Source organism: Nocardia sp. NPDC020380, assembly GCF_044386975.1.
Lineage (GTDB): Bacteria > Actinomycetota > Actinomycetes > Mycobacteriales > Mycobacteriaceae > Nocardia.
The window spans coordinates 57,672-113,047 of record NZ_JBIRVQ010000016.1 but is presented as its reverse complement, the minus strand read 5'-3'; the positions used below and the strand labels follow the sequence as shown (position 1 = coordinate 113,047).

Sequence of the window (55,376 nt, the reverse complement as noted above, 5' to 3'; positions counted from 1 at the left end):
GAACCGCACCGTCGCCCGATCCTCGTCCACGAACCCGGCCACCGCCAGCCCGACCGCCCCGATCGGGTGGCGCTGGCACAACTCCCGCACCGCACGCGCCAGACCGTCTTCGAGGGCCCGCGCCGAATGCGGAGTCGGCGCGGTCACGGTATCGAGCACCTCGCCCGCACCGTCGACCACCGACGCACGAATATTCGTGCCGCCCACATCGATTCCCACCGTCAGCGGCACCCCATCACCGCCCGTCATGCCTTGATCGTCACATTGATCGGCACGTACCCGGGCTTCCTCCGCCCACTCTCGGGCCGGCGGGCAGCACCCGGGCCGTTTCCCAGCGAATCATCCACCGGCGCATCTTCCACACCGGCCGAACCGGCGGGCGCAGCGGGCGCCGCATGCCCGGATGCCGCATGCCCCGGCGCACCGGACGAATGCCCCTGCGCGCCTGCGAGAAACCGCGCGAACACACCACTCAGGCCCGCGCCGACGGACCGAGGCGCGGCGTCGGTGGATCCGCGCCCGGCCGAAGAGGATTCGGCATCCCCCGCACGGTGAGCCGCCGGTGCCGAGGCCTCGTGTCCGCCCGCAGTACCGGCACCGCGCCCGCGAGCAGCGGCATCGCCCTGCCCCGCACCGGTGGCGCGCCCTCGGCCCGCGGCGGAATCGCGTCGGCCCGCACCGGAATCACGCACCCCGGCATCGGCTTCCTGCTCGCCGGCAGCGTCGCGTCGTCGGCCCGCGCCAGTGGTGGCACCCTCAGCGGCCGCGGTGTTGTCACCCCAGTCGGCACCGCCCTGACCTGCGGCGCCGGTGCGGCGGCCGGTGGGATCGCCCTGGCTCGCGGCGGAGCTGCCGCGGGCGTTGGCGTAGGCATCGGCGAGGTCTTCGGCGAGGCGGCTGTGGGAATGGTGTTGCCAGGCTTGGTATTCGGCGGAGTCGGGGTCGAGGTCCGGGGGGATGACCGGTTCGACGGGGACGCCCGCGAGGGCTTCGCGGAGGACGGTGACTATGGCCGTGCCGTGGTCGGCGATGGCGGCCACCACATCGTGGTGCTCGCCGCGGACGATGGCCGCGGCGGCGCAGACCGGGCACCAGCTGCAGCTGTCCCAATCGGAGCGGCCGTCGGCGGCGGTGCGGCGCAGCACCGGTTCGACGCGTTCGAGGACGGCCTCCGCGAGCAGCTTGAGTTCCTCGGCGAACTCGCCGAGGTTGTCGTCGGGGTGGCCCAGACGCGGCTCACCGTGGGTGCTGGTCACTGCGGCCAGACCTGCGGGTCGGGCCGGAAACGGATCACCAGCTGATCGCCGTCGAGTTCGGCGGCGTCGACCGTGCACCGCCGCAATACCGGCGCCAGCCGCAGGCGGCGCCGAACCCCGTCCGCTCCCACGATCAAATCGTCCTCCACTCGTCCCAGCTGCAGGGTCGACGGGTCGACCACGGGCAGATGCATGCGCATAGCGAACACCGACTGCACACCCGCCCCCGATTCGAGCCGAACCACCGGCCCCGGGGCGGTGTACAGCACGCCGTCCGCATCTGTGCCAAGCATAGGGACAGGAGCCGATCCGACCCAGTCACCACTCGCGTCCACCGCGTACGACAGCGCCGAAATCGAGCTCAACCCCGCCGGCTCGGCCCCCGCATGCCCCACGACCTGCACCGGAACCCCGCGCAGAGACTTCCGCAACTGCCCGACCACTTCGAGCTGCTCGGCCCGCCGATTCCGATACCACTGCACCGCCGGATGCTCGGCCGTCCCGCCCACCGCCGCGAAGCCGCCGGACCCGGACCCGTGCCACTGCGCGCGATCGTGCAGGGGATCCGCACCGCGCGGCAGATCGCCGCCGTGGGGACCGCCGGGAGTACCGTAGCCGTGGGCACCCGCCGGATTGCCGAAATCGCCTGGCGTGCGCGCGGATTCATTCGGCGCGATGCCGAACTCGCGCGGTGCGGAGGTGGATTCGGCGGGGGCGGTGAGGTCCGGGAGGACCTTGTTGACCAGGACCGCGTCGAGGCGGAGGCCGAGGAGGGCGGCGGCGGAGACCACGCGGGAGGATTCGGCTACGGCCACGTGTTCCGGGGCCGTGACCAGGCGGGCGCCGGTGCGGGTGCGGTCGGCGAGGAGGTCCCGGGCGCCGGAGATGGCGTGGACTATCTGTTCGACGGCTACCGCCAGGACGGCGCGGCGGAGGTCGCCGCCTACGGTGATCATGGTCCGGGAGTGTTCGGGCCAGACGCGTTCCAGGTAGCCGAGCAAGGTGTCCGGTGTGGTGAGGATGCGGAGCATGTCGGCGGTGGGCGGGCAGTCGACGATGATGACGTCCCAGCGCTTTTCGGCGGCGTAGCGGGTGAGCTCGAGCAACGCCAGGAGTTCCTGGACGCCGGGGAGGCCGGTGACTTCGGCGGGATCCAGTGCGCCCAGGTCGATTCCGTGCTCGTGGCCGACGCCGGACAGCATGATCAGTACCTGCCGGAACCGATCCTCCAGCAGCGCAAGGGAATCCACCTCGATCACATCGAGACCGGACGCGACCGAGGCCACGCTGCCGGGCTCGTGCCGGAATCGGAAGCCGAGCGCGTCACCGAGCGAATGCGCCTGGTCCAGGGAAGCGAGCAGGACGCGTTGCCCGCAGCGCGCGTACGCCATGGCGGTCGCGCAGGCCAGCGTCGTCTTGCCCACGCCGCCCTTACCGATGAACAGCTCCACCCGGGTGGCGGAGCGTTCGGTGCCGCTGGTCAGTCTTCGACCCGTTTCTTGAGTTCCTTGAGCGCCGTGTCGGTGATGACCTTCTCGGCCTTGCGTTTGAACATGCCGATCATGGGGATGTTCAGGTCGACGGTGAGCTCGTAGACGACCTGGGTGGTGCCGTCGGGCAGGGCGATGCACTCGTAGGTGCCGTCCTGTGCCTTCTGCAGTTCACCGCTGACCAGCTGCCAGCTCACGGCCTTGCCGTCGGGCCGCCAGGTGTAGGACAGCGTGTAGGTGTCCTTGACGACGCCGGCGTCCAGCACGAAGCGTGCGGTGTGGGCGCGTCCGTCGGGGTATTTGTCCAGGACTTCGACCGAGCGGGCCGCGGAGACCCATTCCGGATACGACTCCAGGTCGGCGATGACGCCCATCACTCGATCCGAGGGGGCGTCGATCACGATCGACCGTTGAGTGCGATCGGCCATGGGTGACAACGCTTCCTTTCCAGGCTCTGAAGCCGGTGCGAGGGTGGAGGATACGAGATCGTGCGGTGCGGAACCTAGGCGTGAACGGGTGCGACGCCGGCCTTGCGACCGGCTTCCAGGCGCGCCTTGATCTCGAAGGACATCTTCTTGCCCGCGACGCGGCGGACCCGGTTGGCGGCCAGCAGGTCGCGTCCGGACATACCGCCGATGCCGCCGCGCGGTTCGGCGTGCAGGAAATAATGCAGGATGACGCCGTCCAGCATGGGTTCCAGCCAGGCTTCCATGGTGCCGTCCAGGGCGCCGGTGATCGTCCAGCGAATTCCCTTGTCGCCGCGGTCTTCTCGGACCTGCAACTGCAGATCGGGCCACCAGCCGCGCCACCTGGACCGATCCGCCAAGACCTCGCCGACAGCCACGCCGGGCGCGGCGATGAAAGTCTGATCGGCAACCTGGATACTGCTCACGGTGCTTATCTTGCCCTACGCGCGGCCTTCACCCTCACCCACACCGCGATCCCGCACCCACGGAGTTCAGCGCGCCGCGATTTCGAGGCACCACCGTCGAGGTTCGCGGCGCAAGCGCAGAGAGGTGGAGCGCTCGGTCTGGACTGAGTGAAGCGGAGGAGCGGAGGGAGGGAGGAGCGAGACTTTCAGCGCCGCGAACCCGCCCGGAGCGCAGCGGAGGGCAAATTAGGCACAGAGTTCGCGTAGTCGGCTGCCCATCAGGTCCCAGCGCCATTGCTGCTGGACCCAGGCGCGGCCGGCGTGGCCCATGCGGGTGGCGGCGTCGCGGTCGGCGAGGATGTCGACGATGGCGTCGGTGACCGCGTCGACCGAGCGGCCGCTGACGACCTTGCCGGTCTCGCCCTCGCGCACGGTTTCCGGGGCGCCGCCGGAATCGCCCGCGACCACGGGGACTCCGGTGGCGGAGGCTTCCAGGAAGACGATGCCCAGGCCCTCCACGTCGAGGCCGAAACCGCGGGTGCGGCAGGGCATGGCGAAGACGTCGGCGATGGTGTGGTGTGCGGCCAGCTCTTTCGAGGGCACGCGGCCGGTGAAGACCACATGGTCCGAGACGCCGAGCGCCTGGGCCATGGCACGCAGCTTCTGCTCGTAGGGCCCGCCGCCCGCGATCACCAGCACCGCGCCGTCGACGCGCTCGCGAATCCCCTTGATGGCGGCGATGAGCACGTCCTGCCCCTTGCGCGGCACCAGCCGCGACAGGCACAGCACGGTCGGCCGGTCCCCCAGCCCGTAGCGGGCGCGGAGTTCCTCGCGCGCGGCCGGATCCGGTTTGAAGGTCTCGGAATCGACGGCGGGCGGCAGGTATTCGAGCGCGGACTCCGCCCCGAAGGCCGCCGCGAACCGCCGCCGCGTGTATTTGCTGACGTAGGTGATGACATCGGTGTTGTCACCGATGGCCCGCAGCGCCTGCCGCGCGCCCGGCAGCATGGACCAGCCCACCTCGTGCCCGTGCGTGGAGGCGATGATCCGTTCGGCCCCGGCCTTGCGCAGGAACGGCGACATCAGCGCGAGCGGCGCCGCCGCCCCGAACCACACGCGATCACACTGCTCGTCGCGCAGCAGTTTCGCGGCGCGGCGCAACACCAGCGGGGTGGGCAGCATCAGCGTGGTGGGGTGGCGGACGACCTGGAACGGCTGGGCCGCATCGAACTTCCAGTGACTGTCCCCGCGCCAGCGTGGCGCGTAGACCACCAGCTCGTCGGGCGGCAGCTGCATGGTCAGCGCATGCAGATAGGACTGGATACCTCCCGGTCGTGGCGGGAAATCATTGGTAACCAGCAGAGTTCGCCCCATGGCACAAACCTACTGCACCCGTGATAGCCGGGAATCCTGGGCGCCGGAGGTCGGTTGGCGGCGCGGCCGAGGATTCCCGGCTATGGGGCCGGAGGCGGTGGTCAGGCGCCTGCGGCGGTGCGGGTCTTGATCCAGGTCTGCCAATGGCCGAGGAAGTCGGCATAGTTCAGGCCCAGGGTCTGCTGGAAGATCGTGTCGGTGGCGGCGCGGTCCTTCTTGCCGGTGGCGATCCGGTGATAGAGGTCCACGAGTTTGGCGTCGCCGAAACGGTCGGCGATGAAAGCGCATGCAGACCAGCCCTGTTCGTAGGCCGGCACGGCCTGGCCACCGGCGGGCCCGAACATGGCGTCGGCGGGCAGGTCCGCGGGAATGTCGCCATTGCGGGCGCGGGTGGTCAGGGTGGGTGCGACTTCGCTGATGGGCTGGTGCTTTCCGCGGTGGGCGGTGTATTCGGCGGCGCCTTCGAGCATCCACAGCGGTGAGCCGTCGACGGTGATCGCCCGGGTGGCGTAGTGGGTGAGTTCGTGCCGCAGCACCGAACGCAGCCCGTCCGCGCCGAGAATGTGCCCGGACGTCGAGCCGAAGACGACGCGTTGCCCACTGGGCTGGGTGCCGGGCCGGAACGGGTCCGCGACGGTGGCGGCCGCGACTTCGGTGGGCAGATCACCGGTTTCGTTGGTGAGGGCCGCGAATTCGGCGGGGCTGGAGGCGACCACCACGACGGGCGCCTGCGACCAGGCGGTCCCCCAGAGCCCGGTGACCGCCTCGGTGGAAGCGGCGAGTTCGCCCGCCAGCACATCGACATCGCTCTGGTGTGCGGGATGACCGAGGACGATGCCGACGTGACCGGATCCGATGTCGACGGTTTCGGCGACGATCTTCCCGTAGGAGGTCATGATCTGCCGGACCGCGGGCAGTTCGGGATCGGTGGCGACCGGCGCGTCCGAGGCGTGCAGGCCGGGCAGGACCGATTTCGGCAGCAGGAGCAGCGCGCCGCAGGCGGCGGTCAGCGCGCCCACCATGACCACCGTGGCGACGAACTGGAAGCGCCGGCGGGCTGCCAGCCAGCCGCGCACCTGCCGCAGAGCGGTCATCGCCACCTCGTGGTCATGGGCGCGGGCCCTCGATCAGAACCGTCGCGCCGAGTGGAAGGGGGTGGATCCCATCGGCGCGACCTGAACCGGGACGCCGAAGGTGGAGGCGTGCAACATCAGTCCGTTGCCAGCGTAGATACCCACGTGCGAAATGTCCGAATAGAAGAAGACGATATCGCCGGGCTGCAGGTCCTTCTCGTCCACCGGCGTGCCGTAGGTGGACTGCTGCTGGCTGGTGCGCGGCACATCCTTGCCGACCTGATGGAACGCCCACTGCACGAGGCCGGAGCAGTCGAACTGGTCGGGTCCGGTGGCGCCCCACACGTACGGGTCGCCGACGCGGGTGAGGCCGGCGGCGAGCGCGCTGGTGCCGCTGCCGGGAACCAGGCCCTTCAGCAGGGAATCGCGGTCGAATCCGGGCGGGAACATGGATCCGGCGAGCGCGGACTTGTCGCCCGCGGAGAGCTGACCCCAGGCGGCGATGACGCCGGCCATGGAACCTTGCAGCGCAGCGCGTTTGCTCTCCAGGTCGGCGCGGACCGCATCGGCCTGATCGCTGGCGGCCTTGGCGGCGTCGGCGGCGGCGCGAGCGGTGGTTTCGGCGGCGGTGGCCGCTTGCGTGGCCTTGAGGTATTGGCTCAGTTGATCGCTCGTGCGCGCCCCGACCAGGTCCACGATGGACATCTGGTCCAGCAGCTGTTGCGGTGAGCTGCTCACGAGCAGTGAGGTGAGCCGGTTGGTGCGGCTGCCGAGCAGGGCCGAGCTGGCGGCGCGGTCGACGACCGGCTGATAGCGCTTGACTTCCTGCTTGGCCGCGTCCAGGACGCCGGCGGCGTCGACCGCCTTCTGTTCGGCGTCCTGCGCGGCGGTGACCTTGGTGTCCAGGTCGGATTGGGCGTTCAGGGCCTGCTGGTTGAGCTGTTCGGATTGCCGTGACAGGTCGATCAGCCGCTGCACTGCTTCCCCGGCGTTGGCCGGTGCAGAGGCCGGATCGGCTGTCGCGGGCACGATTCCGTAGGTGCCGCCGACTATGACGAGGGCGCCTGCCGTTAGTGCACCACCTACGAGTCTTGTCGCGTAGTGACTCCGCGTGCGTTGACTCCGCGCTACCACCGTCTGCACAGTCCCGTTCTCTTACCCCGAGCTGGAAAGGAAGGTCTCGATAAGATTACGAAACGGCGACCGGTTGTGTCCAGCAGGGCACAAGATAATCACGGTCGCCGCTTCAGTCGCAGGTCAGAGGCCCGCGTTGGTGTCTCAGATGCGCCGTGCGCCCGCGAAAGGCATCGAGGAGACGGCGGCGATCGCCACCGGCTGGCCCGCGGTGGAGGCGTGCACGACATTGCCGTCGCCGATGTAGATGCCCGAGTGGCTGCCGCCGTAGAACGACACCACGTCGCCCGGCTGCAGGTCGTCGTAGGACACCGGGGCGCCGGTGTCGAGCTGCTCGTAGCTGGTGCGCGGCAGGCTGATGCCGGCCTGCGCGTAGGACCACTGCACGAGGCCGGAGCAGTCGAAGGCGTCCGGGCCGGCGGCGCCGTACACGTACGGGTCGCCGAGGCGGCTCATGGCGGCGTCGACGGCGGCCTGGTGAATGCTGTTCTGCGGGGCGGGCGCCGGGGCCGCGGGGCCCACCTGGACGCCGGGGATCGGCGGGATCTGCACCGGGATGGACGCGGGCAGGCCGGGGATGCCCTGCGGCAGCTGGATATTGTCCGGCACGTCGAAGGTGGGGATGCCGGGGATGGTCACCGGCTGGGCCGAGGCGGGCGTCGCGGGCAGCAGCAGCGCGCTCAGCGTGGCAGCGCCGACGGCGCCGGCCACGGCGACGCGACGCGCATTGCGCTGCATGCCGCGAACCTGACGCTTGACGGTGGGGGTCGCCATGGTGAGGAACTTCCAATCTGCCCCGCGACGCTGCACCCGGGTTGGTGCGTCGGACTCCGCGAGGTCTCAGGAAGATTACGAGGACATAACGGTGCCTTGTAAAGCCGAGACCAACGCCCGGGGGTCGGAATTTGTTACGGCGTGTCATTTCACTGCGATAAATGTCACACCAATCACGAAACGATAACGGCAGCAATGTCCGGAGGAGCGTCCCGCTGGCTACCCACGGGTAGGAAAACCGCCCGAAAGGCCCTCCCGGCCTGGGCCTATCCGACAAAACAGCAGGTCAGGACATCACGCTCCGACCTGGGCAGACTCGAGGCCCTCGATCGACACGCCCGACCGCGCGGCAGCGCCTGTCCGGGTCCCGGTAACCGTCGCGGACCGATCGGCCTCTCCAGCCGGATTGATGTGATATCCGAATCAATGTGACCCTGACCACAATTGCGCATAATTCGACATTTCGGAGATCTCATCTCGAGAATCTCGATGTTATATACCGACATTTCTCCAGGTCGATATTCCACATCGCCATATCGCCGGAGACTGTCGTACCCCCGGCCTAGGCTTCGAGACCGTGTCCGGACAGTTGGCCTTCGACGAGCTCGAATCACCGCTCTATGACACAACGTTCGTGGTCGTGGACCTGGAGACCACCGGAACCAGCCCCGACGGCGACATGATCACCGAGATCGGCGCCGTGAAGGTGCGCGGCGGCGAAGTACTCGGCGAGTTCGCCACCCTGGTGAACCCGGGCCGCGAGATCCCGCCGCAGATCGTGCAGATCACCGGCATCACCACCGCCATGCTGATCGACGCACCGAACATCGAATCCGTGCTGCCCGGCTTCCTGGAGTTCGCCAAGGGCGCGGTACTGGTCGCCCACAATGCCCGCTTCGACACCGGCTTCCTGCGCGCCGCCGCGGCCCGCACCCGAACCCCGTGGCCCGCCTTCCAAGTCCTGTGCACGGTGCAGCTGGCGCGGCGCGTGCTGGGCCGCGACGAGGCGCCCTCGGTGAAACTGTCCATGCTGGCGCAGATCCTGGGCGCACAGACCCGGCCCACCCACCGTGCGCTGGACGATGCGCGCGCGACGGTGGACGTCCTGCACGCGCTCATCGAGCGGGTCGGCAATCAAGGCGTGCACAGCCTCACCGAACTGATGGACTACCTGCCCGAGGTGACGCGGCGGCAGCGCGCGAAACGCGTGCTGGCATCGGATCTTCCGGCGGCTCCGGGCGTGTACCTCTTCCGGGGTCCTTCGGATGAAGTCCTCTATATAGGGACCGCGGTGAATCTGCGCCGCCGCGTGCGCAACTACTTCACCGGGTCCGACACCCGCGCCCGCATGCGCGAGATGGTGCAGCTGGCCACGCGAGTCGATCACGTCGAATGCGCGCACGGTCTCGAAGCCGGTGTGCGCGAGCTCCGCCTGCTCCTCGCGCACACCCCGCCTTACAACCGCCGCTCGAAGTTCCCGCAGCGCGCCTGGTGGCTGACCCTCACCGACGAGGCCTTCCCCCGGTTCGCCATCTCGCGTAGCCCGGCCCGGGACGCGCTGGGCCCGTTCGGTTCCCGGGCCGACGCCTCGGAGGTGGCCGCCACCGTCGCCGAGCAGGCCGGCCTGCGCACCTGCACCACCCGCATCCCGAAGACCGGCCGCCACGATTGCCTGCCCGCCGCGGTCGGCGGTTGTCCCGCGAGCGCCGAGAACAGCACCCTATATATAAAGGAATACGAACGAGTTTCCGAAGCCGTCCGGGCCCTCTTCTCCGGCCGCGACGACGCCCTGCTGCACGCCATCCGCGAAAAGCTCGAAACCCATTCGTCCGCAGAACATTTCGAGGCCGCAGCCCGCCTGCGGGACCGCACCGTCACGGTGATCCGCGCCCTCCGCCGCACCCAGCGCCTCGCCGCCCTCGCCGCCATCCCCGAACTGATCGCCGCCCACCCCGACGGCGCCGGCGGCTGGGAGTTCGCGATCATCCGCCACGCCCGCCTGGCCGCCGCCGGCTGCGCCCGCCGCGGGATCTCCCCCATGCTCATGGTCGACCGCCTCGCCGCCTCCGCCGAAACCGTCATCCCGGTCCCCCTCGACACCCCCACCCCCACCTATCCGCCACTGCGCGGCGCGCTCGCGGAGGAAGCGGGCCTACTCGTCCGGTGGCTGGAACAGCCCGGCACCCGAATCGTCCGAACCTCCGACGGCTACGGCGAGCCGCGCCTCGGCGCGGGGGCCTGGCTGTCGTGGCTGGAGCGAGCCGAAGCCGCCGCGCGAGCCGACGTCACCTCCACCCTCGACGCGAGCTGAGGCTCCCGGCGTTTGCGGCATCCGCCTGACCTTCACCCGGCTGTCCGAATCCAGCTGCCTGTACACCGACGAGATCGAGATCGATGACGGGATACGGGGTTTCGGTACCCGCCTCTTCGCGCGGCTGATGTTCCGGCATCGTCATCGCCGCTGGCGGGAGTTGGCGCGTGTGCTGGCGGGTACAGACCGGCTGGAACTTCGGGGTCCGATCGCGCGACCATAGGGGTTATGAGGTGCGAAACGGTTCGCGAGGCGCTGTCCGCGCGCATCGACGGGGAGCAGGAACCGATTCCCGGGGAGGCGGTGGATCGGCATGTGGAGAGTTGCCCCACCTGCCGGTCCTGGTTGCGTAGCGCGGAAGACCTGCGGCGCACCATGATTCTGCAGCCCGCGCCCGAGATACCCGATCTCGCCGGGGCGATCATGGAGCGAGTGCCGGAGCCGCGGCGGGCGCCGGAGCTGGTCCGCGTCGCGCTGGCGCTGGTCGCCATCGCGCAGACCGCCATGGCGCTGACGCAGTTCTTCGATATCGATATGGGGATGGGCGGCAGTGGCGCCTTCCCTATGGGGCATATGAATCATGAGAGCGCGGTCTGGAATCTCGCCGTCGGGATCGGGCTGGGCTGGGCCGCTTTGCGGACGCGTACCGCCGCGGGACAGCTGCCCATGCTGACGGTGTTCGCCGGAACCCTCACTGCGGTCTCGCTTCTCGACGCCTTGCACGGGGAGGTCACCGCCGCCAGGCTGGCCACTCATATCCCCGTGCTGCTCGGTGTGGCCCTGCTCTATCTGGTGTATCGCCGGCATCGCGATGACGATCGGCCGCAGCGCGCCGCCGCCCTGCCCTGGACCGAATCCGGGCGACCGATGTTCGAGGAGCATCCGGATATGCCCGGGTCCCAGCGTAATTCGGGGCGGAAGCAGCGGCCGGCGAGCCGGCATCGGGCGGCGTGACGGCGGCGCCGGGCCGTCGCGTGGACGGCCCGGCGCGGCTACGTCAGACGACGCTGAAGTTTCCGCTCGAGTCCAACGCCTTCTGCACTTCGCCGGCGTCCAGCTGATGGTCGGCGTCGACGACGACCTTCGACACTCCCCGGATATTGAGGTCCACCGATACCGAGTGGACGTCGGGGATGTGGGAGATGGCCTTCTCGACGGTGTCGACGCAGCCCTGACAGTGCAAACCATCTACCGAAAACGTGGCCTTGGACATGGTCCGTCCCTTCTTCCGTGGGTTTCGCGCACCCGATCCTACTTCGGTCGATATCAGGTCGCTATTGCCACCCGGCGCTATCGGCGGCCGGGAGGATAGCCGTGCCAGCGGCGGTAGGCGTGGCTGAATGCGGCGGTATCGCAGTAGCCGAGGCGGCGGCCGACCGCTTCGATGGTGAGGCCCTGGCCGAGGAGTTCCTCGGCGAGGAGTTGGCGGACCTGGTCGAGGACGCCGCGGAAGGTGAGGTGTTCGTCGGCGAGCCGCCGGTGCAGGGTGCGTTCGGAGTAGCCCAGTTCGCGGGCGACCACGGGGAGGGAGGGCATGGCGGCGGGATCGCGCAACAGCAGGTGCCGGACCTGGGCGGCGACCCCGGTGAATCGGCAGTGTTCGTCGAGCAGCTCCTCGCACTGCTGAATGCACAGGGCGGCGGTGTGCGGGTCCGGCGCCGGGGTCGGCTGGTCGAGGAACGTGCGCGGAATGGTGAAAGCATTGCGGGGCGCGTCGAATTCGATGGTGATCGAGATGCCGAACGGCTCCACCAGCGCCCGCGCCACCAGGAGGTATTCGGGCAGTTCGGCGGCGGCGAGTTCGAGCCGGACCGGCCGGTCGAGGGTTTCGATCAACGCGCGGATCCCCGGCGACAGCAGTAGCGAGGCCATCCGGAATCCGGCCGTCAGATCGCGGATCAGCAGGAACGGCCGCACATCGGCGGGCACATCGCCGTCGCCGACCACGATCAGCATTCCGGCCGCCGTCTCGGTATAGGTGACCTCGAAGAAGTCGGAGGTGAGCTCGGTGAACCGCTGCAGCAGCCGGATCGCCTCCCGCACGGTGGCGCTGGACAGCATGGCGTAGCCGAGGATCCCGGCGCTGGTCAGCGAGTACCGCATCCCGGTCTCCAGCCCGAGCACCCGTTCGTCCTCGCCGCAGGCCAGCAGATTCCGGATGACCCGTAACTCCTGGTCCGGCAGCACGACCGCGCGCAGATGATCGAGATCCGCTGCGCGCAAACCGGTTCCGGCCAGGCAGTCCGCGGCGGACAGCCCATGCGCCTGCCCGGTGTCGACCAATAACCGGGTCGACACCGCCGGTCTCGCGATCTGCCAGCGAGTCGGGCGCACCCCCATATGGCGGAAGCTAACAAAAGCCGGTCGGATTGTCACCTACCTGGGCGAATTCACAATTCCTACTGTCGAATTCAGGACTTCGACCAGAGGGGAAGCTCATGACCACGGTGACCGTGCCGGCGATTCCGTTCGATGCCGCACGCGCGGGACGCATCGAGAAGGCCCGGCGATACGCACCGGACCATGCCGTGGAGCGCGTGGTGCGGGGCATGTTCCGGACGGATACCGTCATCGACCGGGTGGTGGCGGATTTCGCCGCCCTCGACCGCGGAACCGGCTGGCAGCTGCTGGGTACGGCCTTGCGGACCCTGGATCCCGCCCCGCGCGGCGCCCCGGATTCGCTCACGGAACTCCTGACGCCCCTGCTGAATCCGCCGGAATGGCTGGATGAGGCCAGGATCCGGCACGGCGCGGAAGTCTGGTGGCGTTTCGCGCCCGCGGTCATCGTCGGGCTGGGCGGGACCTTGCTGACCGCCTACGCCTTCGGCGATCTCAACAAGCCGCAGGCCATGAACTCCCGCTCGGAGACCATGGCGGCCCGCCGCTACGAGGAGACTTCCCGCTGGGTCCTGGCCGCCACCGACCCGGGCACTCTGGTTCCCGGCGGCACGGGTTTCGACGCCACCATCCGAATCCGCTTCGTGCACGCCATGGTTCGCCGTCACCTGCGTACTTGCGGCCGCTGGGACACCCGGGCCTGGGGCGAACCCATTCACACGACGGGCATGGCGGTCACCGCGCAGGCCTTCCTGCTGACTCCGCTCACCATGTACGAACTCCTGGACATGCCGATAACCGCGGACGAGGCCGAGTCCATACGCCAACTGTGGTGCTGGATCGCCTTTCTCATGGGCATCCCCGGCGAACTGCTCCCCCATTCGATCGACGACGCGGCCGACCTCAACCGCGCCGCGACCATCATCTTCGCCCCGCCCGACGCGGACACCGCGGTCCTGACCACCGCCCTGTTGAAGGGCGGTCTGCGCGCCGAACGTGTACTGCCGCAACCACTGCGCCCGTACCTGGCGCCGGTCCTGCGTCCCGTGATCTCCACCCTGGTCTGGGGCACGACGGGCCGGATCGTGGCGACCATCGTCGATCCCGAGGCCGAACTCCCGCGCGATCACCCGGTGATCCGCGTTCTGCGGCAGCACGCGAAACTACGAGAGCGCTTGCGCCGCAACGGCCGTCTCGGCACCGATGCGCACATCGCCCTGACCCAGCGCGGCGTCCTCTCCGGCGCGCTCGACCTCATGAAGGCCGCCCCCGCCCCGGTCGATCCGCGCGCCGCGGTCACGCCCCGCCCTTGACCCCGGAAAACGGGGAAGGCCCCGAGTCGAATTCGACTCGGGGCCTTCCCTTTCGAGCAGCTCAGTGCTCGTCGTGCTGCTCGCCGATGGCGGCATCCTGGTGGCTCTCCAGAGCGCGGAGCATATTGTGCTCCTCCTCGTGGGCGAGGGCCACGTTCGCTTCCTGCTCCGACGCGGGGTCGGGGAACATGAAGGAACCGGTGCCGGGCTTGCCGGCGGATCCCAGCTTGACCATCTTCTTGGGCACCGGGGCGCCCTGGTACTCCAGCGGGATCGGGTGGCCGTGCGAGTCGACCGGGCCGAGGGGCTGGTGCACCTCGATGTACTCACCGTGCGGCAGTCGCTTGATGACACCGGTCTCGATGCCGTGCTCGAGCACCGCGCGGTCGGAGCGCTGCAGGCCGATGCAGAACCGGTACGCCGCGAAGTAGGCGAGCGGCGGGAGCAGCAGCAGGGCGATGCGGAAGAACCAGGTCGTCGCGTTCAGCGAGATGCTGAACTTGAGCGAGATGATGTCGTTCACGCAGGCCAGGGTCAGCACCAGGTAGAAGGCGATGGCCATGGCGCCGATCGCCGTGCGAACCGGCACGTCGCGCGGACGCTGCAGCAGGTTGTGGCGGGCGGTGTCGCCGGTGAGGCGCTTCTCGATCCACGGGTAGGCGATCAGCACGGTGAACACCAGGCCCATGATCAGCGCGACCCAGAACGGCGCCGGGATCGTGTAGCGACCCAGGTACAGCTCCCACGGCGGCATGAGTCGGGCCATGCCGTCGGTCCACATCATGTAGAAGTCCGGCTGCGAACCCGCGGAGACCTGGGACGGGTTGTAGGGACCCAGGTTCCAGATCGGGTTGATCTGCAGGACGCCACCCATGATGGCGACGATGCCGAGGGTGAAGGCGAAGAACGCACCCTGGTCGGCGGCGAACACCGGGATGATGCGGGCGCCGACGACGTTCTTCTCGGTGCGGCCCGGTCCGGGGAACTGCGTGTGCTTCTGGTACCAGACCAGCGCGACGTGCGCGCCGATCAGCGCCAGGATGATGCCCGGCAACAGCAGCACGTGCGCGATGTACAGACGCGGGATGATGATCTCGCCGGGGAAGTCGCCGCCGAAAATCAGCCAGTGCATCCAGGTGCCGATGACCGGGATACCGATGGTGATGCCCGAGAAGGCCGCGCGCAGACCGGTACCCGAGAGCAGGTCGTCCGGGAGCGAGTAGCCGAAGAAGCCCTCGAACATGGCCAGGATCAGCAGCAGCGAGCCGATCACCCAGTTCGCCTCACGCGGCTTGCGGAAAGCGCCGGTGAAGAAGATGCGGAACAGGTGGATGATGATCGACGACGCGAACAGCAGGGCCGCCCAGTGGTGGACCTGACGCACGAACAGACCGCCGCGCACCTCGAAGGAGATGTTCAGCGCGGTCTCGTAGGCCCGCGACATGGTGACACCGCGCAGCGGCTGGTAGGCGCCGTTGTAGACGGTCTCCGACATGGACGGGTCGAAGTACAGCGTCAGGTAGATACCCGACAGCAGCAGGATGATGAACGCGTACAGCGCGATCTCACCGAGCAGGAACGACCAGTGGGTCGGAAAGACCTTGTTGATCGATCGCTTGAGGAACGCAGCACCGCGGTAGCGCTCGTCCAGTTCGTTGGCCTGCACGGCCGCTTTGCTAGGACTCATGAACGACGCTCCCAGTAAGCCGGGCCGAGGGGCTCGATGAAGTCGTGCTGGGCGACCATGTAGCCCTCGGCGTTGACGGTGATCGGCAGCTGCGGCAGCGCGCGAGCGGCGGGACCGAAGATCGGCTTACCCCATTCGGTCGCCAGGAACTGCGACTGGTGGCAGGGGCACAGGATCCGGTTGGTCTGCTGCTCGAAAAGCGAAGTGGGGCAGCCGAGGTGGGTGCAGATCTTCGAGTAGGCGAAGTAGTCGCCGTAGTTGAAGCTCTCCTGGCCCTTGCGCTTGATGGCCTTCTCCGCGTCGGCGGTGCGCAGGCGGATCAGCATGACCGCGTTACGGATTCCGCGCAGCGACTGCAGGGTCTCCTCTTCGTTGCCGCGCCATTCTTCCTTCCAGGGGAAGACGGTTTCCATCGCGCCGGCGTCCATGTCCTCCGGGCGCACCAGGACGATGTCCTCGGGGCGGCCGGTGTCGCGGCGCAGGTAGATGGTCTGGCCCGGGTAGTCCGGGGTCCAGCCGGAGACCCACAGCGGGGACTTCATGCCCTTGGACCACGGGTTCTTGATCATGCCGCCGACGAAGACGAACAGTGCGCCCACGCCGAGCAGACCGGCGCCCAGGCCCGCGGTGCGGGTGATGAGCTTGCGGCGGCCCAGGGTGGAGGTGTCGAGCGCGTCGGAGAGCTCGGCGACCAGGGTGCGGCGGTTGACCTCCGAGGACTTGCCGTCGTGGCGGTCCTGGATGGAGATCTCGGCGGGCACGAAGTGCTTGCGGATGAGCACGACCGCGATGCCGACGGCCAGCACGGCGATGCCGAGTGTCAGGCCGACCAGCGGGGTGTACAGCGAGTACGCGGCATTGCCGGACTCGTGGCGGCCCTTGTAGGTCCAAGGCCAGAACAGGTACACGCCGATGAGCGCGGCGCCCATGACGGCGGAGATGGCGAACCACAGCGCCACGCGGCGCTCGGCGCGCTTCTCGGCCCGGGTGCCCGGGACCGGCCAGCGCGGGGCGCGGTAGGCGACGTCGACGCCGTCGAGTTCGGTACCGAGCTTGACCAGCTCGTCCCGCGACATGGCCTCGAGCTGCTCTTCGGTGGGTTCGGTGGGGTTGTCCCCCATGCTGTTTCGCTCCTGTTCACTCATGACCGGGAACCGATCCACATGGCGGAACCGACCAGGACGACGATGCCGACGACCCAGATGGCCAGGCCCTCGGTAGCCGGACCGAGGCCGCCGAGGCCGTAGCCGCCCTCGGACTTGGTCTCCATGCGGTCCTTGATGTAGGCGAGGATGTCGCGCTTCTCTTCCGGCGTCAGCTGCCGGTCGGAGAACTTCGGCATGTTCTGCGGGCCGGTGAGCATCGCGGCGTAGATCTGCGCGTCCGTGGCTTCTTCCAGCGGGGGCGCGAACTTGCCGGAGGACAGCGCGCCGCCCTTACCGGTGAAGTTGTGGCAGGAGGCGCAGTTCATGCGGAACAGCTCGCCGCCGCGGCCGAGGTCGGTGCCCTGCTCGAGGGATTCCTGCGCGATCTCGCCGTTGGCGTCGCGGGGCATGGTCGGGCCGCCGCCGTTGGCCTGCACGAAGGCGCTCAGCGCGTCGGTCTGGTGCGCGTCGAACTTCGGGGGCTTGCGCTCGATCTGCGCCTCGTTGCGGGCGGCCGGCATGCGGCCGGAGGAGACCTGGAAGTAGACGGCGGCCTCGCCGACGCCGATCAGGCTGGGGCCGCGATCCTGGACACCCTGCAGGTTGGCACCGTGGCAGGTGACGCAGGAGGTGTCGTAGATCTGCTTGCCCTCGCGGATCAGCGCGGACTGGTCCTCGTTAGCGGTCGCGACCTGAGCCGTCGGCGTCAGGGCCGACGCCGCGAAGCCGGCTCCGACGAGGCCCATCAGCAGAACCAGACCGCCGACAAGTTTCCGCCGCAGGCGGCGCTGCTTCCGGGTCTTGGTGGCCTCGCCGACCCCCTTGGGGTCTGGCACTGACGGGGGAGATGAACTCATCTGTGTCCCTTTGGAGTAGACGGAACCGACTTGTACAAGTTTGTGGGTGCCGGCGGCGGTAGGGGCAGGCCCGGAGGCGGGGCCGTTGCCGCGCTGGCGGTCCGGCTAGCGGACGAAGTAGATGGTGGCGAAGAGCCCGATCCAGACGATGTCGACGAAGTGCCAGTAGTACGAGACGACGATCGCCGCCGTGGCCTGCGCCGGGGTGAACTTACTGATCTTGGTGCGGATCAGCAGGAAGATGAACGCGATCAGACCACCGATGACGTGCAGACCGTGGAAACCGGTGGTGATGAAGAACACCGAGCCGTACACGCTGCTGGAGATCGAGGTGCCCTCGGAGTACAGGCCGTGGTACTCGGTGGCCTGACCGGCGACGAAGAAGGCGCCCATGATGAACGTGAGCAGGTACCAGCGCCGCAGGCCGAAGACGTCACCGCGCTCCGCCGAGAAGACGCCCATCTGGCAGGTGAAGGAGGATGCGACCAGGACGCAGGTCACCGGCACGGCCAGCTTCATGTTCAGCTCGGTCGGCTCCGGCGGCCAGTTCCCGTGCGCCTGCGCGCGAGCAACGAAGTACATGGCGAACAGGCCGGCGAAGAACATCAGCTCGCTCGACAGCCAGATGATGGTACCGACGCTGACCATGTTGGGCCGGTTCAGCGAATGCACACGCTGGGTAATGGCCGATCCTGGGGTCCCTACTGCGGTCGTCACGCCGGTAAGTATGACTTGTCGTAGTACGACAGGAGTAGGCGGGTACGAAACTTTGTCGTACGTGTCGGAAAGCCCAGGGCGAGCGGCCGTCTCGCGGGGCTCTCGGCGTGTCTCGGCAGAGACTAGATTGTGCAGGTAAGAGGAAGCTGAGGTGCAGATGGACGGGAAAAAGTGGTGGCAGCGGCTATTGGGAAGGAACGGGGTGGCGGAGCTGGATCCGGCGCGCCCGGATCTGGTGGTGGTGGCGTCGAGTTTCGATGACGCCGAGGCATGTTCGGCGGCGCTGGGCAAGGCTTTGGACTGGACAGTTGACGAACCAGTAGTCCTCCGGCACCACCTCAGAGTTCCAGCGGGACAGGTGAATGCGGTGCAGATCATTGCCGCGCAGGATGGCTATAACGCTCCGCCTCCCCGCGCTTCCGGTTCGCTCAACGACGGCGACCCCGCGAAGCTGGTTTTACAGCGAGTTCAGGTGCTGGACGCACTGCACTGCTCCCAGGAGCGTTCCCGGATGGCCGGTCTCGCGCAGCGCCACGATGGCGACGTGCTGGGCTGGGATGCACTGCAACCGGCGTCGAGGAAAAAGAAATAGGCCCCGCCCACTAGGCTTGCCCCCATGAGCGCGCGCAGCTGGCGGGACATTCTCGGCATCCTCACCGACCGGAAGGATCTGTCGGAGGACGAGGCCGCGTGGGCCATGAACGAGATCTTCACCGACAATGCCACCACCGCGCAGATCGCGGCCTTCGGTGTGGCGCTGAAGATGAAGGGCCCCACCCCTGTCGAGCTGGGCGGACTGGCGCAGGGCATGCTCTCGCACGCGCGCCGGGTGCCGATCGACATGCCGGCGGTGGACATCGTGGGCACGGGCGGTGATCGTTCCGGCACCGTGAACATTTCCACCATGTCCTCGATCGTGGTGGCGGCCAGCGGAATTCCGGTGGTGAAGCACGGGAACCGGGCCGCGTCGTCGAAGAGCGGCGGGGCGGACGTGCTGGAGGCGCTGGGGGTGCGGATCGCGCTGGGCCCGGAGTCGGTGGCCGAGTGCGTGCGGGAGCTGGGTATCGGTTTCTGTTTCGCGCCGGTGTTCCATCCGTCGCTGCGGTATTCGAGTCAGGCGCGCGGTGAGATCGGCATTCCGACGGTCTTCAATATTCTCGGTCCGCTGACCAATCCGGCGCAGCCCTCGGCGGGGCTGATCGGGTGCGCGTTCGCGGAGCTGGTGCCGGTGATCGCGGGCGCGTTCGCGGATCGTGGCGCGTCGGCGCTGGTGGTGCGCGGTAATGACGGCCTGGACGAGATCACCACCGCGGATACCACCGATGTGTGGGTGGTGGCGGGCCGGCGCTTGGCCGAAACCACCATCGACCCAACGAGACTCGGGATTCCGCGGGTGTCGCCGGAGGCGTTGAAGGGCGGGGACGCGGCCATGAACGCGGTGATCGCCCGCAATATGCTGGCCGGCGAGCGGGGTCCGGTGCGCGATGCGGTGTTGTTGAATTCGGCGGCCGCGGTGGTGGCCTTCGAGCTCACCGCCGACGAGGTCGAGTCGGATCTGCACGGCAGGCTCGCGGTGGCGTTGGAACGGGTGTCGGCGGCCATCGATTCGGGTGCTGCCGGAGCGTTGCTGGACCGCTGGGCGGAGCTCACCAACAAGCTCGATTCGCACTGATCGATCAGCCGAACCGGCACGAACCGTACAAGGGCGTGTTGTTTGCGGTCGCAGTGCCAGCTGCGGCGTTAGAGTTTCCCCGATGCGAAACGCGGTAATGCCCTTCGGCCGTCCATGGTGGCGCGGCGTACTCGTGACGAGCGGTTTGCTGCTCGGCATGGCGATGCTGGGCGTCGGCCTGCCGCAGAGCGCCGCGCATACGACGACGGCCATGCGTACGGAGGCGGCCGCCGGCACGGTATCGGTGGACGGTCGCGACTACGGCGATCCGGCGGGCTGCGTCACGATCCGGAAGGTGCCGCACCGCATCTCGGTGAGCAACAGCCTCGATCGGTCGGTGCGGATCTACCTTTTCCCCGGCTGCAAGGGCGGCGTCACGCACGTGGTCGATGCCGGCCGCGACGGCAGGGGCCTGGGCGCCTCGATCCTGCCGCGCTGACCGATCTGCCCGCTATTCGCCGATGGAGAATCCGGCTTCCACATCGAACCGCGAATACGACTTGAACGCGATGTGCGTAGCGGTGCGAACCACCCCCGGCGACTTGTTGATCCGCCCGGTGACGACCTCCGCGATCTCCTCGTGGTCGCGCACCCGCACGATCGAGATCAGGTCGACATCCCCCGCGCACGAGTACACCTCGGTCACGCCCTCGATATCGGCCAGTTCCTGCGCCGTCTCAGGAATCCGGTCGGCCTCGGCCCAGACCATCACGATCGCGGTAATCATGCGCCCAAGCCTAGGCGATCCAGCGCTTTCGCCGCCCGAGCCCCGGCGTTCCCGCGCGGGCCCGTCGGCGTGCCGCCCCACCACTCCATAGCAACTGGCTATGTTTTCCGCATACGCAGCACAAGCCCCCGGGCATGCTCGCCCTCCCCTGCCCACTGCCGTAACCCCTTGCTCCGGAAGGGACATCACGTGGTCAAAAGGTTGATTGCCATCGCCGCAGCGATCGCTGTGCTCGCCGCCGCGATGGCGGCCAGCCTGGCGATCTATCAATGGCAACGCGACCGGGGCCGGACGGTGAACGGCTTCGGCGACTACCAGGCGACCGACCGAGTGGAACTCTATGTCTGGATCACCCGTGTCGACCCCGCCGTGCAACAGGTCTCGGTGCAGCTGACGCCGCATCCGCGCGGCCGCTTCGAGGCGTCCAGCGGCGCCTTCGCCGCCGACACCACCATCCGGACCTCGGGCCAGCGGGCCGACCCCGTCATCGTGCGCGCGAACACCGAAATCCCCACCTCCGAACTGACTTTCGCCATGACCGGCGGCGGTATGATCACCGACTATCCGTTCGACAAATACGACTCGAACTTCGCCTTCGTGGCCGAGAACGCCGAAGGCCCCATCCCCCTCGTGGTCGATGTCCAGAACGGCGACACCTTCTTCGGCGCGACCCCTCGCTTCGATCCCGCCGACAACCAGGTCGACCACGTCGGCCTGATCCTGCACATCCATCGCTCCGCCGCCGCCCTGATCTTCGCCGTCTTCGTCATGGTCCTCATGCTCGGCGTGGCGGCAGCCGCCGCCGCGGTAGCCCTCCACCTGATAACCCGCCACCGCAACCTGGTCTTCCCCGGCTGCACCCTCCTGGCCGCAATCCTCTTCGCCCTCATCCCATTACGCAACGCCGTCCCCGGCGCACCCCCCATCGGCTCCATCATCGACTTCGCCTCTTTCTTCCTCGCCGAAGCCGTGGTCGCGATCTCCCTCATCACCGCAATCCTGGTGGGGGCGTGGCGCGAACGAGGGCAATAGCCTCGATTGTCAGCGGTCCGGGGTGGGGGTGTCCCGGCGCCACCAGGAGAGGAATTGGGTGAGGGCGGGGGCTTGGGAATTGCGGAGCCAGGCCAGTTGGATGGCTATTTTCGGGGGGTTTTCGCGGAATGGGATTACGGCGATGTTTTCGTGGGCGATTCGGGTTGCGCGTTTTCGGTCGAGGACGCTGATGCCTACTCCGCTGGAGACCGAGTCGAGGACTTGTTCGGCGTCGGATTCGACGGCTACGAGGTTCGGGGTGCCGGTGCCCCAGATGTGGGAGATGAGTTCGTCGTAGTATTCGGGGCCGGATTCGCGGGCCCAGAGGACTATCGGTTCGTTGATTATGTCGGTGAAGTCGACGGTGGTGCGTTCGGCGAGGGGGTGTTCGCGGGGGACGGTGACTGCGGCTTCCTCGCGGCCTATGAGCTGGGTCTGGATTTTGGGGTATTCGATGTTGCCGCGGATGAGGGCGATATCGATTGCGCCCGATTCGAGTAGTTCGAGGTTCCAGGAGGTCCAGCCGGTAATCGTGGAGACGGCGATGTCGGGGAATTCATTGCGAAATGCGCGCAGTCGCCGGGAAATTGCGCTGTCGGAGCCGGATCTGGTGAGCGCGACCTTCAGTTCACCGGATCGGCCCGCGGCGCGCGCACGGATGACGCGCTCGAGTTCCGCGGCGGCCGTGAGCATCTGCGGCCCGCCTTCGTAGAGCGCGAGGCCGGCGGGTGTCAGGGCGAAACCGCGTCCGTTGCGGGTGATGAGTTCGACCCCGAGTTCTCGTTCCAGGGCCTTGATCTGCTGGGAGAGCGCCGGCTGGGTGATGTGCAGGGCGTCGGCGGCCCGCCCGAAGTGCTTGTGCTCGGCGACCGCCAGGAAATAACGCACACGACGTAGGTCGTCCACGCGCTCAGCCTAGCCGGATAAGCGATCCTTATCAACGCGAAGCAAATACGTATTGGACCTGCGGCTCTTCCGCGCCAGAGACTGAAGCCATCGAACAGTCCGCTACCGCGAGAAGGTATTCCGATGCCGACCACAGTCGCCGCCGCAATTGCCGAAAGCCTCAGGGCCAGGGGAATTTCGGAGTTCTTCGGTCAAAGTCTGCCGTCCCGCCTGGTGCTGGCGGCGGAGGATCTGGGCCTGCGCCAGATCGTTTATCGCACCGAGAATGCGGGCGGCACCATGGCCGACGGCTTCGCCCGGATTTCGCGGCGGTGTTCGGTGGTGGTGGCCCAGAACGGTCCCGCGGCAACGCTGTTGGTGCCGCCGTTGACCGAGGCCGCGAAGGTTTCCATTCCGGTGGTGGCCTTGATCCAGGATGTGCCGCGCCCGTTCCGGAACAAGAATGCGTTCCAGGAAATAGACCATCGCAGCCTGTTTTCCGGCTGCGCGAAATGGTTCGACCGCCTCGACGATCCGGATCGCTGGCACGACTACCTGGATGCCGCGTTCCGGGCGGCGACCAGCGGCCGGCCGGGTCCCGCGGTGCTGATGCTGCCCAAGGATGTCCTGGAACTGACCGCGCCGCCGCAGGACCGGAATCCCGGCGCCGCCGTCTTCCCGCTCGATCGGATCCGCCCGCCCGAGGCCGCCGTCCGCACCGCCGCGGAGCTGCTGGCCGGTGCGCGCCGCCCGATCATCGTGGCGGGCGGCGGCGCCGTCTCCTCCGATGCCGGGGCCGCGCTGGCCCGGCTGAGCGAGCTGGCGTCGATCCCGGTCGCGACCACACCGATGGGAAAGGGGGTCGTCCTCGACACCGCCGAGCTGAGCATCGGGGTCGTCGGCAACTACATGGGTCCGCGCGGTGTCGCGCACGGCATGCGGGACTGGATCGCGGGGGCGGACACGGTCCTGCTGGCCGGCACCCGCACCAACGAGAACGGCACCGACGGCTGGAATCTGTTCGCCCCCGAGGCCAGCTTCATCCACCTCGATATCGACCCGCTCGAGATCGGGCGCAACTACTCCTCGCTGCGGCTGGCCGGCGATGTCCGGACCGGGATCACGGACCTCACGACCGCGCTGGCGCAGCTCGACCTGACCCGCCGCCACACCGGCCGCGTCGGCACCGTCGCGCAGATCGCCCGCTCACGCACCGAATTCGAGACCGCTACCGCCGAGGTCCGGACCGCCACCCGGCAGCCGTTGCGTCCGGAGCGGGTGGCCGACGAGATCAGCGCCTGCCTCCCCGGCGATGCGATCGTCGTCGCGGATGCCTCCTACTCCTCGATCTGGGCGGCCAATTACATCCGTGCGACCAGCGATCGTCAGCGTTTCCTGCTGCCGCGCGGTATGGCGGGTCTCGGCTGGGGATTGCCGCTGGCGCTGGGGGCGAAGGCGGCGCGGCCGTCGTCCCCGGTGATCTGCCTGGTCGGTGACGGCGGTTTCGCCCATTGCTGGGCCGAGATCGAAACCGCGGTCCGGGAGCGCCTCGCCGTTGTCGTCGTGGTGCTCAACAACTCGATTCTCGGATATCAGAAGCATGCCGAGATCGTGCAATTCGGCCGGCCGACGTCGGCGGTCGAACTCGGTTCCGTCGATCATGCGCAGATCGCGATCGCGTGCGGGGCACACGGTCGCACCGTCCACACCGATGTGGAACTGCGTGAAGCGCTGGCGAAGGCGATTGTCGAACCGATGACGACCGTGCTGGACGTCATCACCGACTCCGACGCCTATCCCCCCATCACGGGCTGGGATACCGCCGGTGAGCTGACTTCTCACCTTGCCCACCATTAGCTCGACATCGGAGATTTCCATGGCTTTCGATTTCACGGCCTTTTTCGAGAAGAAGATCAACGATATCCGCGCTTCGGGCCAGTACCGGACCTTCGTGGAGATCGAGCGGCTCGCGGGCCGATTCCCCCAGGCGGTGCACCATCATCGCGACGGCCTGCGCGAGATCACCGTGTGGTGCAGTAACGATCACCTCGGCATGGGACAGTTTCCCGCCGTGGTCGACGCCATGCACCGTTCGGTCAATCGCTCGGGTGCCGCGGCGGGCGGATCCCGCAATATCTCCGGCAACAACCACACCCACATTCTGCTGGAACGTGAAGTGGCACAACTGCATCGGAAGGAAGCGGGCCTGACGTTCATCACCGGCTACGCGGTCAACGATGCCGTCCTCGGGGTGCTCGGTAAGCAACTGCCCGGGGCCGTGTTCTTCTCCGATGAGCAGAACCATGCCTCGATGATCCTGGGTATGCGCGCTTCCCGCGCCGAGCGGCAGATCTTCCGCCACAACGATTTCGCCCATCTCGACGAACTCCTGTCGGCGACCGCGCCGGATCGCCCGAAGATCGTCGCGTTCGAGTCGATCTACTCGATGGACGGCGATATCGCCCCGATGCCCGAACTGTGCGCGGTCGCGAAGAAGCACGGCGCGCTGGTCTATGTCGACGAGGCGCATTCGGTGGGCATGTACGGCCCGGAGGGATCCGGTATGGCCGCCGAACTGGGTTGCGCCGACCAGGTGGATCTGCTGATGGGCACCTTCGCGAAGGGCTACGGCACCCTGGGCGGCTACCTGACCGGGCCCGCGCCGATCCTGGACGCCGTGCGCAGTTTCGCGCCGGCGTTCATCTTCACTTTGGCCATGCCGCCGGCCCTCGCCGCGGCGGCGCTGGCCAGCGTGCGGCATCTGCGCGAATCCGATAATGAGCGAATCCTGTTGCACCACCGTGCGGGACTGCTGCAGGGTCTGCTCGCCGACGCCGAGATTCCCATGGTGTCCACCGAGAGTCATATCGTCCCGGTGCTGGTGGGTGACGCGCACAAGTGCAAGCAGCTGGCGGACATCCTGCTCGAGGAGCATCTGCAGTACGCGCAGCCGATCAACTTCCCGTCCGTCGCGCGCGGCACCGAACGGCTCCGGATCAACCCGTCGCCGGTGCACAGTCCCACGGCCGTGCACAGATTCGCCGAGATCATCGATTCGGTCTGGTCGCGGCTGAATCTGCCACGCCGCCCGGCGGTTTCGCTCGCCGCGCAGGCGGATCTGGAGAAGGTCTCGGTATGAGTGCGATCGAGACGGAGTCCACCCCCGCGGGGACCCTGGCTCCGGCGGGTGCCGCGCCCACAGTGCCGTGGGCTCAGCACATTCTGCTCTACGCCGTGTTCTTCTTCATGGGCGCCGAAATGTATCTCGTCGCACCGATGTTGCCGGATATCGCGCGTGCACTGCATGTGTCGGCGACCGCCGCCGCCACTATCGTGACCGCGTACGTGCTCGTCTATGCGGTTGCCGGGCCGCCGTTCGGGATCATCGCGGACCGCTATCCGCGACGGTGGTCGATCCTGGTGGGCTCCATCGTGTTTCTGCTCGGCAATATGGCGTGCGCGGCCGCGAGCACCTTGACGCTGCTGGTGGCGGCGCGCGGTCTCACCGGTCTCGGTGCGGCGATCGCGGCCCCCGCGATCTGGGCGTATCTGGCCGAGCGCACGCCCCAGCAGCAGCGGGGGCGGGTGATCTCGCTCGGTGCGAGCATCTATTCGCTCGGGCAGGTGCTGGGCGTGCCGCTCGGCGCGGCTCTCGCGTCGGTGACCAGTTGGCGCTGGCCGTTTCTCGCGGTGGGTGTGCTGATGGTGGTGACGTCGGGGGTGCTGTACGCGCGCCTGGATCATCTGCCGGTGACCGGCAGCTCGCGCGGGATCCGGGCGTTGCTGGCGCCGTGGCGGCAGCCGCGAATCAGCCTGGGGCTCATAGCGACTCTGTTCCTGCAAGCGGGCCGGCTCGGCGCCTACACCTTCATCGGTGTGCTCTTCTCGCAGCGTTTCGGGTTCGGTCTGGGCACGCTCGGACTGGTCGGACTGCTGGTGGGCGCGGGATCGCTGATCGGCTCGCTGAGCACGGGGACGATCCTGGATCACCTGAGCCGGCGAAACATCAAGGGCGTGTGGGTTTCCGTCGTCGCCGCGGCGGCGTTCGCGCCCTGTGCCGTGGTCGCGCTGAGCACGCACAATGTGGTCGTCGCGCTGACCGCCTTGGCGTTGTGGTGTGTTTTCGGCGGCGCTTTCTACTCCAGTCAGCAGGCCTATCTGTCCTCGGCCGACCCGACGCAGCGCGCGTCGGTGGTCGCGTGGAACAACTCGATGATGAACGCGGGCATCGCTGCCGGGACGACACTGCTCGGTGCGGCGGTCGTGGGCAGCGCCGCCTTCGCGGGCCTGACCTTCACGCTGGGCATCGTGGCCGCCGTGGCGTCGGCGGCACTGCTCGCTCTGCTCCGAAAGGATTCTCAACCGGCATGACCATAGTTCCGCCCGCCGTGGCCCAGAGCCGAACCGCTCTCCCCCTTGCCGCGCGGGCCACCGGGCCCTACATCTATGACGACGACGGAAACGATTACCTGGACGGCTCTTCCGGCGTCCTCAATGTGAATATCGGGCATTCGCACCCGGCTGTGCTGCGGGCTGTCGAGCAGCAGCTCGGGCAGTTGACCTTCGTGCATCGCAGCCAGTTCCGTAATCAGCAGGCACTGGATCTGACGTCGCGGCTGCTGTCGATCGTGCCGGGCGCCGCCGCTGTCGAGTACACCAATTCCGGCTCCGAGGCGAACGAGTGCGCGCTGCGGCTGGCCTTCGCCTACCAGCATCGGCGCGGGGCTGCCCGGCGTACGGTCATCCTGTCCGAGCAGCCGAGCTATCACGGCATGACGGCGGCGGCGCTGTCGATCACCGGCAGTCCGGGCAAACGTGATCCGTCCGTCGAGCCGCTGTTGGGGCCTCGTGCCGAGCGAGTGCTGGTGCGCCCCAAGCCCGGCCGGCGTCGCGCCACCCATGAGGAATGGGCCACCGCACTGCTCGCGGCGGGCCCGTCGAAGGTGGCGGCGGTCGTGGTCGAACCGCTCGGCGGGGCGTCGTCGGGTGCGTCGCCGATCGATGCCGAGACGATGCAGTGGTTGCGGCGTGAGACGCGGAATCACGGCATCGTGCTGATCGCCGACGAGGTCATGTCCGGTTTCGGGCGGACCGGAAAGTGGTGGGCCTGCGACCATTCCAATATCGCCCCCGACATCCTGACCTCGGGCAAGGGGCTGACCGGCGGCTACACCAGCCTCGCGGTCACCGTGGTCGCCGAGTCGATCGCCACGGCCATCGGCGAGCCATTGGGCCCGATCGCGCTGGGCCACACCATGTCCGCGAACCCGCTGGCCTGTGCGGCCGCCAATGCGGTCCTGGATGTCCTCGAGGGCGAAGAACTGCTGGGCAATGCCGCCACGGCGGGCCGGCACCTCGCGGACGCACTGACGACCTTGTGCGACCGTTTTCCGGGGCTGGTGTCGGATCAATCCGGTATCGGGTTGATGCGCGCCCTGCACATCGATCCGGGACGGCCCGCCGACACCAACAAGCGGATCCTGGCCGCCGCCAGGGCGAACGGCCTGGTCCTCTGCGCCGCCGGGATCGACGGGACCACCCAGTCGGTGCTGGTGGCGCCGCCACTCAACAGCACCCCGGATGTGATCGACGATCTCGCCGCCCGCCTCGGCAGGACGCTGACGGCGATCGCCGAATCCCCCGCCTGACCCGCTTTCAGAGATCACCGGCGTCACCGAGGAGTTCGGTGGCGGCCCGGTGGATCTTCTCGAGAGCGGACATCAAGTGACGGCGTTCGGCGGGAGCCAGTCCGGCGGTGACGTTGTCCGACAGCGCCTTTCGGTCCGCTTCGATGGGTTCGCGAAGTTCGCGCCCGCGGTCGGTGAGCCAGAGGCGCACGAGGCGATTGTCGTGGTCGTCGCGTTTGCGGACGAGGAGGCCCGCGGTGGTCATGCGGGTGGCCATCTTGACGACGGTCGGGGTGGTCACCGACAGTGCGGCGGCCATTTCCCCGGGCGTGCGACCGTCGCGTTCCCACAGTACGGCGAGCACGTGATTCTGCCCGAGGTGCAGGCCGTACTTGCGCATGTCGCGATCGGCCAAGGCACGCAAGGCTTTCGAGGTGCTGCCGTGTAGATCGAGAAAGTCGGGCATGGCGTCTCCAGCGTCGGCGGGCAGGTCTTGACGGGCGATCGTTAGCCGTCTAGCGTTTTTCGATAGACGGCTAACGAACTGGAGTTGCCATGCTACTTCTCACCGGATCCACCGGAAACATCGGCCGGGAACTCACCCGTGCCCTGCTCGCCTCCGAGACCGAATTCCGCATCCTGGTAAGGGATCCCGAACGCGCCACGGAGATACCCGACCACATCGAACGCCGTGTGGGCGACCTGGAGGACCCCGACGCGGTGGCGCGCGCCCTCGACGGCATCACCGCACTGTTCCTGCTGGTCCCCGGCACCGGCGTGGACCACACCCGCCACGCGATCAAGGCCGCGCAAGAGGCCGGCTTGCGCCGCATAGTCCTGATCTCCTCGGCCTACGCCGTCGGCGATCCCGTCGCCGCCATGGGCCGCTGGCACCACGCCCGCGAGGAACTACTCACGGAAAGCGGTATCCCCCACACGATCCTGCGCCCCGGCGCCCTCATGTCCAATGTCCTGGAGTGGGCCCCCGCCGTCAGCGCCGGCCTCCCCCTCATGGACCCCACCGGCCCGGGCCGCACCTTCCCCGTCGACCCCGCCGATATCGCCGCGATAGCCGCCCAGGCCCTCACCACCACCGACTCCGAATCCGCCGACCACATCCTCACCGGCGCCGAGCCCTTCACCTTCGCCGACCAGGTAGCGGCCCTGGCCCGGGAACTGGGCCGCGACATCCCGATCCGCACCGCCGCGACCTCCGAGGAGGCGATCGGCGCCCGCTTCCCGAACGGCGCCCCGCCCGCGTTGGCGGCGGCCATCCTGGAGTCGTTCACCGCCCTGCGCTCGGACACGGAAGGTCTCCATACCGACACTGTCGCAACACTTCTCGGCCGCCCGCCCCGCAGGTTCGCGGAGTGGTGCAATGCCCACCGGGCGGCCTTCGAGTGAAGTGACCGTCACCAGGCGCCGGGGACGTAGTCGCCGCCGAGCTGACCGGTGAGGACGTTGATCCGGTTGTAGGTGTTGATGACGGCGATCAGGCCGATGAGGATGGCGGCCTGGTCGTCGTCGTAGTGCTTGGTGACCTCGGCCCAGGTGGCGTCGCTGATGGGGTGGCCCTGGTCGGCGATGCGGGTGCCTTCCTCGGTGAGGGCGAGGGCGGCGCGTTCGGCGTCGGTGAAGACGTTGGTGTCGCGCCAGGCGGCGATGAGGGCGAGGCGGACGGGGGTCTCACCGGCGGCCGCGGCGTCCTTGACGTGCATGTCGAGGCAGACGCCGCACCCGTTGATCTGGGATGCCCGGATCTTGACGAGTTCCTGCGTGTTCTTGGGCAGGCTGCCGTCCTCCAGGGCGCGGCTGGCGGTGACGAAGCGCTTCATGAACTTGCCGGCGGTCTCGCTCTTGGTGATGTCGATGCGTGCCATCGTCTGCTCTCTTTCCGTGTGTTGTTCGTTGGCTACATCAGGTCGACGAACCGGCGCCCTGGACTGTGACACGGCATGGGATGTGACGCCGCTCACATGATCGACGATTTCGCGAAACCCCCTACCGCAGAGCGGATTAGGGGTGATCATGGATCGCAGAGTCTGAACCGGCCAGTAGTCATCTATCGGCTACTTAGGGGGTTGCGGTGTTCACTATGCGCAGACATCGGAAGATCTCGGTCCCGACGACCTTTCGCACGAAGGTGATTCGTGCCTTGCTTCCCAGCGTGACGGTGGTGGCGATGGCGGCGGCCATTGCTCCGGCGTATGCCGCTCCGCCACCGCCGGTTCCGGGGCTGCCGAGTGATCTGCTGGCTCTGGTAGACGGGCTGACCACTTTCCGGCTACCGGGGTTGAACCTGCCCGCGATCTTCAATCCGAATACCGCGATCGTGGTGCTCGGCTACGGGCTGGAGCCGGATGGGGCGATGCGGCCGGAGCTCATGGCGCGGCTGTATACCGGGTATGTGTCGGCGCTGCTCTCGCCTGCTTCGCCGATCATCGTGACGGGCGGGAATCCGCAGAACGGGGTGACCGAGGCGCAGGCCATGGCGAATTGGCTGATTGCGCGGGGGATCGATCCGGCGCGGATTCACACTGAGACGCAGGCGGATTCGACGGTGCAGAACGCCTTGTTCTCGGCGCAGCTGATGCAGGCGATCGGCGTGAACGCGGTCATCCTGGTGACCTCGGACGACCATATTCAGCGGGCGCTCAGTAACTTTCAGGCCGCGGGGATCGCGGTGGTGGCGACAATGACCCCGGACGCGGCTCCGATGGGTGCGGAGCCGTTCGGTCCGGGGCGGTAGTTCAGGCGAGGTAGCGCGCGATGCTCTGCGCGACGCAGGCCGGTTTGGCGACGCCGTCGATCTCGACGGTGACGGTGCGCTCGGCCTGCACGCCGCCGGGGATGTCGGTGACGGTGTCGAGGGTGATGCGCCCGCGGATCCGGCTGTCCACCGGGACCGGGTTGATGAAGCGAACCTTGTTGAGCCCGTAGTTGATTGCCATGCCGGCCGCGCTGACCGTCATGATCTGCGCGGTCATCGGCACCACCAGCGACAGGGTGAGAAACCCGTGCGCGATGGTGTGCCCGTAGGGTCCGGCGGCCGCGCGTTCGGCGTCCACGTGGATCCACTGGTAGTCCTCGGTGGCCTCCGCGAACTTGTCGATGCGCGCCTGGTCGATGGTGATCCAGTCGCTCACCCCGATCTCCGTGCCCGCCGCCGACCGCAACTTCTCGAAGTCATCGAAATCGATCACGCGAAACGCTCCTTCAATTCTCGCTTGAGGATCTTGTGCGTGGGCCCGAGCGGCAGTTCGGTGAGGAACTCGACGCGGCGCGGGTACTTGTACCGTGCCACATGTTCTCTCGCGTAGTCGATGACTTCGTCCGCGGTGAGCGGCCCGTCGGGCACGACGACGGCGAGGATCTCCTCCCCGTAGTTCGCATCGGGCACGCCGATGATCGCCACCTGCGCGATCTTCGGATGCCGCAGCAGCGCGGCCTCGACCTCGGTCGGGTACACATTGAACCCGCCGCGAATGATCATCTCCTTGATGCGGTCGACGATGCGCAGGTAGCCGTCGGCGTCCTTGGTGCCGAGGTCGCCGGTGCGGAACCAGCCGTCGCACATGACTTCCGCGGTGGCGTCGGGCCGCCCGGTGTAGCCGCCGAACACATTGTGCCCGCGCACCACGACCTCGCCGACGGTGCCGGCGGGCAGCAGCCGGATGCTGTCGCGCGTGTCCGGGTCGGCGATCTCCACGTCGACGCCCCACACCGGATGCCCGACCGTCCCGGCCCTGGGACCGAGTTCCGGCTGATTGACCGTTGCGGTGGGCGAGGTTTCGGACAATCCGTAGCCTTCGAGAATGTAGCTCCCGTACACCCGCTCGAAGTCCTCGATGACGACCGGCGGCAGCGCCGCGCCGCCGCTGATGCACAGCCGCAGTCGCGGCAGCTCGGCCGCGTCACCGGCCGCGGCGAGCAGCCCGTGATACATGGTCGGCACCCCGTGGAAGGTATTGACGCCCTCGCGCACCATGAGCTCGATGGCCGCGGCCGCATCGAATCTGGGCAGCAGCACCAGCGTCGCCCCGACTCGCCAGTGCGAGTTCATCGACACCGTCTGCCCGAACACATGGAACAGCGGCAACGCCCCGAGCGCGATGTCGTCGCGGCTGACCTCATTGGCGTCGAACGCATTCACCGTCGCGCACATGACCATATTGAGGTGGCTGAGCTCCGCCCCCTTGGGCCGCCCGGTGGTCCCGCTGGTGTAGAACACGACCGCGATATCGAGCGGACTCCGCGTCACGAAGGTGGCAATCGCTTCCCCCGTGAGCTCCTGCGGTGCGACACAGTCGATTCCGGCCCGCGCCGCGGCTTCCTTACCGACGGCCTGCACCATGTCATGACAGACCAGCAGCGTGGCCCCGCTGTCCCGCAGCACGTACTCGGCCTCGTCGGCGGTGAGCAGCAGATGCACCGGCACCACGGTCGCCCCCGCCGCCAGGATCGCGAAGTAGGCCCGCGGGAAGTCGGTGGTATTGGGCCCCATGAGCGCGACCCGGTCCCCCGACCGCACCCCGAGTTCGATGAGCGCGGCGGCCTGTTCGCGTGCCTGCCGCCACAAGTCGGCGAAGCTGATGCGCTTTTCGCCTTCGATGAGAGCGATGTGGTCGGGCCGCCGGCGCGCCGGTTCGGCGAGAATGCTGGCGAGGGAGAGAGTCGCGTTCATTGGGACCTCTTGGTGTCGAGCGGGGAGGTGGCTACAGGCCCATGTCCTTGGCGATGATCATCTTCATTACCTCGGACGTGCCGCCGTAGATGCGGTTCACGCGGTTGTCCGCGTAGAGCCGGGCTATGGGGTATTCGTTGATGAATCCGTATCCGCCGTGTAGTTGCAGGCAGCGGTCGATGACGCGGGCCGCGACCTCGGTGCAGAAGAGTTTGGCGGAGGCGGCGTCGGCGGGGGTGAGGGTGCCGGCGTCGAGGGCTTCCAGGCCGCGGTCTACGACGGCTTCGGCGGCGTCGACTTCGGCCTTGCAGGCGGCGAGTTCGAACTTGGTGTTCTGGAAGCCGGCGACCGGCTGGCCGAAGACGTTGCGCTGCTGTGTGTATTCCTTGGCGAAGCGGATGGCGGCGGTGGCCTGGGCGTAGGCGCCGATGGCGATGGAGAGGCGCTCCTGCGGCAGGTTCTGGCCGAGGTAGGAGAAGCCCTTGTTCTCCTCGCCGAGCAGGTCCTCGACCGGCACCCGCACGTCGGTGAAGTTGAGTTCGGCTGTGTCGGAGACTTTCAGGCCCAGCTTGTCCAGCTTGCGGCCGACCGCGTAACCGGGGGATTTGGTGTCGACCACGAACAGCGAGATGCCGAATCGGCGGTCGTCGGCCTTCGGCGCGGCGGTGCGGGCGCAGACGATGACGCGGTCGGCGTGCACGCCGCCGGTGATGAAGGTCTTGGACCCGTTCAGCACGTAATGCGTGCCGTCCCCGGAAAGCTTTGCGGTGGTGCGCATTCCAGCCAGGTCGGAGCCGGTGCCGGGTTCGGTCATGGCGATGGCGAACATGATCTCGGCGGTGACGAAGCCGGGCAGCCAGCGCCGCTTCTGCTCGTCGGTGGCCAGCTTCTTCAGGTACGGCAGGCACAGCCCGACATGCACACTGGACCCGCCGAACGAGACCGCGGCGCGGGCGGTTTCCTCGATGAGGATGGTCTGGAACTTGAAGGATTCGATGCCCGCGCCGCCGAACTCCTCGGGCACTTCGATGCCGAAGACACCGAGATCGGCCAGCTTGTAATAGAACTCACGCGGGACGATGCCGGCCTGGTACCACTCGTCGTAGACGGGTGCGACCTCGGATTCGATGAACGCGCGCACGGTCTTGCGGAAGGCGTCGTGGTCGGCGTCGAAGACTGTTCTCTGCATGGTGATTCTGCTTCTCTCGGCTAGAGCTTGCGGCCGCCGTCGACATAGATGGTCTGACCGGTGACGAAGGAGGCGTTCTCGGAGACCAGGAACGACACCACATTGGCGATATCGGCGGGCTCGCCCACCCGGCGCAGCGGGGTGATATCGGCGGCGGCCTTGCGGAAGTCCTCGGGGCTGACGCCGACGCGGGCGGCGGTGGCATCGGTCATCTCGGTGACGATGAAGCCCGGCGCGACGGCGTTGACATTGATGCCGTACGGCCCGAGTTCGATGGCGAGCGTGCGGGTGAAGCCCTGGATCCCCATCTTGGCGGCGGAGTAGTTGGCCTGCCCGCGCGCGCCCAGCGCGGACACGCTGGAGGTGTTCACGATCTTCCCGGACTTCTGCTTCACCATGTACCGCTGCGCGGCCCGGCTGCACAGGAACGCGCCGCGCAGGTGCACCGACACGACAGTGTCCCAGTCCTCCACCGACATCTTGAACAGCAGGTTGTCGCGCAGCACGCCGGCATTGTTGACCAGTACGTCGACCGAACCCAGTTCCGCCGCAACGCGTTCGAAGGCGGCGTCCACCGAGGCCTCGTCGGCCACATTGCAGGCCACGGCGACGGCTTGACCGCCCGCGGCCACGATGGCGTCGACGGTGTCCTTGCCCGCCGCCTCGTCGAGGTCGGCGACGACCACCGTGAAGCCGTCGGTGGCCAGCCGGCGGGCGGTGGCCGCGCCGATGCCCCGGGCCGCACCGGTGACGACAGCTACTTTCGGCATTCGAATCTCCTTGTGGTTCAGGTGCGTCAGAGGAAGGCGTTCACGCCGGTGAGGGCGCGCCCGATGAGCAGTTTCTGGATCTGGCTGGTGCCCTCGTAGAGGGTGAGCACGCGCGCGTCGCGCAGGTATTTGGACACCGGGAACTCGTCGATGTAGCCGTAGCCGCCGAAGACCTGGATGGCATTGTTGGCGGCCTTCACCGCGGCTTCGCTGGCGAAGAGTTTGGCGACGGAAGCCTCGGTGCCGAACGGCTTTCCGTGTTCGACCAGGTGCGCGACCCGCCAGGTGAGCAGCCGTGCCGCTTCGACGTCGACGGCGATATCGGCGAGCAGTTCCTGAACCAGCTGGTAGGAGGCGATCGGCTTACCGAACTGCTCGCGTTCCCCGGCGTATTTCACGGCGGCTTCCAGGCAGCCGCGCGCGACGCCGACGCACCCGGCGGCCACGCCCATGCGGCCCTTGTCGAGCGCGCCCATGGCGATCTTGAAGCCTTGCCCGAGGTCGCCGAGCCGGTTGGCGTCGGGCACCCGGACCTGGTCGAGCACGAATTCCGCGGTGGCCTGCCCGCGCAGCCCGAGCTTGCCCTTGATCTCGGTGCGGGTGAAGCCGGGCGTATCGGTGGATACCAGGAAGGCGGTGACGCCCTTGGGTCCGGGCCCGCCGGTGCGCGCGAAGATGATGGCGACTTCGGCCCAGGTGCCGTTGGTGATGAACATCTTGGTGCCGGACAGCAGCCAATCCGTGCCGTCCGCAACGGCTTTGGTGGTGAGGTTGCCCGCGTCGGAGCCGATGCCGGGTTCGGTGAGCCCGAAGCAGCCGAGCGCCTGTCCGGCGCACAGGCGTGGCAGCCATTCCCGTTTCTGCGCCTCGGTGCCGTAGGTCTTGATGGATTTGCCCACCAATCCCAGTGATACCGAGACGATCCCGCGCACCGAGCTGTCGCCGCGCCCGAGTTCCTCGAGGAGCAGGCAGTAGTCGAGTGCGGTGCCGCCGGAGCCGCCGTATTCCTCGGGGATCTCGATGCCGAGGAAGCCCATATCGCCGAGTTTGCCGACGATGGCGGTGTCGACCGCTTCGGCGCGGTCCCAGGCGGCGGCGTGCGGGATGACCTCCTTGTCGACCCAGGCGCGGGCGAGGTCGCGCAGTTCGCGTTGCGCCTCGTCGAGTTCGAAGTCCATGGTGGGGATCACTCCTAACCAAACGCTGTTAGGTTTACTGTCGCCACGGTATCCTAACGGCGTTCGGTTTTTCAAGGGAGGTGGAGAAATGCCCAGGCCACGAGTGCCGCTATTGAGCCGGGAACGCATCCGCGAGGCCGCGCTGACCATCGTCGACCGCGATGGCCTGTCGGACCTGTCCATGCGGAAACTGGCCGCTGAACTGGGCGTTCAGGCCCCCTCGCTGTACGGGCACTACCCCACCAAGGACGACCTGCTGGACGATATCGCCAGCGGCATCATGGCCCGGGTCGATGCGTCGGCCTTCGAACGGCTGGGCTGGCGCGACGGCCTGACCTCCTGGGCGCGCTCGTATCGCGCGGCCCTGGTCGCGCACCCCAATTTCGTCCCGTACCTGGCCTCGGGCCCGGGTAAGCGGGACGAGAATCTGCGGGCCGCCGACGCGGTGCACGGCGGCCTGGTCGGGGCCGGCTGGCCGCCACGGGATGCGACCATGATCGGCGCGGCGACCCGCTATCTGGTGATGGGCGCGACCCTCGGCTCGTTCTCCCGCGGTTTCGCCGATGACGTCCAGGTCTACCGCGACCGCTACCCGCATCTGGAGCAGGCGCACCTACTGCGCGCCAAGGCCGATGAAATCGATTCGGAGAGTTTCGAATTGGCGTTGAGCGCGTTCACCGACGGACTGCAGCTCCGTTACGAACTGCTCGGCGAACGCGCTCAGCGCGGTCAGTGAGGCCCGCTCACTGCCCGTCTTGCGCCAGATGCGCGCGGGCCTCGTCGTACCCGGCCGGAGCGGGCGGCTCGGACGGTCCGTAGACCAGGTGCAGGACGCCGGTCTCGAAGGGTGTGGCGGACAACAGCTTCAACGGAATCGGCTCCCCCTCGCCGAACAGGCGCAGGCCGCTGTTGAGGGCGATCGGGTGCACGAACAGATGCAGTTCGTCGATGAGCCCGGCGGCCGTCAGCTGCCGCACGATGGACGGCGACCCGCTCATTCCGATGTCCGCCGCTCCCGGCTCCTCTTTCAGCGCCTTGACCGCCTCGACCAGATCCCCCTTCAACTGCTCGGAGTTCCGCCAGGTGAAGTCCAGATCCTGATGCGAGACAACGATTTTCCGTGCGTCCCCGAGCGCCTTGGCCATCGCCTCGTCCCCGCCGCCGGCATGCTCGCGCTCCGGCCACGCACCGGCGAACGAGTCATAGGTGGCCCGCCCGATGAGCAGGGTGTCGGCGGTGGCGAGCTGCGCGCTGACCGCGGCGCCCATCTCCTCGTTGAAGTAGGGAAAGTGCCAGTCCTGCGGTTCCGCGACGACGCCGTCGAGCGAGATGAACAGTCCTGCGGTGATCTTGCGCATCGGATTCTCTCCTGGTGGGTACTGAGCTGGTGGAACCGCGGTTGCTCGTATGGACGGCGCGTGGCCCCGAAACTAATCGGGCTGCCCGGCGAGGCATAGCCTGAAACGAGATCGGGTTCGGTTGTCGATTCGGCGGCGGGTCGCGCGTCGGATAGTCAGCCGGTCCATCAGGGGGCCGTCCCGACCCGAGAAGGGATACGAGTCATGACGCAGTATCTGTTGCTGATCTTCCAGGACGAACAGCGAGTCGCCGACATTCCGGCGGACGAGATGAACGCGGAGCACCAGAAGTTCATCGCCGCCAACGGCACTGCGCTGCGGGGCGGTAATGCGCTCGAACCCGTGGCCACCGCGACCAGTGTCCGCCCCGACGGCGCGGGCGGATTCCTCGTCACCGACGGGCCGTTCGCCGAGACCAAGGAGCAGCTGGGCGGCTACTACCTGGTCGAGGCGGCCGACTTGGACGCCGCGATCGCGCTGGCCCGGCAGGTGCCGATGAGCGCGGGTGGCGTGGAGGTCCGGCCCATCTGGGCGCTGCCCGACAATGTCGGCTGATTTCCCGGCGCCTGCGACGGCCGCCGCCGCGGTAGCCGACGCGCATCGTCGCGAGTGGGCCTTCGTGCTCGCCGCGACGGTGCGCGTCACCCGCGATATCGACCTGGCCGAGGAATGCGTGCAGGAGGCCTACGCGCAGGCGCTGACCGTGTGGGCGAAGCAGGGCGTCCCGGCCAGGCCGGGCGGCTGGCTCACCACGGTGGCCCGCAATCGCGCGCTGGATCTGTTGCGGCACAGCGCCGTTCAGCGCCGGGCCCTGCCGCTGCTGATCGAGGACGACCGCGCCGACGATATCGCCGAGCAGGCGGTGGCCGCGGGCGAGCCGCGCATCACCGATGACCGGTTGCGGCTGATCTGCACCTGCTGTCACCCGGCATTGGCGCCGGAGGCGCAGGTCGCGCTGACCCTGCGCCTGGTGTGCGGCTTGTCGACGGCCGAGGTCGCGCGTGCGTTCCTGATCTCCGAATCCACCATGGCGGCGCGGATCACGCGGGCCAAGAAGAAGATCGCCACCGCCCGGATCCCCTACCGGGTGCCGACACCCGCGGAACTGCCGGAACGTATCGGTGCGGTGCTGGCGGTGGTGCATCTGCTGTTCACCACCGGCCACACCGCCCCGTACGGCGCGGAGCTGGCCCGCCGCGAACTCACCGAACGGGCCATCGATCTCGCCCGCATGCTGTACGGGCTGGTCCCCGGTCTGGCCGAGGTGCCGGGCCTGCTGGCGCTGCTGCTGCTCACCGAATCCCGCAGGGCCGCAAGGCTCGACGCCGGCCACGCGATGGTGGCGCTGGCGGATCAGGACCGGAGCGCGTGGAACCGCGAGCTGATCGCCGAGGGCCTCGCCCTCGTCCCGCACTCCCTGCGCCGGCCCGGCAAGTACGCGCTGCAGGCCGCGATCGCCGCGCTGCACGCCGAGGCGCCCAGCTACGACGCCACCGACTGGCGCCAGATCGTCGGCCTCTACGACGAATTGGCGCGCGTCTGGCCGTCACCCGTGGTCGCGCTCAATCGCGCCGTCGCCCTCGGTTACGCCGAGGGCCCCGAGCCGGCGCTCGCGGCCCTCGACGAGCTCATGGCGCATCCGCTGCTGGCGACCTACGAGTACCTCCCGGCTGCCCGCGCCCACTTCCTCGCCGAACTCGGCCGCACGGACGAGGCCCGGGCCGCCTACGACGAGGCGATCCTGCTCACCGGCAACGACATCGAACGCGAATTCGTCGCCCGGAAGCGCGAGGCGCTGTAGTCATCGGTTGGTCTGCGGGATCTCGATGCTGAGCGGCATGCGGAGTTCGGCGAGGTACCACAGGGCGAATTGGCGCAGGAATTCGTCGAACATCCAGTAGGCGTTGTCGATCGGCGGCACCACGGCCTCGACGCCCTCGCGGACGGCGACGAAGGGCCGCCAGGCCACGTCGAGCAGGGGGTTCCAGATGGGCTCGCGCGGAATGGCCAGCCAGTCGGCGATCTTGTCGCCGAGGATGTATCGGGTGAAGGCGCCGAGGATGCCGCGGCTGAGCAGCGTGAGGTCGAGATCCTCACCGAGATTCAGCAGCTGGTCGGCGAGGTTGTTACCTTCGGGGGTGGGGGCGATGATGGGGTCGAGCATCTGGACGGCCTGCGATTCGGCCTCGTCCCAGGAGTTGGGGATGTATTCGTCACGGACACCGAGGAAATGCGCGGCCAGCTGCCAACTGTGCAGGTAGCCATCGGATTCCGCGACGGGGATCTGCAGGTTCCAGGAGCGCAGGGTGCGCATGATGGTGGTGGCCAGGCTGTGCCAGGTGACCATGATGTCGTCCTGGCTGATGGGGATGACGCCGGCGGGCCACTGCGGTGAGGTCGGTAGCAGGTGGCGCACGGCCGCGTGGATGATGCGAGTCTTGACGCAGGTGACGATCATTTCGCCGCTGTCGCCGTAGGCGTCGACGGTGCCGATGTCGTAGCCGAATTTCGCTGTCTTGGAGATGCGTTCCTTCAGATGCGAGCCGCCGCGCGAGTAGTAGACCGCGCGCGCCTCGTGCGGGATGACCGTGGACATCATGCCGCTGTCGAAGGCGTACAGCACGCCGAGGTACAGGCCGCGTTTCTTGTTGAATTCGAAGGCCTGGGCCAGTTTTCCCTGATCGGTCCAGGCGGGTAGCTGCCGAGCGGATTCGATGAAGTCGCTCAACCCTTTCGGCAGTCCGGCGGGCAGCGGCTGGGTGTTCTTGACCCAGGTGGCCAGCAGCCGGTTCACCGCGGGTACGTCCTCGTGGTCCATGACGTCGGCGACGACCGGGTCGGCTTCGGCGTCGTAGACCGTCAATGGGTCTGCGCCGCTGCCGGTTCCGGCGATCGAACCGTCGGCCTGCCAGCTCCACGGTTCGGCCCTGGCGGTGCGCGCGCTGAGCGCGAGCGTGCCGACCGCCCCGAGCACGCCGCCCGCCGCGCGCAATGCGTCCCGCCGGGTGAGTCGATGTGCGTCCATGCTTCGATTCCTCTCCATCGAGGCCCTGATACAGAGATACAGATCGCGTATCCATGTATCCTGAATCACAGCACGCGCCGACCGCCCCCACAGCCGAATGGAAAAAGTGAAGCCACCGCCGCCCGAACGGACACCGGACACCGCCTCGCTGCTGGAACGCGTCTACGGCGCGGCGAGCGAAAACGACAGTGCCGGTGACGAACTCCGCTCCCGCATCCTGGACGCGGCCTGCGAGCAGTTCGCCGCCTTGGGCGTGCGCCGCTCGACCATCGACGATGTGGCCCGCCGCGCGGGCGTCTCACGCATCACGGTCTACCGCCGCTTCGCGACCAAGGACGATCTGGTCGAGCAGGTGATCCTGCGCGAATTCCGGCGCTACTTCGATCGATTCCGCGCCGATGTGCAGCCGGCCGATACGCCCGGGGCGCGGGTGGTGGCCGGTTTCGTGGGCTCGCTGCGCGCGATCCGCGGCAACCCGATCATCGGCGGGCTGCTGTCGGCCGAGCCGGATATGTTCGTCGGCTCGATCATGGGCGATCAGGGCCGGACCGTCGCCGTCGTCAGGGAATTCACCGCGAGCCAGTTGCGCCGCGAACAGCGCGCGGGCCTGATCGCGGCGGAGGTGGACGCCGACATGGTGGCGGAACTCATGGTCCGGCTCTGCGCGTCGTTCCTCGCGATCCCCAGTCAGATAGTCGATCTCGACGACGAGAAGCAACTGGCGGCTCTGGCCGAGCGGTACCTGGTGCCGATGCTCGGACCGGCACCGGAGAAGAAACAGCAGAAGGAGCGGTAGATGAATCCGTACGTCCTCATCCAGAACTTCCTGAACCAATTGGACCTGGGTTCTTCGGGTTCCGGATCGGCCGCGCCGGCCCACCTACCGCTCACTGCACCATGGATCGCCTAGCTCAGCCGATCTCGAATTCCGCTCGCACCCGATCCTCGGTGAGCCCGTAATCGGCCAGCGAGTACTTGTGCTGCGGTTTGCGGTCGCCGGACTTGCTGTCCTCGTCGAGCGCCCGCATGGCCGTGCGACCGGCCTCGGTGGATTCCAGCCCGAAGGTCGAGTAGATCTTCTCGACCGTCCCGAACGGGTCCGCGCGCAGTTCGTCGAATTCGATGTCCAGGAACTGATCCGGGTTGTATCGCTCACGCGCGGCGGTGAATTCGCGCAGGCCGCGGGACCACAGCTCCAGCTGCGTCGCGCCGATCTTCTCGCCGACGAAGGTGGTCGACCAGCCCTTGGTGGCTTGCTCGGACAGACTGCACGAGGACCCGACGATGGTCACCGGATCGCGATGCGTCTGAATGATCAGCGCATCCGGGTACACCTCCATGAGCGCGTCCAGCGCGAACAGGTGACTCGGGTTCTTGAGCACCCAGCGCCGGGTATCACCCAAGCCGATGAGCTGCAGGTTCGCCTTGTGCCGCGCGTAGGCGTCGGTCCACTCCTGCTGTTGCAGCCACTGCGAATAGGTCGGCAGGTAGGCCAGCGACTCGTAGGCAATGGATTTGACCGTCTGCCGCAGCAGCTGCCAGCACTCCTCCACCTCGGCCGCGGTCATGTAGTGCACGCCCATGAATTCCGGATTCTCGATGCGATGCTGCGCGAATCCGGCGTCGAGCTGCTGATAGATCGGATTGTCCGCCCAGGTCTCGCGCGGCGGCCGCGGCTGCGGGAAGTCCGCCAGCCACATTTCGAGGGCCTGATGCTGCGGGTCGGCGGCCAGCAGGCGGTGCAGGGCGGTGGTGCCCGTGCGCGGCAGGCCGGTCACGAAAATCGGCCTGCTGACCGGGGTTTCGGTGTACTCCGGATTGGCCTTCCACGACGCCTCGCTGAGCGCGCGGGCCACCAGCGCATTGCGCAGGAAGTACCGGCTCATCTTGCTGCCGAGCTCGGTCAGCCCGGCATCACGCTGGTAGGACTCCAGCAGGACGCCGAGCGCCTCCCGGTAGTCGTCGGACCCGAAATCGTCGAGCCCCACGACCTTCGTCGCCGAGGCGTGCAGATCCTCGAGGGTGCCGACGTTGGTACGTCCGGTCATTGCTTGGTCACTCCTGAACACTCAGACATGGAATTCGCCGCAGTTGACGTCGAGGGTCTGCCCGGTAATGGCATTGGCCCACGGCGAGGCGAGAAAGACGACGGCGCGGGCGATCTCATCGGGCTCCGGTAGCCGCTTCAGATCGGAATCGGCGGCGGTCTGCTGGTACACCTGCTCCGGCGTGATGTGGTACTTCTCGGCGATCCCGGCGAAGTACTGCTTCAGCTGATCGGACCAGATGTAGCCCGGGGCAACCGAATTGACCCGGATCCCCTTCTCCCCCAGCTCGGTCGCCAGGGTCTGCGACATGGCCAGCAGCGCCGCCTTGGCCAGCTTGTAGCTGCCGTAGCGCGGCTGCGAGTGCCGCAGCACCATGGAGTTGATCATCACGACCGCACCCTTGGACTCGGCCAGCGCCTCGGTGAACGCCTGCGTCATGCGCAACCCGCCCAGCACCGTGAGGTCGACACTGTCACGGATCTGCTGGAAGTCGGTGCGCGCCAAAGGCTTCATGGACGGCATCGCGAAGGCATTGTTCACCAGGGCATCGACCTGGCCGAACGTCTCCAGCGTGCGCGCCACCAGATTCTGCACGGCCGCGTCATCGGTGATATCCGTCGGCACCGAAAGCGTTTCGCCGCCAGCGGCTTCCACCTCGGCCGCGACTTCCTTCAGCCGTGATTCGGTGCGTGCCGCCAGCACGACCTTGGCACCGGCCGCGGCCGCCTCCAAGCAGATGGATCGGCCGAGGCCGGGTCCCACACCGCTGACGACGACCACTTTGTCGGCGAGCAGCCCTGTCATCCGAGCATCCTTTCCGAGAAGGCCCGCTGCCGAGCTGCGATCCGCTCGCGCCAGCCGGCCTCATCGATGCGATTGTGTTCGTAGTGCGGAAGCTGTTCCGCCACTTTGTCGAAAGGCACCAGTTCATATGTGGGCCCGTCGGCGGGCGTGATCACTCGGCCGACCCGCTGCCAGCGGAACTGAAGAATCCCCTGCGTACGGCCCGTGGTCTCGATCCAGTTGGCGACGCCCGGATTCCGCTTGGAGACGACCATGCGGATGAAGCCGTCCGGATCAACCTGCGCCTGCGCATGATTCAGGCTGGTCTGGTGGTTCACGTAATCCAGGGAGATGTACCAGCGGCTACCCAGCTGGAATCCCTGGTACGGGGCATCGGATTTCGGCACGGTGATGATCAGCGCCTGATCCTCGGTCAGATCGAAATGCCCCACCGACGAGTACTGCGTGCTCAACCCACCCGGCGTGAGCCGCGGTTCGGTCAGCGTGTTCACCGGCAGATCCAGGTAGAACCACTTGGGGAAGTTGAACCAGGTGTGCACGCGGGTCAGCAGCATGCGCCCCGCGGCCCGGTACCGCTTCCGCAGTTGCGCCACATCGGGTTCGGCCGGCGTGGTGCCGATGGTGTCCACGCGTTCGATGCGAATACTGCCCTTGCGTTCGGTGCTCCAGTCGCTGTAGACCTCGCGCACCGCCAGCATGGACGCGCCCTCGCCGAGCTGGAAGTAGTTCGGCTCCGGGTTCTCCTTGGGCGGCCCGAAGCGGAGCTGGAAGCTGCCGTCGGCGGCGATGTCGAGCCGCCGGTCATCGAACGCGTCTTCGCCGCCGGGTACGTCGGTGGCGGTGTAATCGCCCTTGAGCACCTGGAAGCTGAGGTCGGTGGTGCTGCCGCGCACGCCGGTCACCAGGTACTCCGCGCCGGGTTCGATATTGGCGTGGTAGTAGAGGGTGTCCGGATTATCCAGGCCCATCTTGGTGTACGGGCCGGTCGAGCTGACGAAGTACGGGTGCGAGGTGCCGTGCGCCCGCGACAGCTGCAACACGGCGGCAATGCTGCCCTGCAGGTAGTCGTAGCCTTCGGCGAGATCGTGCTCGTCCCGAATGAAATCCGCCGCGGCAATGAGCTTCTCGGCCTCCGCGACGGCCGCGAGGAACGGCTCCGTCAGCGGCAGTTCGGCCTTGTCGATATCGGGCTGGGTCATCGAATGTCTGCCATTCTCCTAGGAATTCCTGCCTATTTCGCGCCGGATGCGCTGGGCGATCTCGGACGGCGTCCCGTCCGAGGGGGTGAAGGTCAGATCGGCGAACTCCGGCCGCTCGTAGGGCGAGCTGATGCCGGTGAACTCGCGCAGTTCGCCCGCGCGGGCGCGCTTGTACAGGCCCTTGGCATCGCGAAGTTCGCATTCTTCGAGCGGGGTGTCGACGAAGATCTCGCGGAACGGCAGATGCTTGTCCTCGTGCAGTTTCCGGGCCGCGCGGCGTTCGGCGCGGAACGGGCTGATGAGCGAGACGATCGCCACCACGCCCGCGTCGGCGAACAGTGTGGCCACCTCGGAGACGCGGCGGATGTTCTCGCGCCGGTCCTCGTCGGTGAAGCCGAGATTGCGGTTCAGGCCGTGCCGCAGATTATCGCCGTCGAGCAGGTAGGCGGGCTGCCCGGAGGCGATCAGCTGCCGCTCCAATTCGACTGCGATGGTGGACTTTCCGGAGCCCGAGAGCCCGGTCAGCCACACCGTGGCGCCGCCGCTGAGCCGCTGTTCGCGTTCCACGGCGGAGCTGTGCCACACCACGTTCGACGCCTTGTGCTCGACCCGCGGTGCGCCGGTGGAGCGTCCGGTGATCATGCCCGCGGCGACGGTCTGATCGGTGGCCTCGTCGATGAGGATGAAGCTGCCGGTGGCGCGGTTCTCTCGGTACGGGTCGAACAGCAGTGGCTGCCGGCTCTTCAGCGTGAGGCGCCCGATGTCGTTGAGCGCCAGGGCATCCGCGTCGGTCTGCCGGTGCAGGGTGTTGACGTCGAGGCGGTAGTCCAGTTCGGTCACCTCGACCTTGGCGGTCTGGGCGGCGGTGCGGATGGCGTACTCGCTGCCGGGCCGCAATTGGGTGTCGTCGGAGAACCAGCACACCATGGCGTCGAGTTCGCGATCCTGATGCGGCTGATTGCCGGGGCGGGCGAGCATATCGCCGCGGCCGACATCGATATCGTCGTCGAGGGTGAGGGAGACGGCCATGCCGGTGAAGGCCTCCTCCACCTTGCCGCCGCCGGGCGCCCAGATCTGCGCGACCTTGCTGGCGCGGCCGGACGGCAGCACCACCACCTCGTCGCCGGGCTTGAAGATGCCGCCCGCCACCGTGCCCGCGTAACTGCGCACGTTCTCGCCGTGCGGGCGGATGACGTACTGCACGGGCAGCCGGGTGTCGATGAGGTTGCGGTCGGAGGCGACGTGCACCTCCTCGAGGTGACGCAGCAGCGGCGGGCCCGGATACCAGCCCGCGGTGTGCTCGGACAGGTCCACCACATTGTCGCCGTGCAGGGCGGAGACCGGGATGAAACTCAGATCGCCGACATCGAGTTTCGTTGCGAAGTCCGCGAATTCGGCGCGGATCTCCTCGAACCGCTGCTCGGACCAGCCGACCAGATCCATCTTGTTCACGCACAGCACCAGGTGCCCGACACCCAGCAGTGAGGACAGGAAGGCGTGCCGGCGGGTCTGCTCGGAGACGCCCTTGCGGGCATCGACCAGCAGGAGTGCGAGGTCGGCGGTGGAGGCGCCGGTGACCATGTTCCGGGTGTACTGCACATGCCCCGGGGTGTCGGCGATGATGAATTTCCTTCGCGGCGTGGCGAAGTAGCGGTAGGCGACATCGATGGTGATGCCCTGCTCGCGTTCGGCGCGCAGGCCGTCGGTGACCAGCGACAGGTCGGGTCCGTCATTGCCGCGGGCGACGCTGGCGCGTTCGATGGCGTCGAGCTGATCGGTGAACAGGCTCTTGGAGTCGAAGAGCAGCCGCCCGATCAGGGTGGACTTGCCGTCGTCGACGCTGCCGGCGGTGGCCAGGCGCAACAGGTTTCGGCGCATCAGAAGTAGCCCTCTCGCTTGCGATCTTCCATGCCGGACTCGGAGATGCGGTCGTCGGCGCGGGTGGCGCCGCGCTCGGTGAGGCGGGTGACCGCGGTTTCGGCGATCACCTCGGCCGGATCGGTGGCGTCGGATGCCACGCAGCCGGTGCAGTCGGCGTCGCCGAGGGTGCGGAAGCGCACGGTCGCCTCGAACCGCCGCTCGTCGGGGCCGAAGGTCAGGAATCGGTTGTCCGCCAGTAGCATTCCGTCGCGTTCGACGACGGTGCGCCGGTGTGCGTAGTACAGCGACGGCAGTTCCACCTCGGCCTGGCCGATGTACTCCCAGATGTCGAGCTCGGTCCAGTTAGACAGCGGGAACACGCGGATGTGCTCGCCCTTGCGATGCCGGCCGTTGTAGAGGTTCCACACCTCGGGCCGCTGGGCGCGCGGCTCCCACGCGCCGTATTCGTCGCGGAAGCTGAAGACGCGTTCCTTGGCGCGCGCCTTCTCCTCGTCGCGGCGCGCGCCGCCGAAGACCGCGTCGAAGCGCTGCTCGCGAATGGTGCGCAGCAGCGTGGTGGTCTGCAGCCGATTGCGGGTCTCGCCGGGTCGTTCGGTGACCCGGCCCGCGTCGATATCGTCCTGCACGCTGCCGACCAGCAGCTGTGCGCCCAGCCGGGCGACGGTGCGATCCCGGAATTCGATGACCTCGTCGAAGTTGCGCCCGGTGTCGATGTGCAGCAGCGGGAACGGCAGCGGCGCGGGCCAGAACGCCCGCCGCGCCAGTTCCAGCATGACCGCCGAATCCTTGCCGCCGGAGAACAGCAGCACGGGCCGCTCGAAGGTGGCGGCCACCTCCCTGATGATGTGCACCGATTCCGCCTCGAGGGCAGACAGATGGGACAACTCGTATCCCGCTCGCATGCTCGTACTCACTGCCCGCTTCACCCACTTGCCACGTCGCCCGCAACTTGCGTTGTCGAATATTCGACGCTATTGTTCGATTATGTGACACCGACGATAGGTCGGGAGCGGCGTGACGGTCAATACCTCACGCCGATTTCGTTGGCACGCCGCTAACATGCATTCGCCGCACGATCCGACAGACGGGGAACGCCTTGGCCGAAACTCGCACCGCCCCAGCCGCATCCGACGCCGACACCGCCGTCTCCCCACCGACCCGCCGCGTGGTCCAGGCCATCGACCTCTTGTCCCGCCACTCCGGCGAACAGCTCTCCCTCGCGCGCATCGTGCGCGCCACCGGCATGTCCCGGGCCACCGCCCACGCCGTCCTCACCCAGCTGACCGCCGACGGCTGGACCCTGCGCGATCAGGACGGCAACTACTGCCTCGGACTCGGCCTGATGACCGTGGCCCGCCGCGCCGAAGCGGCCTTCCCCCTACGCCGCCTGGCCACCGACCACATGCGCGAACTGGCCACGGCACACCGGGTTCCGGTCTTCCTCGCCGAACGCGAAGCCGACGCCATCGTCATCACCGAGGTCATCGGCACCCCCTCGGTCCCCTGGATCCGCACCGCCCGCCGCATGCCCTTCGCACCCCCGGTCTGCCGCGAATTCATCGCCTGGGCACCGGATTTCGAACGCACCGCCTGGCTCGAAGCCGCCGACCCTGCTCACCGCCCTCGCCTCACCGCGGTGCTGGATGCGATCCGCGACCGCGGCTACTCCGTCGAACGCCTGGCCGACGACTCCGCCCCCATGCTGGAAGCCCTCACTGCCCTCCGCCACTCCCCCGTGACGGACCCTCTCCGGCACCGCCTGAGCAGCATGATCACCGAACTCATCACCATCGACTACCTCCCCCACGAGCTCGGCGACCACAACGCGGTCGTCTCCATCGCCGCCCCCGTCTTCACCCGCGAGGGCGCGGTTACCGCCTCGATAGTCGCCTGCCCCGACACCAACCTCTCGACCGCGTCCCTGCTCGAACTCGCCTCCGCCACAACGCAAGCCGCCGAGGCCACGGCCTCGGCGCTGCATACGTACTAGGAGCTGGGGTAGTTGATGACCCAGTGGAAGCCGCTGTCGCGGAGCGGGAAGTTGTTCTCGTCGAAGCGGTGGAGGGTCACGGTTACCGGGTGGCCGTTGAATTCGCCTTCCAGACGGAGCTGATCCGGGGCGGATTGCTGGAAGGTGAAGTCGCCCATCGAAGGTGGCTGTTGCTGGGGTTGGGCTTCGTGGAAGCTCAAGGGGGCGTCGGCGGTCTGCAGTTGCAGGTGATGGGACTGGGTGTCGATCTGGAGTTTCGCCGGGACCAGCGTTCCATCCATCTGCTGGTACTGCATGAAGCCGGGGTAGTCGAAGACTATGCGCTGCCAGCGGTTTTCGTCGGTCAGGAGGGGTGGGACGGACTGGCCGTCACGGGTGAATTCTTCGACCGTCCAGATGCCGTAGAGGGGCGGCTTGGGGCGGCCGGAACCCACCTGCTGGTAGATGCCCCAGGAGGCGTGGGCCAGACCGACGGCTATCCAGATCGCCAGGGCGAGTTGGACCAGGGTCGCGATGCGGCGGGCGCGAGGTGTCCGGAAGGGGTACGGAGCGGTCGACGGGCCGGGGCGGCGGTCCAGGATCAGCATTTCGGCCAGGCGCTTGGCCTCGGGGGTCAGCAGTACCAAGGCCATGAGCATGAAGAAGCCGGAGCCGATCTTCACCGGCACATCGAAGTTCATGTCCATGACGAACACCATCGCCATGTCGACCAGGGCCAGCATGGCCCCGACCATCGCGGTCCGCGGGATGAAGAGCAGTAAGCCCGCCGTGACTTCCGCTGCGCCCAAAAGGATTTCGTAGCTCGGTGAGGAACCGACCTGGTTCCACAGCACCCCCATACTGTTCATATTGCCGTAGGGCTCGAGCAGCGTGGACAGTGCGGGTTCGGGCATCTGCGACGGGATCAGTTTCGCGAACCCGTAGAGCAGCATCTGGCCGCCCAGGCACACACGAATGACAAGCAGAAACCACCCCGCCAGCCGTCGATAGTCGGGCCGCCGGCGATCCAGCGCCGTCCACACCACCGTCGCGACCACCGCGACCATCAGCACACACCAGAGCTGCACCCAGTTGTAGGTCTGGTCCCCACTGCCGCTGTCGTGGTTCACGGCCTCGACGCCGAAGACGTGGTCGCCCACCCACTTCACGGTGGGGTCGAGCAACCGCGCCGGCCAGGCGACCGTATCGTGCGCCAGCCGCTCCGCCGGCCAGCCCAGGAACACCGCCGTGATCTGCGCCTCGAGCAGGCACATCAGCCCGAACGAGACGAAGACGAACCGGAAGACGAGACGAGTGAACGGATTCCAGCCCACCGGCCCAGAACGATCGATGTCCTGCGAAGTTTCCGAATCGACCCCGATGACTGCCATGGACAGGACGCTACGAGCAGCACCGGGGTCACCGCTTCCAGGAACATCCCTGATTTATCCCGCCGTTCCCCTACCCCGCAGGGCTGACCTGCTACCACCAGACGGCGTACTGGTGCTGGCAGGATCGAGGGCATGGACACCGTGCGCTCTCAGGAGATCTACTCCAATCCGTGGATCACGGTCCGCGAGGACATCGTCCGCCGGGCCGACGGCTCCGAGGCCGTCTACGCCGTCGTGGACAAATCGCATTACGCGGTGGTGGTTCCGCAGGACGGGGAGCGCTTCCAACTCGTCGAACAGTATCGGTATCCGCTGCGGCGGCGGTGCTGGGAGTTTCCCGGCGGGTCGGTGCCGGGCGGCGCGGATATGGATCCGCTGGAGGTGGCGCGGCAGGAACTGCGCGAGGAGACCGGATTGCGGGCGGGCCGGCTCACCTACCTGGGGCGACTGGCGCCCGCGCCCGCCACCACCAGTCATCTCGGCCATATCGTGCTGGCCACCGACCTGACCGAGGGCGAGCCGGAACGCGAACTGTCCGAGCAGGATATGGAGGCGGCCTGGTTCACCCGCGCCGAGCTGGAGACCATGATCTCGGACGGCACCATTATCGATGCGGACACGATCGCCGCCTACACGCTGCTCGTGCTGCACGAACGCGACCGGTCGCAATAGAATCGAACTCGCGGTCCATGCATCAGGACCGGGGGCTGCACATGGATCGTATTGGGCACAAACGCAATACGAAGAGTGATCGACATGCTGCGGAAACTCTCACGAGTCCTGATGATCGCCGCCCTCACCACGGCCCCGGTGGCCACCGCGGGCCTGGGCACGGCGCAACCCCCCACTCCCGTTCCGGCGCGCGCCGTTTCGCTGGTGCAACCCGTGGATTGGAACGACTGGTACCACCATCGATGCCTGATCGAGCACCAATGGTGGATCCCACGCTGTCATCCCTGGAACTACAACCACCCGCATCATCACTGGTAGCGGGCGATCACCAGGCCAGCTGCCCGTACTCCTCGCCGGCGCCCCAGCGGTAGCCCCACAGCACGCCCGACGGACCGTCCGCCGGCAGTGTCGCGAGGTGCACCGACGGCTCGGCGCCCTGTGCCGCGGTACGGAATCCGGAGTTGTGGTTCAGATCGGTGGCGGTGTAACCGGGGTTGGCGGCGTTCACCTTGATCGGGGTGTCCCAGAGTTCCTTGGCGTACTGGGCCGTCACCATGTTCAGCGCGGTCTTGGAGGTGGCGTACGGGATCGCCGCCATCCGGAACATCGGCCCGTCCGGGTCCATGGTGGCGGTGAGCGAACCGACCTCGCTGGACACGTTCACGATCCGCGCCGCCTCCGCCCGCCGCAGCAGCGGGAGCAGGGCATTGGTCACCGCGACCACGCCGAACACATTGGTCTCGAAGAGGTTCCGCAGGCTGTCCAGTTCGGTCGACGAGGGCTTGCCGTCCCCGTCGCGGACCCCGGCGATGGCCGCGTTGTTGACCAGGATGTCGAGCTTGCCGAACTCCTTGCCGATGAATTCCGCTGCGGCGGCGATGGATTCCGGATCCGTCACGTCGAGTGGCACGAACCGTGCGTCCGCGCCTTCCGCCCGCAGTTTCTCGGTGGCCGCGCGCCCGAGTTCGGCGTCGCGCGCCCCTACCAGAACGGTGATGCCGCGGGCGGCGAGCTGCCGTGCGGTCTCGTAGCCGATGCCCTTGTTGGCGCCTGTGATAAGTGCTGTTGTCGTCATGTGAACAAGACTCGCACCACACGAAGTTCGCCGGGAGGACCAAGTTGTACCACCCGCGCGAAACCCGTCCCGGGCTCACACTTGATCCATGGCGGACAGAAGTGAACTCGCGGCCTTCCTACGCAGCCGGCGCGAGCGGCTGACCCCGAGCGATGTCGGCCTGCCCGACGGAATCAACCGCCGCGCACCGGGTCTGCGCCGCCAGGAGGTCGCGCAGCTGGCGGGCATCTCGGTCGACTATCTGGTCCGGCTGGAGCAGGCGCGCGGTTCGCATCCGTCGCGGCAGGTGCTGGCGGCGCTGGCGCGGGCGCTCATGCTCGGCGTCGACGAACGCGAATACCTCTATCGCATGGCCGGGGAGCATCCGCCCACCGTCACCGGACCCAATCGGATTGTGCCGCAATCGGTCCGGATCATTCTCGATACCATCGCCACTCCGGCCTATGTCGCGGACGCCACCTTCGAGGTGCTGGCCTGGAATCGCGCCGCGGTCCCGTTCCTGGGTGATTTCGACGAATCGCCCGGCGCGGATCGCAATATGGTGCGCTGGATGTTCGCCCAGGCGGTCGACCATCCCAGCTGGTCGGAGGAGTCGACGCGGGAGTTCGCGCGGTCCGTCGTGGCGGATCTGCGCGCCGCCTACGCGCGTTATCCCGGCAATCCGGCGCTGGCCGCGCTGCTCACCGAATTGCTGGGTGTCTCACCGCGTTTCGCGGATATGTGGGCCACACACGAGGTGGAGGTGCGGCGCACGCATCAGAAGCATGTGGATCATCCCGAGCTCGGCCCGCTCGATTTCGAATGCCAGATCCTGCACGTCTCCGATACCGATCAGCGGATCATCGTCTACTGCGCCGCGCCGGGCACCCGGACGGCCGCGATCTTCCACGCGCTGGCGACGGCCGGATCGAAGTAGCCGTGCACTTCAGGTTTGCCAACGAATGTTGGCCAACAAGTGTTGACATGCCCGCGACCGGGGCTTACCTTTAAGTCAACAGCCGTTGGCCAACAAAGGTTGGCCGAACTGGAGGAGTCGTCATGAACGCCGTTCCCGCCACCGCCTCGGTCGTCATCGTGGGCGCCGGCCCCGCCGGCATGACCGCCGGCATCACCCTCGCCGACGCGGGCGTCGACGTGGTGCTGCTGGACAAGGTCGCCGAGGGCGCCAACACTTCTCGCGCCGTCGTCATCCACGCCCGCACCATGGAAGTACTCGAAACCCTCGGCCTCGCCGACACCATTCACGATCAGGGGCTGATCGTCCCCACCTTCGTCCTCTACGACGGCGACCGCGCCCTGACCCACATCTCCTTCGCCGGCCTGCCGACCAAGTACCCCTACACCGTCATGATCGGCCAGCAGCACACCGAGGCCATCCTGCTGGCCCGCCTGGAGAAGGCGGGCGGAAAGGTGTTGCGGCCCTACGAGGTCAGCGGCTTCACCCAGGACGAGAGCGGCGTCACCGTCGGCTACACCGCCGCGGACGGCACCGCCGGCAGCATCCGCGCGGACTACGTCATCGGCGCCGACGGCATGCACAGCAATGTCCGTGAGGCCACCGGCATCGGCTTCACCGGATCCACCTACCCCGAATCCTTCGTGCTCGCCGATATCCGGATGAACTGGCCCGACCCGCGCGACCTGGTCTCGCTGCACCTGTCCCCGGAAGGCGCCACCATCGTCGCGCCGCTGCCCGACGAGCAGAACACCCGCTACCGCGTGGTCGCCACGGTCGCCGAGGCCGACGAGAAGCCTTCCCTGGAGGACGTGCAGGCCATCCTCGACGCCCGCCGCCCGCACTCCGGCGCCAAGGTCCAGGAAGTGCTGTGGTCCAGCCGCTTCCGCGTGCACCACCGCCTCGCCGACCACTACCGCGCGGGCCGGGTCTTCCTCGCCGGCGACGCCGCCCACGTGCACAGCCCCGCCGGCGGCCAGGGCATGAACACCGGCATCCAGGATGCCGCCTTCCTGGGCGCGCTCCTCGCCCGCGTGCACGCCGGCGAACCGGACAGCATCCTGGACACCTACGAATCGGTCCGCCGCCCGGTGGCCCAGGGCGTCGTGTCCTTCACCGACCGTATGACCCGCATGGCCACCCTCTCCAACCCGGTGGCCCGCGAGGCCCGGAATCTGCTGATCAGCACCATCACCCACATCGGCGCCGTCAACCACAAGCTCGCCTACGAACTCTCCGAACTCGCCAACCGCTGACCCTCACCGGGCCGAGAAGATCTGAAACAAGCACGAGCAGTACGCCAGCGCGGGGAACCGGACAAAATCCCGCGCTGGTGTACTGCTCGTTCGCTTTTCACTCTGCTGCCGCCAGCGAGCGCTAGGCGTGCCGGGCCGGGGCCAGCGCGGAGCGGGCGTCCATCAAGGCGAAGCCGAGTAGGTTCTCGCCGCGCCAGCGGGCGGGATCGGTGGCCGCCGGGTTCTCCGCGCCGAGGCCGATACCCCAGATGGTGTCGCGCGGCGCGGCTTCCACCAGCACCTGGTCGGCCGTGCCCAGCAGGAAGTCCCGAAGCTCCTCGTGCTGGCCGAATTTCGCAATACTGCCCCGCATGACGATGTCGAACCGGTGCGCGACCCACGTCTCCTGATCGAACCCCCGCACCTCGCGCCCGAGCCGCTTGGCATCGGCCGGGGTCGCGCTGGCGAGCACCCGGGCGCGGATCTCCTCATCCCCGAACAGCCGCGCCTTCTCCCCCATCATGAAATGCTCTGCGCTGCCGTAGGTCTGGCCGTCGACGGTGAACTCCACCGGCCACCACTGGCTGAACACCCACTTCCCCACCGCCACCCCCGGGGTCGGGGTGTGCCCCCAGAAGAAGAGGAACTCCGGTCTGTCCCCCGCCGCCATATCCGCTGTCAATTGCGCCCTGTCCACGCGCCCGACCCTAACCCACCGATACGACACAATCCCGTCCAATATCCGCCGCGCCGCCCGACCCGCCGACACCCACCCCAACCAGCCCCGATCCGCCAAACCTCGCACCCCCAGGACAGGGCGTGGATCAGTCGTCGGTCAGGGCGGCCAGGGTGCGGAGGCGGGCCATGACGGGTTCGGCGGGGTGGGCGGGGACCAGATATCGGGGTGGGTCGAAGCCCGGGGCCACGGGGAGATCGACGTATTCGCTCACGTCTTCCCAAGCGAGCCGGAGGGTTTCGCCGTCATCGTTGACGAAGACGATGTAATCGGCCTTGGGCAGCAGCGTCGGACCGCCCGCCGACCACGGGGTCATGGTGTGCTCGATGCCGTTCGGCCCGCGGACGTGCAGCAGCGCGCTGGCCACCGCCTCGACCTCTTCGTCCGCGCGCAGCATCTCGGTCTGCGGGCCGTACACGGCCACCGCGAGTTTCGCCTCGGCATGCCGCAGCGCTGGCCATACCGGATGGTTTCTCGGCACCCGGTACGGCACCAGCACACCGTCCTCGTCCACCGTGTACGGCAGCGGCGACAAAGGCCGCAGCGCATCGTCGTAGCGCTGGTCCGCCACGGCCAGTAGCGAATTCACCAGCTCGTCGGTGGCCCCGATGGTGATGAACATCCCCAGGTGACCACTCAGGAACACCAGCGCCTGCGCACCCGTGCGGGCGCCCGCACCCGCCAGCCAGCCCGGGATCAGCGGCAGCGAACCCACATAGGTATCGCCGTCATCGTCCGGATACTCCAGCACCTGCGTCCGCTCGGACGGTGCGAACACCGCCATGGTGTTTATGGCCAGTTCGGTGAGATTGCCGTGCGCCGTGGCGAATACCTGATCGGCGTCCACCTCCCAGCGCCGCAGATCGAAGACGGTCACGAACCGGATGGTCGTCGGCATGTCCACCACGACCATCTCGTTCAGATA

The 55,376-nt window shown here is 67.7% G+C and carries 57 protein-coding genes and 1 pseudogene (2 of these 58 cut by a window edge); 23 read left to right on the top strand and 35 right to left on the bottom strand.

Annotated features, from left to right (window positions below):
- The 9 genes from ACH438_RS36930 to ACH438_RS36890 form a co-directional block, all read right to left on the bottom strand.
- Positions 1–249, bottom strand: partial view of an ROK family glucokinase gene (locus tag ACH438_RS36930; protein ID WP_397014095.1) — the 5' end (the start) only. It extends 753 nt beyond the left edge of the window; only the first 249 of its 1,002 coding nucleotides appear in the window; the start codon lies at positions 247–249; its stop codon lies off the left edge, out of view.
- Positions 246–1,256, bottom strand: coding sequence for a hypothetical protein (locus ACH438_RS36925; RefSeq protein WP_397014093.1), 1,011 nt, complete (start codon positions 1,254–1,256; stop codon positions 246–248). The genes ACH438_RS36930 and ACH438_RS36925 overlap by 4 nt, the downstream gene beginning before the upstream one ends.
- Positions 1,253–2,707: an ArsA family ATPase gene (locus ACH438_RS36920; RefSeq protein WP_397014091.1), complete on the bottom strand. Its 1,455-nt coding sequence runs from the start codon at positions 2,705–2,707 to the stop codon at positions 1,253–1,255. Before ACH438_RS36920 ends, ACH438_RS36925 begins: the two co-directional genes overlap by 4 nt.
- 29 nt (positions 2,708–2,736) lie before the next feature.
- The gene (locus ACH438_RS36915; RefSeq protein WP_397014089.1) at positions 2,737–3,174 is read right to left on the bottom strand and encodes an SRPBCC family protein; all 438 of its coding nucleotides are present in this window, start codon (positions 3,172–3,174) and stop codon (positions 2,737–2,739) included.
- 74 nt (positions 3,175–3,248) lie between these two features.
- Complete coding sequence (locus ACH438_RS36910; protein WP_397014087.1) at positions 3,249–3,638, bottom strand: polyketide cyclase / dehydrase and lipid transport; 390 nt, start codon at positions 3,636–3,638, stop codon at positions 3,249–3,251.
- Positions 3,639–3,863: 225 nt separating this feature from the next.
- On the bottom strand, positions 3,864–4,991 hold the full coding sequence (locus tag ACH438_RS36905; RefSeq protein WP_397014085.1) for a glycosyltransferase family 4 protein: 1,128 nt from the start codon (positions 4,989–4,991) through the stop codon (positions 3,864–3,866).
- A 101-nt stretch (positions 4,992–5,092) separates the two neighbouring features.
- Positions 5,093–6,085, bottom strand: a complete 993-nt coding sequence (locus tag ACH438_RS36900; protein WP_397014083.1) for a hypothetical protein — start codon at positions 6,083–6,085, stop codon at positions 5,093–5,095.
- 33 nt (positions 6,086–6,118) lie between these two features.
- Complete coding sequence (locus ACH438_RS36895) at positions 6,119–7,198, bottom strand: NlpC/P60 family protein (protein WP_397014081.1); 1,080 nt, start codon at positions 7,196–7,198, stop codon at positions 6,119–6,121.
- Positions 7,199–7,342: 144 nt separating this feature from the next.
- Positions 7,343–7,972 carry a C40 family peptidase gene (locus tag ACH438_RS36890; protein WP_397014079.1) on the bottom strand — a complete coding sequence of 210 codons (630 nt, stop codon included), beginning with the start codon at positions 7,970–7,972 and terminating at the stop codon, positions 7,343–7,345.
- Between the two features lie 577 nt (positions 7,973–8,549).
- Here ACH438_RS36890 and ACH438_RS36885 point away from each other — a divergent pair.
- The 3 genes and pseudogenes from ACH438_RS36885 to ACH438_RS36875 all read left to right on the top strand — a co-directional run bounded on the left by ACH438_RS36885 (position 8,550) and on the right by ACH438_RS36875 (position 11,237).
- Positions 8,550–10,283: a DEDD exonuclease domain-containing protein gene (locus ACH438_RS36885; protein WP_397014077.1), complete on the top strand. Its 1,734-nt coding sequence runs from the start codon at positions 8,550–8,552 to the stop codon at positions 10,281–10,283.
- A 22-nt stretch (positions 10,284–10,305) separates the two neighbouring features.
- Positions 10,306–10,506 (top strand): annotated as a pseudogene (locus ACH438_RS36880) (hypothetical protein); the annotation flags it as partial.
- A gap of 5 nt (positions 10,507–10,511) precedes the next feature.
- The gene (locus tag ACH438_RS36875; RefSeq protein WP_397014075.1) at positions 10,512–11,237 is read left to right on the top strand and encodes a zf-HC2 domain-containing protein; all 726 of its coding nucleotides are present in this window, start codon (positions 10,512–10,514) and stop codon (positions 11,235–11,237) included.
- A gap of 43 nt (positions 11,238–11,280) precedes the next feature.
- On the opposite strand, the gene ACH438_RS36870 is transcribed toward ACH438_RS36875, so the two are convergent.
- Positions 11,281–11,496, bottom strand: coding sequence for a heavy metal-associated domain-containing protein (locus ACH438_RS36870; RefSeq protein ID WP_397014073.1), 216 nt, complete (start codon positions 11,494–11,496; stop codon positions 11,281–11,283).
- Between the two features lie 77 nt (positions 11,497–11,573).
- A complete protein-coding gene (locus ACH438_RS36865) occupies positions 11,574–12,623 on the bottom strand; it encodes an AraC family transcriptional regulator ligand-binding domain-containing protein (RefSeq protein WP_397014071.1) in 1,050 nt (349 codons plus the stop codon).
- Positions 12,624–12,721: 98 nt separating this feature from the next.
- Here ACH438_RS36865 and ACH438_RS36860 point away from each other — a divergent pair, with 98 nt between their 5' ends.
- A complete protein-coding gene (locus ACH438_RS36860; protein ID WP_397014069.1) occupies positions 12,722–13,933 on the top strand; it encodes an oxygenase MpaB family protein in 1,212 nt (403 codons plus the stop codon).
- Positions 13,934–13,994: 61 nt separating this feature from the next.
- On the opposite strand, the gene ACH438_RS36855 is transcribed toward ACH438_RS36860, so the two are convergent.
- The 4 genes from ACH438_RS36855 to ACH438_RS36840 all read right to left on the bottom strand — a co-directional run bounded on the left by ACH438_RS36855 (position 13,995) and on the right by ACH438_RS36840 (position 18,339).
- On the bottom strand, positions 13,995–15,620 hold the full coding sequence (locus ACH438_RS36855; protein WP_397014067.1) for a cytochrome bc complex cytochrome b subunit: 1,626 nt from the start codon (positions 15,618–15,620) through the stop codon (positions 13,995–13,997).
- Positions 15,617–16,765 (bottom strand): ubiquinol-cytochrome c reductase iron-sulfur subunit, encoded by a 1,149-nt coding sequence (locus ACH438_RS36850; RefSeq protein WP_397014065.1) that lies wholly within the window; start codon positions 16,763–16,765, stop codon positions 15,617–15,619. The genes ACH438_RS36855 and ACH438_RS36850 overlap by 4 nt, the downstream gene beginning before the upstream one ends.
- Positions 16,762–17,622 (bottom strand): c-type cytochrome, encoded by an 861-nt coding sequence (locus ACH438_RS36845; RefSeq protein ID WP_397014063.1) that lies wholly within the window; start codon positions 17,620–17,622, stop codon positions 16,762–16,764. Before ACH438_RS36845 ends, ACH438_RS36850 begins: the two co-directional genes overlap by 4 nt.
- A 105-nt stretch (positions 17,623–17,727) precedes the next feature.
- Positions 17,728–18,339 carry a heme-copper oxidase subunit III gene (locus ACH438_RS36840; RefSeq protein WP_397014061.1) on the bottom strand — a complete coding sequence of 204 codons (612 nt, stop codon included), beginning with the start codon at positions 18,337–18,339 and terminating at the stop codon, positions 17,728–17,730.
- A 157-nt stretch (positions 18,340–18,496) separates the two neighbouring features.
- On the opposite strand from ACH438_RS36840, the gene ACH438_RS36835 reads away from it, so the two are divergent.
- The 3 genes from ACH438_RS36835 to ACH438_RS36825 all read left to right on the top strand — a co-directional run bounded on the left by ACH438_RS36835 (position 18,497) and on the right by ACH438_RS36825 (position 20,450).
- A complete protein-coding gene (locus tag ACH438_RS36835; protein ID WP_397014267.1) occupies positions 18,497–18,931 on the top strand; it encodes a hypothetical protein in 435 nt (144 codons plus the stop codon).
- 24 nt (positions 18,932–18,955) lie between these two features.
- Complete coding sequence (gene trpD / locus ACH438_RS36830; RefSeq protein WP_397014059.1) at positions 18,956–20,011, top strand: anthranilate phosphoribosyltransferase; 1,056 nt, start codon at positions 18,956–18,958, stop codon at positions 20,009–20,011.
- A gap of 82 nt (positions 20,012–20,093) precedes the next feature.
- Entirely contained in the window at positions 20,094–20,450 is a 357-nt protein-coding gene (locus ACH438_RS36825) for a hypothetical protein (RefSeq protein WP_397014057.1), read from the top strand.
- 12 nt (positions 20,451–20,462) lie between these two features.
- Here the strand turns inward: ACH438_RS36825 and ACH438_RS36820 are convergent, their stop codons facing one another.
- Positions 20,463–20,738 carry an Lrp/AsnC family transcriptional regulator gene (locus tag ACH438_RS36820; RefSeq protein ID WP_397014055.1) on the bottom strand — a complete coding sequence of 92 codons (276 nt, stop codon included), beginning with the start codon at positions 20,736–20,738 and terminating at the stop codon, positions 20,463–20,465.
- A gap of 189 nt (positions 20,739–20,927) precedes the next feature.
- On the opposite strand from ACH438_RS36820, the gene ACH438_RS36815 reads away from it, so the two are divergent.
- Positions 20,928–21,770, top strand: a complete 843-nt coding sequence (locus ACH438_RS36815; protein WP_397014053.1) for a DUF4436 family protein — start codon at positions 20,928–20,930, stop codon at positions 21,768–21,770.
- A gap of 9 nt (positions 21,771–21,779) precedes the next feature.
- Here ACH438_RS36815 and ACH438_RS36810 read toward each other — a convergent pair whose 3' ends face one another.
- Positions 21,780–22,676: a LysR family transcriptional regulator gene (locus ACH438_RS36810; RefSeq protein ID WP_397014051.1), complete on the bottom strand. Its 897-nt coding sequence runs from the start codon at positions 22,674–22,676 to the stop codon at positions 21,780–21,782.
- Between the two features lie 123 nt (positions 22,677–22,799).
- On the opposite strand from ACH438_RS36810, the gene ACH438_RS36805 reads away from it, so the two are divergent.
- The 4 genes from ACH438_RS36805 to ACH438_RS36790 are packed head-to-tail and all read left to right on the top strand — an operon-like array spanning position 22,800 to position 28,303.
- Positions 22,800–24,512: an acetolactate synthase catalytic subunit gene (locus ACH438_RS36805; protein WP_397014049.1), complete on the top strand. Its 1,713-nt coding sequence runs from the start codon at positions 22,800–22,802 to the stop codon at positions 24,510–24,512.
- A 19-nt stretch (positions 24,513–24,531) separates the two neighbouring features.
- Positions 24,532–25,794: a 5-aminolevulinate synthase gene (hemA, locus tag ACH438_RS36800; protein WP_397014047.1), complete on the top strand. Its 1,263-nt coding sequence runs from the start codon at positions 24,532–24,534 to the stop codon at positions 25,792–25,794.
- Positions 25,791–27,026 (top strand): MFS transporter, encoded by a 1,236-nt coding sequence (locus tag ACH438_RS36795; protein ID WP_397014045.1) that lies wholly within the window; start codon positions 25,791–25,793, stop codon positions 27,024–27,026. The genes hemA and ACH438_RS36795 overlap by 4 nt, the downstream gene beginning before the upstream one ends.
- Positions 27,023–28,303: an aspartate aminotransferase family protein gene (locus tag ACH438_RS36790; RefSeq protein WP_397014043.1), complete on the top strand. Its 1,281-nt coding sequence runs from the start codon at positions 27,023–27,025 to the stop codon at positions 28,301–28,303. The genes ACH438_RS36795 and ACH438_RS36790 overlap by 4 nt, the downstream gene beginning before the upstream one ends.
- A 7-nt stretch (positions 28,304–28,310) precedes the next feature.
- Here the strand turns inward: ACH438_RS36790 and ACH438_RS36785 are convergent, their stop codons facing one another.
- Entirely contained in the window at positions 28,311–28,748 is a 438-nt protein-coding gene (locus tag ACH438_RS36785; protein ID WP_397014041.1) for a MarR family winged helix-turn-helix transcriptional regulator, read from the bottom strand.
- Positions 28,749–28,837: 89 nt separating this feature from the next.
- On the opposite strand from ACH438_RS36785, the gene ACH438_RS36780 reads away from it, so the two are divergent.
- Positions 28,838–29,686 carry an NAD(P)H-binding protein gene (locus tag ACH438_RS36780; protein ID WP_397014039.1) on the top strand — a complete coding sequence of 283 codons (849 nt, stop codon included), beginning with the start codon at positions 28,838–28,840 and terminating at the stop codon, positions 29,684–29,686.
- Between the two features lie 8 nt (positions 29,687–29,694).
- Here the strand turns inward: ACH438_RS36780 and ACH438_RS36775 are convergent, their stop codons facing one another.
- A complete protein-coding gene (locus ACH438_RS36775; RefSeq protein ID WP_397014037.1) occupies positions 29,695–30,162 on the bottom strand; it encodes a carboxymuconolactone decarboxylase family protein in 468 nt (155 codons plus the stop codon).
- Between the two features lie 275 nt (positions 30,163–30,437).
- Between ACH438_RS36775 and ACH438_RS36770 the strand changes: the two genes are divergently transcribed.
- On the top strand, positions 30,438–31,031 hold the full coding sequence (locus ACH438_RS36770) for a YdcF family protein (RefSeq protein WP_397014035.1): 594 nt from the start codon (positions 30,438–30,440) through the stop codon (positions 31,029–31,031).
- Position 31,032: 1 nt separating this feature from the next.
- Here the strand turns inward: ACH438_RS36770 and ACH438_RS36765 are convergent, their stop codons facing one another.
- Genes ACH438_RS36765 through ACH438_RS36745 form a run of 5 tightly spaced genes read right to left on the bottom strand, consistent with a single transcriptional unit; the run spans position 31,033 to position 36,103 of the window.
- Positions 31,033–31,485, bottom strand: a complete 453-nt coding sequence (locus ACH438_RS36765; protein ID WP_397014033.1) for a MaoC family dehydratase — start codon at positions 31,483–31,485, stop codon at positions 31,033–31,035.
- Positions 31,482–32,966, bottom strand: coding sequence for a long-chain fatty acid--CoA ligase (locus tag ACH438_RS36760; protein WP_397014031.1), 1,485 nt, complete (start codon positions 32,964–32,966; stop codon positions 31,482–31,484). Before ACH438_RS36760 ends, ACH438_RS36765 begins: the two co-directional genes overlap by 4 nt.
- Positions 32,967–32,997: 31 nt before the next feature.
- Positions 32,998–34,155, bottom strand: coding sequence for an acyl-CoA dehydrogenase family protein (locus ACH438_RS36755; protein ID WP_397014029.1), 1,158 nt, complete (start codon positions 34,153–34,155; stop codon positions 32,998–33,000).
- Between the two features lie 20 nt (positions 34,156–34,175).
- Positions 34,176–34,925 (bottom strand): 3-oxoacyl-ACP reductase FabG, encoded by a 750-nt coding sequence (gene fabG / locus ACH438_RS36750; protein WP_397014027.1) that lies wholly within the window; start codon positions 34,923–34,925, stop codon positions 34,176–34,178.
- Positions 34,926–34,951: 26 nt separating this feature from the next.
- Positions 34,952–36,103, bottom strand: a complete 1,152-nt coding sequence (locus ACH438_RS36745) for an acyl-CoA dehydrogenase family protein (protein ID WP_397014025.1) — start codon at positions 36,101–36,103, stop codon at positions 34,952–34,954.
- An 88-nt stretch (positions 36,104–36,191) separates the two neighbouring features.
- Between ACH438_RS36745 and ACH438_RS36740 the strand changes: the two genes are divergently transcribed.
- Entirely contained in the window at positions 36,192–36,839 is a 648-nt protein-coding gene (locus ACH438_RS36740; protein ID WP_397014023.1) for a TetR/AcrR family transcriptional regulator, read from the top strand.
- A 7-nt stretch (positions 36,840–36,846) separates the two neighbouring features.
- Here ACH438_RS36740 and ACH438_RS36735 read toward each other — a convergent pair whose 3' ends face one another.
- The gene (locus ACH438_RS36735) at positions 36,847–37,461 is read right to left on the bottom strand and encodes a dihydrofolate reductase family protein (RefSeq protein ID WP_397014021.1); all 615 of its coding nucleotides are present in this window, start codon (positions 37,459–37,461) and stop codon (positions 36,847–36,849) included.
- Between the two features lie 204 nt (positions 37,462–37,665).
- Here ACH438_RS36735 and ACH438_RS36730 point away from each other — a divergent pair, with 204 nt between their 5' ends.
- Positions 37,666–38,016 (top strand): YciI family protein, encoded by a 351-nt coding sequence (locus ACH438_RS36730; RefSeq protein WP_397014019.1) that lies wholly within the window; start codon positions 37,666–37,668, stop codon positions 38,014–38,016.
- On the top strand, positions 38,006–39,262 hold the full coding sequence (locus ACH438_RS36725) for an RNA polymerase sigma factor (RefSeq protein WP_397014017.1): 1,257 nt from the start codon (positions 38,006–38,008) through the stop codon (positions 39,260–39,262). Before ACH438_RS36730 ends, ACH438_RS36725 begins: the two co-directional genes overlap by 11 nt.
- Here the strand turns inward: ACH438_RS36725 and ACH438_RS36720 are convergent, their stop codons facing one another.
- Positions 39,263–40,486 (bottom strand): oxygenase MpaB family protein, encoded by a 1,224-nt coding sequence (locus ACH438_RS36720; protein ID WP_397014015.1) that lies wholly within the window; start codon positions 40,484–40,486, stop codon positions 39,263–39,265.
- Between the two features lie 106 nt (positions 40,487–40,592).
- On the opposite strand from ACH438_RS36720, the gene ACH438_RS36715 reads away from it, so the two are divergent.
- A complete protein-coding gene (locus ACH438_RS36715) occupies positions 40,593–41,282 on the top strand; it encodes a TetR/AcrR family transcriptional regulator (protein ID WP_397014013.1) in 690 nt (229 codons plus the stop codon).
- 115 nt (positions 41,283–41,397) lie between these two features.
- On the opposite strand, the gene ACH438_RS36710 is transcribed toward ACH438_RS36715, so the two are convergent.
- Genes ACH438_RS36710 through cysD form a run of 5 tightly spaced genes read right to left on the bottom strand, consistent with a single transcriptional unit; the run spans position 41,398 to position 47,320 of the window.
- A complete protein-coding gene (locus tag ACH438_RS36710) occupies positions 41,398–42,534 on the bottom strand; it encodes a sulfotransferase family protein (RefSeq protein ID WP_397014011.1) in 1,137 nt (378 codons plus the stop codon).
- A 21-nt stretch (positions 42,535–42,555) separates the two neighbouring features.
- Complete coding sequence (locus ACH438_RS36705; protein WP_397014009.1) at positions 42,556–43,338, bottom strand: SDR family oxidoreductase; 783 nt, start codon at positions 43,336–43,338, stop codon at positions 42,556–42,558.
- Complete coding sequence (locus ACH438_RS36700; protein ID WP_397014008.1) at positions 43,335–44,537, bottom strand: hypothetical protein; 1,203 nt, start codon at positions 44,535–44,537, stop codon at positions 43,335–43,337. The genes ACH438_RS36705 and ACH438_RS36700 overlap by 4 nt, the downstream gene beginning before the upstream one ends.
- 18 nt (positions 44,538–44,555) lie before the next feature.
- Positions 44,556–46,415, bottom strand: coding sequence for an adenylyl-sulfate kinase (gene cysC / locus ACH438_RS36695; RefSeq protein WP_397014006.1), 1,860 nt, complete (start codon positions 46,413–46,415; stop codon positions 44,556–44,558).
- Positions 46,415–47,320, bottom strand: coding sequence for a sulfate adenylyltransferase subunit CysD (cysD, locus tag ACH438_RS36690; protein WP_397014265.1), 906 nt, complete (start codon positions 47,318–47,320; stop codon positions 46,415–46,417). Before cysD ends, cysC begins: the two co-directional genes overlap by 1 nt.
- A 194-nt stretch (positions 47,321–47,514) precedes the next feature.
- On the opposite strand from cysD, the gene ACH438_RS36685 reads away from it, so the two are divergent.
- Positions 47,515–48,408: a helix-turn-helix domain-containing protein gene (locus ACH438_RS36685; protein ID WP_397014004.1), complete on the top strand. Its 894-nt coding sequence runs from the start codon at positions 47,515–47,517 to the stop codon at positions 48,406–48,408.
- On the opposite strand, the gene ACH438_RS36680 is transcribed toward ACH438_RS36685, so the two are convergent.
- On the bottom strand, positions 48,405–49,778 hold the full coding sequence (locus tag ACH438_RS36680) for a DoxX family protein (RefSeq protein ID WP_397014002.1): 1,374 nt from the start codon (positions 49,776–49,778) through the stop codon (positions 48,405–48,407). The two genes, ACH438_RS36685 and ACH438_RS36680, sit on opposite strands and share 4 nt — an antisense overlap.
- A 132-nt stretch (positions 49,779–49,910) precedes the next feature.
- Between ACH438_RS36680 and ACH438_RS36675 the strand changes: the two genes are divergently transcribed.
- Positions 49,911–50,450, top strand: a complete 540-nt coding sequence (locus ACH438_RS36675; protein ID WP_397014000.1) for an NUDIX domain-containing protein — start codon at positions 49,911–49,913, stop codon at positions 50,448–50,450.
- Between the two features lie 84 nt (positions 50,451–50,534).
- Positions 50,535–50,768 carry a hypothetical protein gene (locus ACH438_RS36670; RefSeq protein ID WP_397013998.1) on the top strand — a complete coding sequence of 78 codons (234 nt, stop codon included), beginning with the start codon at positions 50,535–50,537 and terminating at the stop codon, positions 50,766–50,768.
- Positions 50,769–50,775: 7 nt separating this feature from the next.
- Here ACH438_RS36670 and ACH438_RS36665 read toward each other — a convergent pair whose 3' ends face one another.
- A complete protein-coding gene (locus ACH438_RS36665; protein WP_397013996.1) occupies positions 50,776–51,525 on the bottom strand; it encodes an SDR family oxidoreductase in 750 nt (249 codons plus the stop codon).
- 88 nt (positions 51,526–51,613) lie between these two features.
- Here ACH438_RS36665 and ACH438_RS36660 point away from each other — a divergent pair, with 88 nt between their 5' ends.
- Together ACH438_RS36660 and ACH438_RS36655 are read left to right on the top strand one after the other, a co-directional pair.
- Positions 51,614–52,441, top strand: coding sequence for a helix-turn-helix transcriptional regulator (locus ACH438_RS36660; protein WP_397013994.1), 828 nt, complete (start codon positions 51,614–51,616; stop codon positions 52,439–52,441).
- A gap of 122 nt (positions 52,442–52,563) precedes the next feature.
- Positions 52,564–53,736: an FAD-dependent monooxygenase gene (locus tag ACH438_RS36655; RefSeq protein ID WP_397013992.1), complete on the top strand. Its 1,173-nt coding sequence runs from the start codon at positions 52,564–52,566 to the stop codon at positions 53,734–53,736.
- Between the two features lie 121 nt (positions 53,737–53,857).
- Here the strand turns inward: ACH438_RS36655 and ACH438_RS36650 are convergent, their stop codons facing one another.
- Together ACH438_RS36650 and ACH438_RS36645 are read right to left on the bottom strand one after the other, a co-directional pair.
- On the bottom strand, positions 53,858–54,412 hold the full coding sequence (locus ACH438_RS36650; protein ID WP_397013990.1) for an NADAR family protein: 555 nt from the start codon (positions 54,410–54,412) through the stop codon (positions 53,858–53,860).
- Positions 54,413–54,539: 127 nt separating this feature from the next.
- Positions 54,540–55,376, bottom strand: the 3' portion of a protein-coding gene (locus tag ACH438_RS36645) for a hypothetical protein (RefSeq protein ID WP_397013988.1). 378 nt of this gene lie beyond the right edge of the window; the window shows 837 of its 1,215 coding nt (coding positions 379–1,215); its start codon lies off the right edge, out of view; its stop codon occupies positions 54,540–54,542.

Excerpts from the sequence above, each read along its gene's own strand:
- ACH438_RS36915 (WP_397014089.1), bottom strand. The coding sequence starts at position 3,174 with ATGGCCGATCGCACTCAACGGTCGATCGTGATCGACGCCCCCTCGGAT.
- ACH438_RS36905 (WP_397014085.1), bottom strand. The coding sequence starts at position 4,991 with ATGGGGCGAACTCTGCTGGTTACCAATGATTTCCCGCCACGACCGGGA.
- ACH438_RS36900 (WP_397014083.1), bottom strand. The coding sequence starts at position 6,085 with ATGACCGCTCTGCGGCAGGTGCGCGGCTGGCTGGCAGCCCGCCGGCGC.
- ACH438_RS36890 (WP_397014079.1), bottom strand. The coding sequence starts at position 7,972 with ATGGCGACCCCCACCGTCAAGCGTCAGGTTCGCGGCATGCAGCGCAAT.
- ACH438_RS36875 (WP_397014075.1), top strand. The coding sequence starts at position 10,512 with ATGAGGTGCGAAACGGTTCGCGAGGCGCTGTCCGCGCGCATCGACGGG.
- ACH438_RS36870 (WP_397014073.1), bottom strand. The coding sequence starts at position 11,496 with ATGTCCAAGGCCACGTTTTCGGTAGATGGTTTGCACTGTCAGGGCTGC.
- ACH438_RS36865 (WP_397014071.1), bottom strand. The coding sequence starts at position 12,623 with ATGGGGGTGCGCCCGACTCGCTGGCAGATCGCGAGACCGGCGGTGTCG.
- ACH438_RS36860 (WP_397014069.1), top strand. The coding sequence starts at position 12,722 with ATGACCACGGTGACCGTGCCGGCGATTCCGTTCGATGCCGCACGCGCG.
- ACH438_RS36855 (WP_397014067.1), bottom strand. The coding sequence starts at position 15,620 with ATGAGTCCTAGCAAAGCGGCCGTGCAGGCCAACGAACTGGACGAGCGC.
- ACH438_RS36850 (WP_397014065.1), bottom strand. The coding sequence starts at position 16,765 with ATGAGTGAACAGGAGCGAAACAGCATGGGGGACAACCCCACCGAACCC.
- ACH438_RS36845 (WP_397014063.1), bottom strand. The coding sequence starts at position 17,622 with ATGAGTTCATCTCCCCCGTCAGTGCCAGACCCCAAGGGGGTCGGCGAG.
- ACH438_RS36835 (WP_397014267.1), top strand. The coding sequence starts at position 18,497 with ATGGACGGGAAAAAGTGGTGGCAGCGGCTATTGGGAAGGAACGGGGTG.
- trpD (WP_397014059.1), top strand. The coding sequence starts at position 18,956 with ATGAGCGCGCGCAGCTGGCGGGACATTCTCGGCATCCTCACCGACCGG.
- ACH438_RS36825 (WP_397014057.1), top strand. The coding sequence starts at position 20,094 with ATGCGAAACGCGGTAATGCCCTTCGGCCGTCCATGGTGGCGCGGCGTA.
- ACH438_RS36820 (WP_397014055.1), bottom strand. The coding sequence starts at position 20,738 with ATGATTACCGCGATCGTGATGGTCTGGGCCGAGGCCGACCGGATTCCT.
- ACH438_RS36805 (WP_397014049.1), top strand. The coding sequence starts at position 22,800 with ATGCCGACCACAGTCGCCGCCGCAATTGCCGAAAGCCTCAGGGCCAGG.
- hemA (WP_397014047.1), top strand. The coding sequence starts at position 24,532 with ATGGCTTTCGATTTCACGGCCTTTTTCGAGAAGAAGATCAACGATATC.
- ACH438_RS36795 (WP_397014045.1), top strand. The coding sequence starts at position 25,791 with ATGAGTGCGATCGAGACGGAGTCCACCCCCGCGGGGACCCTGGCTCCG.
- ACH438_RS36790 (WP_397014043.1), top strand. The coding sequence starts at position 27,023 with ATGACCATAGTTCCGCCCGCCGTGGCCCAGAGCCGAACCGCTCTCCCC.
- ACH438_RS36785 (WP_397014041.1), bottom strand. The coding sequence starts at position 28,748 with ATGCCCGACTTTCTCGATCTACACGGCAGCACCTCGAAAGCCTTGCGT.
- ACH438_RS36780 (WP_397014039.1), top strand. The coding sequence starts at position 28,838 with ATGCTACTTCTCACCGGATCCACCGGAAACATCGGCCGGGAACTCACC.
- ACH438_RS36775 (WP_397014037.1), bottom strand. The coding sequence starts at position 30,162 with ATGGCACGCATCGACATCACCAAGAGCGAGACCGCCGGCAAGTTCATG.
- ACH438_RS36760 (WP_397014031.1), bottom strand. The coding sequence starts at position 32,966 with ATGAACGCGACTCTCTCCCTCGCCAGCATTCTCGCCGAACCGGCGCGC.
- ACH438_RS36755 (WP_397014029.1), bottom strand. The coding sequence starts at position 34,155 with ATGCAGAGAACAGTCTTCGACGCCGACCACGACGCCTTCCGCAAGACC.
- fabG (WP_397014027.1), bottom strand. The coding sequence starts at position 34,925 with ATGCCGAAAGTAGCTGTCGTCACCGGTGCGGCCCGGGGCATCGGCGCG.
- ACH438_RS36745 (WP_397014025.1), bottom strand. The coding sequence starts at position 36,103 with ATGGACTTCGAACTCGACGAGGCGCAACGCGAACTGCGCGACCTCGCC.
- ACH438_RS36740 (WP_397014023.1), top strand. The coding sequence starts at position 36,192 with ATGCCCAGGCCACGAGTGCCGCTATTGAGCCGGGAACGCATCCGCGAG.
- ACH438_RS36735 (WP_397014021.1), bottom strand. The coding sequence starts at position 37,461 with ATGCGCAAGATCACCGCAGGACTGTTCATCTCGCTCGACGGCGTCGTC.
- ACH438_RS36730 (WP_397014019.1), top strand. The coding sequence starts at position 37,666 with ATGACGCAGTATCTGTTGCTGATCTTCCAGGACGAACAGCGAGTCGCC.
- ACH438_RS36725 (WP_397014017.1), top strand. The coding sequence starts at position 38,006 with ATGTCGGCTGATTTCCCGGCGCCTGCGACGGCCGCCGCCGCGGTAGCC.
- ACH438_RS36720 (WP_397014015.1), bottom strand. The coding sequence starts at position 40,486 with ATGGACGCACATCGACTCACCCGGCGGGACGCATTGCGCGCGGCGGGC.
- ACH438_RS36710 (WP_397014011.1), bottom strand. The coding sequence starts at position 42,534 with ATGACCGGACGTACCAACGTCGGCACCCTCGAGGATCTGCACGCCTCG.
- ACH438_RS36705 (WP_397014009.1), bottom strand. The coding sequence starts at position 43,338 with ATGACAGGGCTGCTCGCCGACAAAGTGGTCGTCGTCAGCGGTGTGGGA.
- ACH438_RS36700 (WP_397014008.1), bottom strand. The coding sequence starts at position 44,537 with ATGACCCAGCCCGATATCGACAAGGCCGAACTGCCGCTGACGGAGCCG.
- cysC (WP_397014006.1), bottom strand. The coding sequence starts at position 46,415 with ATGCGCCGAAACCTGTTGCGCCTGGCCACCGCCGGCAGCGTCGACGAC.
- cysD (WP_397014265.1), bottom strand. The coding sequence starts at position 47,320 with ATGCGAGCGGGATACGAGTTGTCCCATCTGTCTGCCCTCGAGGCGGAA.
- ACH438_RS36680 (WP_397014002.1), bottom strand. The coding sequence starts at position 49,778 with ATGGCAGTCATCGGGGTCGATTCGGAAACTTCGCAGGACATCGATCGT.
- ACH438_RS36675 (WP_397014000.1), top strand. The coding sequence starts at position 49,911 with ATGGACACCGTGCGCTCTCAGGAGATCTACTCCAATCCGTGGATCACG.
- ACH438_RS36670 (WP_397013998.1), top strand. The coding sequence starts at position 50,535 with ATGCTGCGGAAACTCTCACGAGTCCTGATGATCGCCGCCCTCACCACG.
- ACH438_RS36665 (WP_397013996.1), bottom strand. The coding sequence starts at position 51,525 with ATGACGACAACAGCACTTATCACAGGCGCCAACAAGGGCATCGGCTAC.
- ACH438_RS36660 (WP_397013994.1), top strand. The coding sequence starts at position 51,614 with ATGGCGGACAGAAGTGAACTCGCGGCCTTCCTACGCAGCCGGCGCGAG.
- ACH438_RS36655 (WP_397013992.1), top strand. The coding sequence starts at position 52,564 with ATGAACGCCGTTCCCGCCACCGCCTCGGTCGTCATCGTGGGCGCCGGC.